General features: G+C 46.9%; 55 protein-coding genes (1 of these 55 running past the window's edge). 31 read left to right on the forward strand and 24 right to left on the reverse strand.

The genetic code is table 11. The features are described from left to right. Positions 1-706, reverse strand: a 706-nt coding sequence (gene mutY, locus ACHA8N_RS16530; RefSeq protein WP_393966363.1) for an A/G-specific adenine glycosylase, incomplete at its 3' end; no start/stop codon positions are given. A 104-nt stretch (positions 707-810) separates the two neighbouring features. Here mutY and ACHA8N_RS16535 point away from each other — a divergent pair. Next, positions 811-1,794 (forward strand): metal-dependent hydrolase, encoded by a 984-nt coding sequence (locus tag ACHA8N_RS16535; protein ID WP_147512666.1) that lies wholly within the window; start codon positions 811-813, stop codon positions 1,792-1,794. 63 nt (positions 1,795-1,857) lie between these two features. Here the strand turns inward: ACHA8N_RS16535 and ACHA8N_RS16540 are convergent, their stop codons facing one another. From ACHA8N_RS16540 to ACHA8N_RS16560, 5 genes are all read right to left on the reverse strand, one after another. Next, on the reverse strand, positions 1,858-2,133 hold the full coding sequence (locus ACHA8N_RS16540) for a YfhJ family protein (protein WP_147512667.1): 276 nt from the start codon (positions 2,131-2,133) through the stop codon (positions 1,858-1,860). Between the two features lie 2 nt (positions 2,134-2,135). After that, a complete protein-coding gene (locus ACHA8N_RS16545) occupies positions 2,136-2,450 on the reverse strand; it encodes a DUF1811 family protein (RefSeq protein WP_028106880.1) in 315 nt (104 codons plus the stop codon). Between the two features lie 59 nt (positions 2,451-2,509). Next, on the reverse strand, positions 2,510-4,570 hold the full coding sequence (locus ACHA8N_RS16550) for an ABC transporter ATP-binding protein (protein ID WP_393966364.1): 2,061 nt from the start codon (positions 4,568-4,570) through the stop codon (positions 2,510-2,512). Positions 4,571-4,587: 17 nt separating this feature from the next. Continuing rightward, positions 4,588-6,315 carry an ABC transporter ATP-binding protein gene (locus ACHA8N_RS16555; protein ID WP_393966365.1) on the reverse strand — a complete coding sequence of 576 codons (1,728 nt, stop codon included), beginning with the start codon at positions 6,313-6,315 and terminating at the stop codon, positions 4,588-4,590. A 346-nt stretch (positions 6,316-6,661) separates the two neighbouring features. Next, positions 6,662-7,483, reverse strand: coding sequence for a RecX family transcriptional regulator (locus ACHA8N_RS16560; protein WP_393966366.1), 822 nt, complete (start codon positions 7,481-7,483; stop codon positions 6,662-6,664). A gap of 116 nt (positions 7,484-7,599) precedes the next feature. Between ACHA8N_RS16560 and ACHA8N_RS16565 the strand changes: the two genes are divergently transcribed. The 7 genes from ACHA8N_RS16565 (at position 7,600) to ACHA8N_RS16595 (ending at position 14,277) form a co-directional block, all read left to right on the forward strand. After that, a complete protein-coding gene (locus ACHA8N_RS16565) occupies positions 7,600-8,508 on the forward strand; it encodes a TIGR01777 family oxidoreductase (RefSeq protein WP_147512671.1) in 909 nt (302 codons plus the stop codon). 15 nt (positions 8,509-8,523) lie between these two features. Beyond that, positions 8,524-9,669: an amidohydrolase gene (locus tag ACHA8N_RS16570; protein WP_393966367.1), complete on the forward strand. Its 1,146-nt coding sequence runs from the start codon at positions 8,524-8,526 to the stop codon at positions 9,667-9,669. A 260-nt stretch (positions 9,670-9,929) separates the two neighbouring features. After that, on the forward strand, positions 9,930-10,487 hold the full coding sequence (locus ACHA8N_RS16575) for a GNAT family N-acetyltransferase (protein WP_026829132.1): 558 nt from the start codon (positions 9,930-9,932) through the stop codon (positions 10,485-10,487). A gap of 134 nt (positions 10,488-10,621) precedes the next feature. Next, positions 10,622-11,308 carry a response regulator transcription factor gene (locus ACHA8N_RS16580; protein WP_026833789.1) on the forward strand — a complete coding sequence of 229 codons (687 nt, stop codon included), beginning with the start codon at positions 10,622-10,624 and terminating at the stop codon, positions 11,306-11,308. Beyond that, on the forward strand, positions 11,305-12,699 hold the full coding sequence (locus ACHA8N_RS16585; RefSeq protein ID WP_393966368.1) for a sensor histidine kinase: 1,395 nt from the start codon (positions 11,305-11,307) through the stop codon (positions 12,697-12,699). Before ACHA8N_RS16580 ends, ACHA8N_RS16585 begins: the two co-directional genes overlap by 4 nt. Positions 12,700-12,793: 94 nt before the next feature. Then, positions 12,794-13,342 carry a TVP38/TMEM64 family protein gene (locus ACHA8N_RS16590; RefSeq protein ID WP_393966369.1) on the forward strand — a complete coding sequence of 183 codons (549 nt, stop codon included), beginning with the start codon at positions 12,794-12,796 and terminating at the stop codon, positions 13,340-13,342. Positions 13,343-13,395: 53 nt separating this feature from the next. Beyond that, a complete protein-coding gene (locus ACHA8N_RS16595; RefSeq protein WP_393966370.1) occupies positions 13,396-14,277 on the forward strand; it encodes an aldo/keto reductase in 882 nt (293 codons plus the stop codon). Between the two features lie 42 nt (positions 14,278-14,319). On the opposite strand, the gene rlmD is transcribed toward ACHA8N_RS16595, so the two are convergent. Beyond that, positions 14,320-15,705 (reverse strand): 23S rRNA (uracil(1939)-C(5))-methyltransferase RlmD, encoded by a 1,386-nt coding sequence (gene rlmD, locus ACHA8N_RS16600; protein WP_147512677.1) that lies wholly within the window; start codon positions 15,703-15,705, stop codon positions 14,320-14,322. A gap of 40 nt (positions 15,706-15,745) precedes the next feature. After that, on the reverse strand, positions 15,746-15,955 hold the full coding sequence (locus tag ACHA8N_RS16605; RefSeq protein WP_026833793.1) for an SE1561 family protein: 210 nt from the start codon (positions 15,953-15,955) through the stop codon (positions 15,746-15,748). Positions 15,956-16,040: 85 nt separating this feature from the next. On the opposite strand from ACHA8N_RS16605, the gene yfkAB reads away from it, so the two are divergent. The 3 genes from yfkAB to ACHA8N_RS16620 all read left to right on the forward strand — a co-directional run bounded on the left by yfkAB (position 16,041) and on the right by ACHA8N_RS16620 (position 18,632). Further along, positions 16,041-17,153, forward strand: a complete 1,113-nt coding sequence (gene yfkAB, locus ACHA8N_RS16610) for a radical SAM/CxCxxxxC motif protein YfkAB (RefSeq protein ID WP_393966371.1) — start codon at positions 16,041-16,043, stop codon at positions 17,151-17,153. An 80-nt stretch (positions 17,154-17,233) separates the two neighbouring features. Further along, positions 17,234-17,416 (forward strand): hypothetical protein, encoded by a 183-nt coding sequence (locus ACHA8N_RS16615; RefSeq protein WP_026833795.1) that lies wholly within the window; start codon positions 17,234-17,236, stop codon positions 17,414-17,416. A gap of 7 nt (positions 17,417-17,423) precedes the next feature. Continuing rightward, positions 17,424-18,632, forward strand: a complete 1,209-nt coding sequence (locus tag ACHA8N_RS16620) for an MFS transporter (protein ID WP_483867446.1) — start codon at positions 17,424-17,426, stop codon at positions 18,630-18,632. An 87-nt stretch (positions 18,633-18,719) separates the two neighbouring features. Here the strand turns inward: ACHA8N_RS16620 and ACHA8N_RS16625 are convergent, their stop codons facing one another. Then, positions 18,720-19,007 carry a hypothetical protein gene (locus ACHA8N_RS16625; protein WP_147512680.1) on the reverse strand — a complete coding sequence of 96 codons (288 nt, stop codon included), beginning with the start codon at positions 19,005-19,007 and terminating at the stop codon, positions 18,720-18,722. Between the two features lie 163 nt (positions 19,008-19,170). Next, entirely contained in the window at positions 19,171-20,100 is a 930-nt protein-coding gene (locus ACHA8N_RS16630) for a DMT family transporter (protein WP_393966372.1), read from the reverse strand. A gap of 186 nt (positions 20,101-20,286) precedes the next feature. Here ACHA8N_RS16630 and ACHA8N_RS16635 point away from each other — a divergent pair, with 186 nt between their 5' ends. Then, positions 20,287-22,236 carry a heavy metal translocating P-type ATPase gene (locus ACHA8N_RS16635; protein ID WP_393966373.1) on the forward strand — a complete coding sequence of 650 codons (1,950 nt, stop codon included), beginning with the start codon at positions 20,287-20,289 and terminating at the stop codon, positions 22,234-22,236. Positions 22,237-22,310: 74 nt separating this feature from the next. Here the strand turns inward: ACHA8N_RS16635 and ACHA8N_RS16640 are convergent, their stop codons facing one another. From ACHA8N_RS16640 to ACHA8N_RS16655, 4 genes are all read right to left on the reverse strand, one after another. Further along, entirely contained in the window at positions 22,311-23,219 is a 909-nt protein-coding gene (locus tag ACHA8N_RS16640) for a YihY/virulence factor BrkB family protein (protein ID WP_393966374.1), read from the reverse strand. 88 nt (positions 23,220-23,307) lie between these two features. Further along, positions 23,308-23,733 (reverse strand): NUDIX hydrolase, encoded by a 426-nt coding sequence (locus ACHA8N_RS16645; RefSeq protein ID WP_393966375.1) that lies wholly within the window; start codon positions 23,731-23,733, stop codon positions 23,308-23,310. A 30-nt stretch (positions 23,734-23,763) separates the two neighbouring features. Then, positions 23,764-24,675: a guanosine-inosine kinase gene (locus tag ACHA8N_RS16650; RefSeq protein ID WP_393966376.1), complete on the reverse strand. Its 912-nt coding sequence runs from the start codon at positions 24,673-24,675 to the stop codon at positions 23,764-23,766. Positions 24,676-24,846: 171 nt separating this feature from the next. Beyond that, on the reverse strand, positions 24,847-25,740 hold the full coding sequence (locus ACHA8N_RS16655; RefSeq protein ID WP_147512487.1) for a 1,4-dihydroxy-2-naphthoate polyprenyltransferase: 894 nt from the start codon (positions 25,738-25,740) through the stop codon (positions 24,847-24,849). A 160-nt stretch (positions 25,741-25,900) separates the two neighbouring features. On the opposite strand from ACHA8N_RS16655, the gene ACHA8N_RS16660 reads away from it, so the two are divergent. The 6 genes from ACHA8N_RS16660 to menC all read left to right on the forward strand — a co-directional run bounded on the left by ACHA8N_RS16660 (position 25,901) and on the right by menC (position 33,048). Next, positions 25,901-27,280, forward strand: a complete 1,380-nt coding sequence (locus ACHA8N_RS16660) for an isochorismate synthase (RefSeq protein ID WP_393966377.1) — start codon at positions 25,901-25,903, stop codon at positions 27,278-27,280. Next, positions 27,270-28,916, forward strand: coding sequence for a 2-succinyl-5-enolpyruvyl-6-hydroxy-3-cyclohexene-1-carboxylic-acid synthase (gene menD / locus ACHA8N_RS16665; protein WP_393966378.1), 1,647 nt, complete (start codon positions 27,270-27,272; stop codon positions 28,914-28,916). The genes ACHA8N_RS16660 and menD overlap by 11 nt, the downstream gene beginning before the upstream one ends. Continuing rightward, positions 28,913-29,710 (forward strand): 2-succinyl-6-hydroxy-2,4-cyclohexadiene-1-carboxylate synthase, encoded by a 798-nt coding sequence (gene menH, locus ACHA8N_RS16670; RefSeq protein WP_393966379.1) that lies wholly within the window; start codon positions 28,913-28,915, stop codon positions 29,708-29,710. Before menD ends, menH begins: the two co-directional genes overlap by 4 nt. After that, entirely contained in the window at positions 29,707-30,531 is an 825-nt protein-coding gene (menB, locus tag ACHA8N_RS16675; protein ID WP_147512491.1) for a 1,4-dihydroxy-2-naphthoyl-CoA synthase, read from the forward strand. Before menH ends, menB begins: the two co-directional genes overlap by 4 nt. A 73-nt stretch (positions 30,532-30,604) precedes the next feature. After that, positions 30,605-31,978: an o-succinylbenzoate--CoA ligase gene (menE, locus tag ACHA8N_RS16680; protein ID WP_393966380.1), complete on the forward strand. Its 1,374-nt coding sequence runs from the start codon at positions 30,605-30,607 to the stop codon at positions 31,976-31,978. Continuing rightward, positions 31,975-33,048, forward strand: a complete 1,074-nt coding sequence (gene menC / locus ACHA8N_RS16685; RefSeq protein ID WP_393966381.1) for an o-succinylbenzoate synthase — start codon at positions 31,975-31,977, stop codon at positions 33,046-33,048. Before menE ends, menC begins: the two co-directional genes overlap by 4 nt. Positions 33,049-33,118: 70 nt before the next feature. Here the strand turns inward: menC and map are convergent, their stop codons facing one another. From map to ACHA8N_RS16710, 5 genes are all read right to left on the reverse strand, one after another. Beyond that, on the reverse strand, positions 33,119-33,865 hold the full coding sequence (map, locus tag ACHA8N_RS16690) for a type I methionyl aminopeptidase (RefSeq protein WP_393966420.1): 747 nt from the start codon (positions 33,863-33,865) through the stop codon (positions 33,119-33,121). A 14-nt stretch (positions 33,866-33,879) separates the two neighbouring features. Then, complete coding sequence (locus ACHA8N_RS16695; protein WP_147512495.1) at positions 33,880-35,070, reverse strand: EAL-associated domain-containing protein; 1,191 nt, start codon at positions 35,068-35,070, stop codon at positions 33,880-33,882. A 72-nt stretch (positions 35,071-35,142) separates the two neighbouring features. Continuing rightward, positions 35,143-35,409, reverse strand: a complete 267-nt coding sequence (locus ACHA8N_RS16700; RefSeq protein WP_147512496.1) for a hypothetical protein — start codon at positions 35,407-35,409, stop codon at positions 35,143-35,145. 95 nt (positions 35,410-35,504) lie between these two features. After that, a complete protein-coding gene (gene cshA / locus ACHA8N_RS16705; RefSeq protein ID WP_147512497.1) occupies positions 35,505-37,100 on the reverse strand; it encodes a degradosome RNA helicase CshA in 1,596 nt (531 codons plus the stop codon). 338 nt (positions 37,101-37,438) lie between these two features. Beyond that, a complete protein-coding gene (locus ACHA8N_RS16710) occupies positions 37,439-38,293 on the reverse strand; it encodes a S1-like domain-containing RNA-binding protein (RefSeq protein ID WP_147512498.1) in 855 nt (284 codons plus the stop codon). 517 nt (positions 38,294-38,810) lie between these two features. On the opposite strand from ACHA8N_RS16710, the gene ACHA8N_RS16715 reads away from it, so the two are divergent. The 5 genes from ACHA8N_RS16715 to ACHA8N_RS16735 all read left to right on the forward strand — a co-directional run bounded on the left by ACHA8N_RS16715 (position 38,811) and on the right by ACHA8N_RS16735 (position 44,046). Further along, positions 38,811-39,116 carry a hypothetical protein gene (locus ACHA8N_RS16715; protein WP_147512499.1) on the forward strand — a complete coding sequence of 102 codons (306 nt, stop codon included), beginning with the start codon at positions 38,811-38,813 and terminating at the stop codon, positions 39,114-39,116. Positions 39,117-39,157: 41 nt separating this feature from the next. After that, a complete protein-coding gene (locus tag ACHA8N_RS16720) occupies positions 39,158-39,415 on the forward strand; it encodes a hypothetical protein (protein WP_147512500.1) in 258 nt (85 codons plus the stop codon). 76 nt (positions 39,416-39,491) lie between these two features. Next, positions 39,492-40,190, forward strand: coding sequence for a lysophospholipid acyltransferase family protein (locus ACHA8N_RS16725; RefSeq protein WP_393966382.1), 699 nt, complete (start codon positions 39,492-39,494; stop codon positions 40,188-40,190). Position 40,191: 1 nt separating this feature from the next. After that, positions 40,192-42,093 (forward strand): ABC-F family ATP-binding cassette domain-containing protein, encoded by a 1,902-nt coding sequence (locus ACHA8N_RS16730; RefSeq protein WP_393966383.1) that lies wholly within the window; start codon positions 40,192-40,194, stop codon positions 42,091-42,093. 162 nt (positions 42,094-42,255) lie between these two features. After that, positions 42,256-44,046, forward strand: coding sequence for a sensor domain-containing diguanylate cyclase (locus tag ACHA8N_RS16735; protein ID WP_393966384.1), 1,791 nt, complete (start codon positions 42,256-42,258; stop codon positions 44,044-44,046). Between the two features lie 107 nt (positions 44,047-44,153). On the opposite strand, the gene ACHA8N_RS16740 is transcribed toward ACHA8N_RS16735, so the two are convergent. Genes ACHA8N_RS16740 through ACHA8N_RS16750 form a run of 3 tightly spaced genes read right to left on the reverse strand, consistent with a single transcriptional unit; the run spans position 44,154 to position 46,430 of the window. Next, positions 44,154-44,798: a hypothetical protein gene (locus tag ACHA8N_RS16740; RefSeq protein ID WP_147512504.1), complete on the reverse strand. Its 645-nt coding sequence runs from the start codon at positions 44,796-44,798 to the stop codon at positions 44,154-44,156. Beyond that, positions 44,795-45,970, reverse strand: coding sequence for a DEAD/DEAH box helicase (locus ACHA8N_RS16745; protein WP_393966385.1), 1,176 nt, complete (start codon positions 45,968-45,970; stop codon positions 44,795-44,797). Before ACHA8N_RS16745 ends, ACHA8N_RS16740 begins: the two co-directional genes overlap by 4 nt. 28 nt (positions 45,971-45,998) lie before the next feature. Then, positions 45,999-46,430 carry a hypothetical protein gene (locus ACHA8N_RS16750; RefSeq protein WP_147512506.1) on the reverse strand — a complete coding sequence of 144 codons (432 nt, stop codon included), beginning with the start codon at positions 46,428-46,430 and terminating at the stop codon, positions 45,999-46,001. 347 nt (positions 46,431-46,777) lie between these two features. Between ACHA8N_RS16750 and pflB the strand changes: the two genes are divergently transcribed. The 3 genes from pflB to abc-f all read left to right on the forward strand — a co-directional run bounded on the left by pflB (position 46,778) and on the right by abc-f (position 51,718). Continuing rightward, a complete protein-coding gene (gene pflB, locus ACHA8N_RS16755; protein WP_393966386.1) occupies positions 46,778-49,027 on the forward strand; it encodes a formate C-acetyltransferase in 2,250 nt (749 codons plus the stop codon). A gap of 21 nt (positions 49,028-49,048) precedes the next feature. Beyond that, entirely contained in the window at positions 49,049-49,771 is a 723-nt protein-coding gene (gene pflA, locus ACHA8N_RS16760) for a pyruvate formate-lyase-activating protein (protein ID WP_026833823.1), read from the forward strand. A gap of 270 nt (positions 49,772-50,041) precedes the next feature. Further along, complete coding sequence (abc-f, locus tag ACHA8N_RS16765) at positions 50,042-51,718, forward strand: ribosomal protection-like ABC-F family protein (RefSeq protein ID WP_393966387.1); 1,677 nt, start codon at positions 50,042-50,044, stop codon at positions 51,716-51,718. Positions 51,719-51,802: 84 nt separating this feature from the next. Here the strand turns inward: abc-f and rsgA are convergent, their stop codons facing one another. Then, a complete protein-coding gene (rsgA, locus tag ACHA8N_RS16770) occupies positions 51,803-52,852 on the reverse strand; it encodes a ribosome small subunit-dependent GTPase A (RefSeq protein ID WP_393966388.1) in 1,050 nt (349 codons plus the stop codon). A gap of 271 nt (positions 52,853-53,123) precedes the next feature. Here rsgA and ACHA8N_RS16775 point away from each other — a divergent pair, with 271 nt between their 5' ends. From ACHA8N_RS16775 to ACHA8N_RS16795, 5 genes are all read left to right on the forward strand, one after another. Beyond that, on the forward strand, positions 53,124-53,501 hold the full coding sequence (locus ACHA8N_RS16775; RefSeq protein ID WP_026833826.1) for a lmo0954 family membrane protein: 378 nt from the start codon (positions 53,124-53,126) through the stop codon (positions 53,499-53,501). 62 nt (positions 53,502-53,563) lie between these two features. Next, the gene (locus ACHA8N_RS16780; RefSeq protein WP_026833827.1) at positions 53,564-54,187 is read left to right on the forward strand and encodes a PspA/IM30 family protein; all 624 of its coding nucleotides are present in this window, start codon (positions 53,564-53,566) and stop codon (positions 54,185-54,187) included. Positions 54,188-54,246: 59 nt separating this feature from the next. Beyond that, on the forward strand, positions 54,247-54,966 hold the full coding sequence (liaF, locus tag ACHA8N_RS16785) for a cell wall-active antibiotics response protein LiaF (protein WP_026833828.1): 720 nt from the start codon (positions 54,247-54,249) through the stop codon (positions 54,964-54,966). Next, positions 54,963-55,988: a sensor histidine kinase gene (locus tag ACHA8N_RS16790; protein ID WP_147512512.1), complete on the forward strand. Its 1,026-nt coding sequence runs from the start codon at positions 54,963-54,965 to the stop codon at positions 55,986-55,988. The genes liaF and ACHA8N_RS16790 overlap by 4 nt, the downstream gene beginning before the upstream one ends. Further along, positions 55,985-56,614 carry a response regulator gene (locus tag ACHA8N_RS16795; protein ID WP_147512513.1) on the forward strand — a complete coding sequence of 210 codons (630 nt, stop codon included), beginning with the start codon at positions 55,985-55,987 and terminating at the stop codon, positions 56,612-56,614. The genes ACHA8N_RS16790 and ACHA8N_RS16795 overlap by 4 nt, the downstream gene beginning before the upstream one ends. Positions 56,615-56,719: 105 nt before the next feature. On the opposite strand, the gene ACHA8N_RS16800 is transcribed toward ACHA8N_RS16795, so the two are convergent. Then, positions 56,720-57,671, reverse strand: the 3' portion of a protein-coding gene (locus ACHA8N_RS16800; RefSeq protein WP_393966389.1) for a b(o/a)3-type cytochrome-c oxidase subunit 1. Its footprint extends 740 nt past the window's final position; only the last 952 of its 1,692 coding nucleotides appear in the window; its start codon lies beyond the right edge, outside the window — the gene reads right to left on this strand; its stop codon occupies positions 56,720-56,722.

Here is a 57,671-nt window from a genome sequence, read left to right on the forward strand (position 1 = left end):
TTCCTTTTTTTGTTTTAACGGGAAGCTCCGCCTGAACGGATCGATCGTAAGCAAAACAGACATCATTGACCGGACAAAGTCCACACATCGGTGATTTTGGCGTACAAACCATCGCGCCAAGCTCCATCAATCCTTGATTGAAACTCGAAGGATCTGCATGATCAATCAATTCATGAACGGCAGCTTCGAATACCTTCCGTGTTTTCGGTGCGGCAATGTCATCATAAATTCCCAAAACCCGTGATAATACACGCATGACGTTCCCGTCAACAGCAGGTTCCGGATGACCATATGCGATGGAAAGGACGGCCCCGGTCGTATAGGGACCTACTCCCCGTAAACTTTCAAATCGTTCTTTCTCATCCGGTACGATTCCATCATATTTTTCAACAACTTCCTGAACGGCGATTTGAAGGTTCTTAACACGGGAATAGTACCCTAAGCCTTCCCAGTATTTTAAGACTTCACTTTGATCGGCCGCCGCTAAATCATGAGGTGTCGGAAATCGTTCCGTGAATCGTTGGTAATACGGAATTACCGTATCGACACGTGTCTGTTGCAACATGATCTCACTGATCCAGATATGATACGGGTTTTTCGTTTCACGCCATGGCAATTGCCGTTGTTCCCTTAAAAACCACTGAACCAATTCCGTCGTAAAAAGTTGCTTATTGAAGTTTGTGAAATATTCTGTAACAAGAGTCAAAATATTACCTCTTTTCTATTTGATACGTTATAGTAAGTTCAATTAACCTTAAAATCAATTTACGTTCATGATTCTGAATACTTTGATAGAGGAGCGAATTCGCATTGGATACTGGTACGCATATCGGAATGGGACTTTGCCTCGCCGCCATTTCCACACTTGAACCGGATGTCGCAGCAAGCGCAACGCTGTTTGCGGCAGTCACGACTACGGCGTTGGTCGGTTCCCATGCTCCAGACTTTGATACTGTATTTAAATTTAAAGGCAACAGTGCCTACCTTAGACAACATCGTGGTAAATCACACGGTTTAATCGCTTTAATCGCTTGGCCATTGTTGTTGTCGATCGTCATCGGTGCCTTGTTCGGCGTTCCACCTACTTCATTATGGCTGATGGCACAGATCGCTGTCGCCCTTCATGTCTTCGTCGATCTGTTTAATGCTTACGGCACGCAGGCGCTCCATCCCTTTAAAAGGGCTTGGATTGGTTGGGGTGTCATCAATACGTTTGACCCTTATCTGTTTACGATGTACTACGGTGCGTTCGGAATTTGGTTATTGACCCGTGCAACAATCGTCATCTTCCCGATTTTGATTGCGATCGTCATCATCTATTACGCGGTTCAGTTCAAATTGCGAAACGACGCTTTGGCAACAGCAGCCCGTTACTACGGCGGAGCGCATAAGCTGTTTATCTCGCCCGGTATGAAATGGGATGAATGGCACGTCGCGGCCCGCTTGCGAAATGAATATGCGGTCGTCAAAATCAATGCCGGTACCGTCGTCGAATGCGGTAATTTCCGGATTAAGGACGAACCGCATGGAGACGAATTATACGAAATCGTCAAAGAAAATGCAGATTTGCAAGCTTTTCTCGAATTCTCAAAAATTCACACGTATACCGTTTCACGAAAAGACGGGATTGTCGAATACCGTTTCACGAACTTACGTTACTTTACGAAAGAAGTGTATCCGTTCGTCGCGGTTGTCCGAATCGATGCGGCCTCCCGCCAGATCGTCAGCTCGTACACCGGCTGGGTCTTTAGTGAACGCACATTACAAAAAAAACTGGTTGTCCCTGCACTATGAATAAAGGACTCGTTATCCGAAACAACTTCCGGGTCAACGAGTCCTTTTTTTGTTGCATCTGAATCACTGGGTGTCGCGCCCAATCATCAGATGTTTGAATTTCTCATTTGTCGTGTTGAAACGATGAAGCATCGCTCCATGTTGCTTGATTTGTTGCTGGACGAAACGAACAGCAACGGCCTCACCTTGGTATTTCTCTCCCGCTCGTGCAAGCGTCGCTTCGAAATCTTCCCATAAGACCTCAACCCACGTCAATGCTTCAAGCGGCGTCAGCGTCTCGTTGACGCCTTGCAATTCTTCCGCCAATCCTTTTAGTGCTTCCGAACGATTTTGATCCATCATCATTCCTCCTCTTCTTGAATCAATGCCAGTGGAATCGCCACTTCATTGACCGTCCCTTCGAAATGTCCCCACCCCATCACACCGTTGACGAAATGCAGCTCGAATCGTGCTTCTTCCCCGTCAATCCGGTAAAAGCGTCCCGTCTCGAACCGGCTGGCATCGACCAAATAACTTTGGGCAATCGCAATCTTTCGAATGATGACTTCCACTTCACTCATGTTTCCGTGTTGCTCTGCTTTTCGTTTTTGTTCATTCAACTTCGTCACGAGCATCTCTAATTCATACTTCGACAGTTGACTCATTCGTGTATCCATCAAAAAACTCCCCCTCTTCGTCATTAGTATATACGAAAAGAAGGAGGAGAATCATAGGGTTAGCTTGATTTCAGTTCGAGATTTCGTTTGCTTTGTAATGCATACATTTTGGCGTAGATGTTTTGTTTTGCGAGCAACTCTTCGTGTGTACCACGTTCAGCAATCTGTCCCTGGTCAAGAACAATGATTTCATCCGCGTCTTTAATCGTCGATAAACGGTGGGCGATGATGAACGTCGTCCGCCCTTTCGTCAACGTCAACAACGCTTCTTGAATCATCGCTTCCGTCTCGGAGTCGACACTCGCCGTTGCTTCATCGAGCACCAAGATGGCCGGATCAAAGGCCAGCGCTCGGGCAAAACTGATCAACTGCCGTTCACCGGCGGATAAGGTCGCTCCTTTTTCGATGACCGGCTCATCCAGTCCTTTCGGAAGCCGGTCGATGAATCGGTCCGCGCCCACCGCAACGATGGCTTCGCGGATGCGTTCCTCCGAAATGGCCGGATTTCCGAGCGTGATGTTCGACCGAATCGTTCCCGTGAATAAAAACGGATCTTGCAAGACGATTCCCATATGATCCCGAACCGCCTGCTTCGGGAGTTGCGTGACATCTTGTCCGTCAATCAACAGCTGCCCGGAGGACGAATCATAAAAACGCATCAATAAGTTCATGATTGAACTTTTTCCGCTGCCCGTATGACCAACGAGGGCAACCGTCGCCCCCGGACGCGCATCAATTTCAATGTCTTGCAATACAGGATGACCCGGGTCATAGCTGAAGCCGACCTGTTTGAATTCTACGCGACCGGCGAAACGGGGTAAACGTCCTTTTCCGACGTCTTCTCCTTTTTCGTCGAGCAACTGGAACATCCGGTCTGCGGAAACGAGTGCCTGTTGCAAGGGCGACAATTGGTTCATGATTTGAGTGACCGGTTCGAAGAGACGTGAGACATAGTCGATATAAGCATATAAAATACCGAGCGATAAAAACGTCCCGTCGGTCAAACTCTTTCCGGCGACAACCCAAATCAACAAAGCGAGTGTCAGGTTTTTTAAGAAATACGACAAGTTATGCGACATCAAGGCATCAAGCCGTAATAACTTCGAACGGGTCTGATAATTCTCTTCGTTTTTCTGTTCGAATTCCGCCAACACTTCTTTTTCCCGCGCATACGCTTGAATGATTGGCATCGTTTGAATGTTTTCATTCAGTTGACCATTCATATCCGCGACAAGCGAACGGACTTTGAAGTTATTTTCCGTCGCTAGCTTTTGGAATAACTGAATCCAGAAATAGACGATCGGGATGATCAGGAGCGAGATGAGTCCGAGACGGACATCGAGGAAAAACATTGCTACTAAAATTCCAGCCATCGTGATCAATCCGGAAAAGACCCGCGCCAACACCCCTAAATATAGATCACGGATTGTTTCCGTATCATTCGTCACCCGGCTGACAATCTTCCCAATCGGTGTTTGGTCAAAATAGCGGACCGGCAACCGTTGTAAATGCGTAAAGACGTCGAGCCGCATTCGTTTGACAATTTTATGCGCCGACCGCTGAAGCAGGATTTGTTGGACCCAGTTCAGACCCGCTGCGATTAACAGCAAGATGATGTACATCAAGGACAGCCAGCCGACTGCTTTTAAGTCAGAGGCATAAAAATCATACACTTGGCCTTGCGTCAGCTTTGCGACGCCCGAATATCGAAACGTCTCATCGCCACGCGTGACGGTCAACGTCCCGTCGGTCACACTGCGTTCGCCACCGCTGACGACTTGTTTCGGTACAAAATAATAACCGTCTTTTGACTGGACAATCGAAATGGATTGAATGATAGCAGAAGACGGGACGTCCTGTGTCTTCGCAAACTGACGCCCGTCATACTCGACCCTTCCTCCATCCTTTACTTCCACCCAGTCCTTTTCAATCGCGACGATATGTTCGTCAATGATGACTTTCGCAATATAGGGTCCGGTCAGTTCTGCTCCGACTGCCAAAATCAATAGGAACAATCCCAGGAAAATCGCTTGCTTTTCATACATCGCATAACGGACAAGCGATCGGATCGTCGTTTTCCGACGAACGGGATCTAATAGATACAACTCTTCTTCATTCATGTTTGACACCTCCTACCTTACGTTTCTTCACTTTGTCGTTCAAACTGTTCGGCATACCAGCCTTGACGTTCCATCAACTGTCCATGCGTGCCGCGTTCCGTCACTTGACCGTCTTGGAGGACAAGGATTTCGTCCGCATGGGCAACCGCTGACAGGCGGTGAGCGACGATCAATGTCGTAGCTTGCTCCCGATTGGTTCGAATCGCTTCAATGATATGCGACTCGGTTTTCGCATCGACAGCGGATAAAGAATCGTCGAGCAATAATAATTTCGGTTTCTTCAACATCGCCCGAGCAATCGAGAGTCGTTGTTTTTGTCCCCCGGATAACGTAACACCACGTTCGCCGACCAACGTCTCAAGACCTTGATCGAGCATCGTGACATCTGTCGTGAACGATGCCAAACGAATCGCTTCTTGCAGTTCGGCTTCCGTTGCCGTTCCAGCTCCGAAGAGGATATTGTCCCTGACCGTTTTCGAGAACAGTAGATGTTCCTGCGAGACATAACCTGTCCAGCCCCGGACCGTCTCAAGCGCCACATCTTCGTACGGCGTCCCATTGACTTGCAACATGTCGCGACCGACCGGATATTCGCGTAAAAACTGGCGTAACAACGTCGTTTTTCCGGCACCTGTCGGACCGACGATTCCGATTGTCTTTCCTTGTTCGATCGTCACGTTGATGCCACGTAATGCGGGTTGTTTCGTTCCCGGATACGTAAACGTCAAATCAGATAAAACAATTGTTTCAGGAAGAGCGACATCTACGACCGGAGTCGACGTAATCAGCGGTTTGACCCGCATCGTCGCCTGCAGACGATCAAGACTTGCTGTTCCGCGCTGAATGACGTTGATCAATTCCCCGAACGCGTACATCGGCCAAATCAACATCCCGAGATAAATATTGAAGGCGACGAGTTGTCCGAGCGTGATGTCGTTCGTGAAGACAAGGTAGGTCCCAAACGATAAACCAATCAAATAACTGATACCGACTAATAATTTAATGATGGGTTCAAACAAGACATCAATTTTTGCGACATGCATGTTTTTATCGAATACATCGCTCGTGACGTCATCAAACTTTTTGACATCGATGTCTTCTTGAACGAATGAGCGAATGACCCGCAGTCCGGAAATTGATTCCACGACTTGATCATTCATCGTGCCAAAAGCATCCTGTGCCGTCATGAACCGTCCATGAATCTGACTACCGAGTTTATTCATCGCATAGGCAAGAATCGGCATCGGCAATAATGCCGCAAGCGTCAGCTTCCAATCAATGGCGACACCCATCACGACGAGCGTAATCGCCGTCATGTTCAATGAGTCAACGAGTGTCAAGACACCAAAACCAGCTGTCCGTTCCACTGCCTTCAAGTCATTGGTCGCAAGTGCCATTAAATCTCCTGTTCGATTACGCTGATAAAAGGTGGGCGTCAGTTTTAACAAGTGCGTAAAAAACTGACTGCGTAACGTCCGCTCCAGTAAAAAGGCCGTTCCAAACAATTTCGCAAGCCACAAATATGTCAAAATAAAGGACGTAATGGAAATAACGGTCAGACCCACCACATACTGAATCAAGGTCGTCCGGTCCATGGAACCAGACCGTAATCCGTCGATGACTTTTCCAATCAACCATGGTGGTGTCAGGTCGATGAAGCCGGTCACAATCAATAGCAACACGGCAAGTAAATACGATTTTTTATGTTCCTTCAGAAACCAACTGAGTTGGCGAAATAATCGCACGATGGTTCCCCCCTTTGTCGTTCATAATGGTGTTATCTGGTTTCCAAGCACGCAAAAAAGGCAGACGGATTTCCGGAGCAGTCCGAGAATCAATCTGCCTTTCTAAAGACGATTTGAATCGACGATATGGTCTGCGTGCTCGGGGAACGGATCCCCTGTCAATCGCACACTGAATGAGTGTTTATACGAGTTCGAGAGTCTCCGCCATATTTAGCTGTTTAGTCGATGCGTTGACAATTGGCTGTTTCATGTGACGGTTCCTCCTTTTCTTAATCTGAGCGTAGAATAGCATAATTATCGAACAATTGTCAATTTTGTGTCTAATCTTTTGAAAAGAAGCCAAAACTTATATTTCATCCGCTTCTTCCTGCTTGACCTGTTCGATTACTTCCGCAACAAGTGCATAAGGAAATCCTTTTCGAACCAATGCTTGTTGCGTTTTTTGAACCCGGGCGAACGGCTCCAGGTTCCGGTATTTCGGATAGTACTTCCGGGCTTGATACAACGCAGCAGACTCTTCCGTTTCCGCTTCGACCTCTTCAAAAACAAGTTGCAAACCCTGTCTTGCGACTTCTGTCGAAAAGCCGCGTTGCATCAATGTTTGCTGCAATTTTTGTTTGAGCTCCCGAACCGACCGGCGGGCCAGTTCTTTTTGTTTTTGCCGCAGAAACTTCAAGACTTTTTCAAGCTCTTCTTCTTCCGTAAACTCCGCAAGCGCTTCGTCGATATACGACTTTGGAACTTTCAAGGCTTCGAGATCCCGGCGAATCTTTCCGGGTCCTTGCGGCGTCGTTGCCTTTTTCGTTGCCGTATACGCCAAGGCGAACTGTTGGTCATTCAGGTATTTTTGGTCGGTCAACCGTTTGATCGCATGTGTGACGGCATGCTCCGGTGTTTCCTTTTCCATCAGGTAGGCTTCGACTTCACTCGTCGCCCGCATCCGGTAAGACAAATGATTGAGGGATAAGCGATAGGCTTTTTGCTGTTCCTCTGCCGTCAGTACTTCCTTGACGAAATCATCTTCTAGCTCTTTATCCCGTTGCAGATTATATTTGATTAGAATATCGACATCGACGGCAAAGGCGTATTCTTCCTTGCCCTCACGTTCAATATAAATATTAAAACGCTCGGTATTTTTCTTTTGGGTTGAGATCCGTTTGATTTTCAAGTCGGTTCCTCCTTTTTTATCTTCTCTTGCAACGATAACATGTTGAATAAGGTTTGAGTGAAACAGACAAACGGGAACATATGTACAAGTATCAAAACGAAAGGATGAATAATCTTATGAATATTGCAATTACCGGCGGAACGGGAATGATTGGACAAGCTTTAACTAAACGTTTACTTAACGAAGGACACCAGATTAAGATTCTGACTCGTTCACCAAAAGAAGCGGAAGGTGCCGTCTCCTACGTCGAATGGTTGACGGATACCGCGGCTCCGGAACATAAATTAAATGATGTGGATGCGTTCATCCATTTGGCCGGCGCCTCCATCAATGAAGGGCGTTGGACGGAAGAACGGAAACGAGTGATTCTTGAAAGCCGGATTGATTCGACGAAAGAACTTGTCCGGATCATTCAAGCACTTGACTCAAAACCAAATGTCGTTCTGTCAGCATCCGCTGTCGGCATTTACGGTCAGGATCGTCACCAAACCTTTTCAGAAGAGACTGTCTTGCCTCCAACAGCCGATTTCCTGAGTCATGTCTGTGTCGAATGGGAACATCTTGCCCAACCCATTGCCGAACTCGGCATTCGTCTCGTCCACCCACGTATCGGCGTCGTCTTAAGCACTGAAGGTGGCGCTTACCCTTTAATGCGTCTTCCTTATACTTTATTCGGGGGCGGAACAATGGGTGATGGCAAGCAGTGGGTGTCATGGGTCCATATCGATGATCTTGTCGAATTGTTCGTGTTTGCCTTGAAGACTGACTCCGTCAGCGGACCGTTGAACATCACAGCACCTCATCCGGAGACGATGCGTCGTTTCGGTCAAACGATTGGTCAGGTATTACACCGTCCCCACTGGTTACCGGCTCCACGCTTTGCGCTTGAGCTTGCTCTAGGAGAAAAAAGTGTCATCGTCCTCGAAGGGACACGCGTTATTCCTAAAAAAGCACTCGAAAACGGCTTCAAGTTTCGGTATGCTGAATTAAAGGATGCACTTCAGAGTCTCGAGCATACAAACTAATACAGGGGTTGAACAATGTTGGATGTTTTAATACGCAATGCACATATCTTTCCCATCACATCAGATAATTTTTATGGCGATATCCGAATCAAAGATGGAAAAATCCATGAAATCAACGAATTGCTGGACGCGGAACAGGACGAACGGGTCATCGAAGCGGAAGGACGGTTCTTATTGCCTGGATTCATCGATGCCCATACGCATCTTGGCTTGTACGATGAAGGAACCGGTACAGTCGGAAATGATGCCAACGAGACCATTTTTGCGATGACGCCCCACTTACGGGCAATCGACGGCGTATATCCGCTCGATGAAGGTTTTAAAGAAGCGATTGAACACGGTGTCACAACGGTACAGGTCATGCCCGGCAGTATGAATATCATCGGTGGTGTCACGAGTGTCATTAAGACACACGGTCGTTTCATTGATGACATGATTTTACGGAAATACGCCGGATTAAAAATTGCTCTCGGTGAAAATCCAAAACGTGTTCATAGTGCCGGTCGCGCCGGCGAATTGACGCGGATGGGAATCATGGGCATGTTGCGGGAAGCGTTTCTTGAAGTGAAGATGCAACGGACCGCAGATACATTTGCCCATCGGATGATTGAACGGGTCCTCAAAAAGGAAATGCCGCTTCGCGTCCATGCCCACAGGGCCGATGATATTTTATCGGCGATTCGTTTTGCGGAAGAGTTCGATCTTGATGTCCGAATCGAACATTGTACAGAAGGTCATCTCGTTGCCCAAGAGCTGCAACAATTGCCCATTGAACACGTTACAGTCGGTCCGACGTTTACACGAAAGTCAAAAATCGAACTCAAAAATAAGACATGGGAAACGTATCGTGTTCTTCATGAACACGGTCTTGAAGTGTCGATCACGACGGATCATCCGTACACACCGGTTCAATACTTAAATTTATGTGCCGGTCTTGCTGCCCGTGAAGGACTACCTGTCGATATTGCGCTTCGTGCCATCACGATCAATCCGGCCCGTTCGATTGGCGTTGCGGATCGCGTCGGGTCCATTGAAGTCGGAAAAGATGCCGATCTCGTCCTTTGGAGTCATTTCCCGCTCGATTATCTCGCAAAGCCCTTGATGACGATGATTGACGGAAAAGTCATTTTTGAGCATACTCACCTGACATCGATGTCTTAAAAAAACAACCTTTGATTTTAACGAAAATTCGTTGGAAATCAAAGGCTTTTTTTGTTATGAAAATACGGCTTTCTCGTTTGCAGGAAATGTCTTATTTTTGTATGTTTTTTCACAAAAATTATTTACTTGCTTTTTTAAAAAAAGAAGGTAATATTATCTTATCCGACAACTGAAGAAGGCATACCATGCGCGGTTCAAACGAGTCAGACAGGTAGCTTTCGACAATCATTCTAGCGGTCTTAAGAAGGAGGAATGGAAGTATGCTCAAGCAACGGGAGCTGAGCGACTGCGCTGATTTGTTCGAACTGATGCAGCATCAAGACGTATATCCGTACGTCCGCCAAAAAACACGGTACTTTGATGAATTTCTGTTTACTACAAAGCAGGCAATCGAAGAGGAAGAGCGTGGAGAACTGGTTTCACGCACCATCCTAGACGAATTTGACCAACCAATCGGTACAATCAGTTTACTCGATATCGAAGGACAGTATGGGTTTCTCGGTACATGGTTAGGTAAACCGTATCATGGGAAAGGGTATAACAATCTCGCAAAGGAAGCTTTTTTTGCGGAATTATTTTTTGACCTAGAATTCGAAAGTGTCTTCATGAAAATCCGCAAGACCAACATCCGTTCTCAAAAAGCAGCGGAAAAGTTGCCGTACGCCTTTTGTGCGGATGAATTGCGCCCAACTCTACTCGAACAGTTGAACACGGGAGAAACCCAGTTCACACTGTATGAAGTCTCGAAATCAAGTTTTCAAATGTATATTCACGGCCGCGAATTCGAAACGGTCTACGAACAGCAACTCGAAGCATGAGAGGAACCTTCCTCTTGTGCTTTTTTGTCGTACTTTTGATGCGGATCGAAAGCTTCAAATGGTATGATAATAAGGAAAATTCACCTGTCGGAAGAAGCTATCACCTCTTCCTATATGAAATGGAGTGATTACTGATGCCGGAACAATCCTTTAAAATACTGGTCGTAGACGATGAAGCACAAATGCGCGATCTGCTTGTCTCAAACCTTCAAAAAGAAAACTACCACACGACGACCGCTTCAAACGGTCAAGAAGCCCTTGACCAAATGCAACAAGACACGTTTCATCTTGTGTTACTCGATGTCATGATGCCGGAAATGGACGGATTAACCGCTTGTATGCGGATCCGCGAATTTTCGAATGTCCCAATCATCATGCTGACGGCACGTTCCGACGAACTCGACCGGATTCACGGTTTGAAAATCGGAGCCGATGATTACATTACCAAACCGTTCAGTCCACGGGAATTGTTAGCCCGTATTGAAGCGACTCTGCGTCGCTCGCATCGCTTTACAGTCGATCAATCAGCGACATTAACAATCGGTAAACTTGAATTGGATACGGAAAGCCGGAGTGTCCATGTCAGTGGAAAACCAATCAGTTTGACGCGAAAGGAATTTGATTTGCTACACCTGTTTGTTCAAAATAACGATAAAGTTTTTTCCCGTGAACAACTGCTTGATCAAATTTGGGGTGCGGACTACATCGGAAACCTCCGGACCGTTGATACCCATATCAAAACACTCCGTCTGAAGCTCGGTGAGGCTGGTGGCTCAATCCAGACGGTCTGGGGCATCGGATATAAATTCGAGGAGGTATGATTAAGCGTTATACCATCCGACGTCGGATTTGGATTACGATTTGGTTCACAAGCGTGTTTTCTGCCGTCTTATTCGTGTTGCTGACATTTTACTTGTATGACCGCTTTTATTTACAAACGCAGGAAGATCTTCTGCTTAACCGCGGGGAAAAATTGATTAACATCTATGAATCGGAAGGCTTGTCCGGCGCCTTTTACGATGGCATGACCTATACGAACGAATTGACCGAATCGAAAGTTTTTTTCATCGACTTTCTGAAGAAAAATCCGGCCGGTCTGCGGTTCTTGACGAATGCGGATATTGAACAGTTACGTAACGGTGAAACGGTCGTCTCAAGCCGGACGCATCCGATCGAAGGGTCGGATATTCTCATGACAGGTTTTCCAATCATCGAAAATAACCGTCTTGTCGGAACACTGATTCTGTATCTTGAGCTGGGTCAAATCAGTGAACCGTTCCGTCCGCTCCGCTTGATGATTTTCTTCATGATCGGCTTGATTGTCCTCAATCTCGTCATCTTTGGACGCCAGATCATCGATACGATCATCCGCCCGCTGATTGATATGAAACGGGCTTCGACGGTTTATGCACAAGGTGATTTTGATTACCGGATTCCGATCCAATCCGACGATGAAATCGGCGAACTGGCGGAAACGTTAAATAAGATGGCGGAATCGCTCGGCGAAGTCGATGAACAACGGAAAGAATTCTTGGCCAATGTCAGCCATGAATTACGGACACCCCTCTCCTACATCCGAGGCTATACCGAAATGATGCAAGATCAAGCACTCGATGACAAAACGCGGGATCAGTATCATCAAATCATCGAACGGGAAACGGAACGCTTGCAACGACTCGTCAATGATTTACTGGACCTGGCTCAACTGGAACGGGACTCGTATCCGATGACGAAACAGCCGCTCGTCTTCAGCCAAGTGCTGGAAGATGTCGTCTACCGCATGGAACCGATTGCGAAAGCTAAAGGAGTATCCATCATCACAGAGATTGATCCGAGTCAAATTGTCCTTGGTGATAACGATCGGTTGGAACAGGTCATCGGGAATATTCTCGATAATGCCTTACGTTACACACCTGCTTCTAAAAACATCTATCTCTCGACCAAAACGGACGGTGAACGGACGGTCTGCACGATTCGGGATGAAGGAGAAGGCATTCCACCTGAGCATTTGGAACGATTGACGAAACGTTTTTACCGGGTCGATAAATCACGGACCCGCAAAGACGGCGGAACCGGTCTCGGTCTCGCCATCACAAAACATATCATCGATCGGCATGACGGAACCATTTCCTTTGAATCGGCACTCGGTGAAGGAACGACGGTCCAAATCATCTTACCGTTGTTGCCGGACGAAGAAGATGGATTCGCTTGATCCACGTTGACCAAACCGGTTGATTACCGCCGGTTTGGTCTTTTGATTTTCTCAGAAAGGACGTTTTACTATCGAAGCGACATTTCTTCATTGGTTGGAGCAAGCCGATACATTTGCTGTACCGATCAGTCTGTTAGTCAGCATACTCGTTAGTTTGTTTGGTGTGTTGCCCAGTGCATTCATCACTGCCGCCAATCTGCTTTATTTTGGCTTTTGGGAAGGGCTTCTGTTATCCTTTCTCGGCGAGGTTCTAGGTGCCGGGGTCGCGTTTTACGTTTACCGCCGGGGGTTCCGGCAGATCGAGCCGCTGATTCGATCACCCCTTGTCTTGAAATGGCTCGAGAAATTGACGAAACAGACGGGATGGGACGCCTTTTGGTCAATCCTCTTTTTACGGCTGTTGCCGTTTGCCCCGTCCGGACTGGTCACCTTCTTGAGTGCAACAAGCGGTGTCTCGGCACTCGTGTTTTTGAGCGCCAGTACAATCGGGAAAGTACCGGCCCTCTTACTCGAAGCGTTTGCCGTCAATGAATTGATTCAGCGTGACTCACTCATCCCTTGGCTGATTGCCGGTCTGTTCCTGATCTGCTACCTGTTCTTTTGGAGGAAGAAACGACGGCAACAATCAGGTGTTAACGATTGATGCAACCGTTTTCTTCGTTTAGTGTAGAGAAGTACACAAAGGAGGAAAAGAGCATGGAATTACGTTCATTTGGTCAGACCGATATTCAAGTCTCCCCGCTCGGCTTTGGTGCCGGTCACATCGGTTCCGACGCTTTATCGGATCAGGAAGCAAGCCAGGTCTTGCACCAAGCCTTAGACCTAGGCATCCGCCTATTTGATACGGCGCGCGGCTATGGCTTATCCGAGAAACGACTCGGTCACTTCTTAAAACAACGCCGCCATGACATCGTCCTGTCGACGAAGGTCGGATATGATGTACCGGGTACAAAGGATTGGACCTTTCAAGCTGTCGCCGGTGGCATCGATCAAGCACTCTTGACGATGCAGACGGACTTCATCGATATTGTCCACCTTCACTCTTGCAGCAAGGAGATACTCGCTCAAGATGACGTCATCGAGGTGCTGGAACGGGCGAAACAGGCGGGAAAAATCCGGCTGATTGCTTATTCAGGCGATCGAGATGACTTGGATTACGCCATCAAAACCGGACGCTTTGACAGTTTTCAAACGTCGGTCAACCTTTACGATCAACGGGTATTGGCTGATTCCGTACCGGAGATTCACCGGCAACAAAAAGGAATCATCGCTAAACGACCGCTTGCCAACGCCCCTTGGCGGTTTGACACACGACCGGTCGGACAATATGTCGAGCCTTACTGGGAGCGGGCAGAGCAACTTGACTTCCCGCTTGAGGAATCGTCCTGGCTTGAGACGGCTCTTCGTTTTACCGTCTTTGAGCCCGGGATCACGAGTGCCATCATCGGCACGGCGAACCCGGAGCATCTAATTCGTAACGTCCGTTTGCTCGAACAGGGTCCCTTGTCGACGGCACGTGTCGCGGATCTAAAACGCCGTTTTCAGGAACAAGATCAAAATTGGCTTCAACAAACCTAAAAAAATGCCTCGTTCCTTTTAAAGAGGAATGAGGCATTTTCATTAAAATTTCTTCTTTTTCTTTTTTTCCAAGACGACGATTGCTTCGACATGCGCCGTTTGGGGGAACATATCATACGGTTGAATGTAGCTGACTTTATAGTCGGCTTTCATCAAATGATCACAATCCCGTGCCAGTGATTGTGGATTACACGAGACATAGATGATTTTTTTCGCTTTAGAAGAAATCATCGCATTTAATAACTGTGTATCACATCCGGCACGTGGTGGATCGACGATGAAGACGTCAGGTACCCAGCCCTCTTTTACCCAACGTGGAATCCAAGCTTCTGCTTTACCGACCACATAATGGGCGTGATTAAAACCATACTGCTTCATGTGGGCTGTCGCATCTTCAACGGCTTCTTCGACGATTTCCATACCACGGACTTCTTTTGCTCCGCTCGCCACCCAAAGACCAATCGATCCAACACCGGCGTATGCATCAACAACACGTTCTTCACCCGTCAAGGCAGCAGCTTTCACGACTTCTCCATACATCCGCTCCGCTTGTTCCGGGTTTAACTGGAAGAACGCCCGTGGTGACAGTTGATATGTGAATTCACCCATCTGTTCCTCAATCCGTTCCACGCCGCGGAGGATTTCTGTTTGTTCCCCAAACACACGTGATGTTAATTTATCGTTGATGTTCAAGGCGACTGAGATGACACCGGGAATGTCATAGATGTCACGTGACAATCCTTCAAGATCCTTAAACCCGTCCTTGAACGCCACTAAGACCACTTGAATTTCACCTGTCTTGATTCCAGTCCGTACGACGATGTTACGGATGACACCATCTTGTTTGGCTGAACTGTAAACCGGCACATTGTAGTCGTTCAACAATTGCGTGACCGCATTGTTGACACGTAATGTTTCTTTGTTTTGCACGACACACTCATCAATCGCCACTAAACGGTTCGAGTTTGCGGAGTACAGACCACTGACGATTTGGTTGCCTTCTTTTCCGACGGCGAATTGTGATTTGTTGCGGTATTCCCATTCTGTCGTACCAATCGTCTTACGGATATCAGCCTTTTCAACATTGAGTTTTGTTGATTTGGTAAAGGCGTTCCGTAACATCTCTTCTTTATACCGGAGCTGTCCTTCGTAGCTCATGTGCTGGAGCTGACATCCTCCGCATTGGCTGTAGATCGGACATAACGGCGTCACACGATCGGGTGAACGGACGTCCCGCTTGAGGATTTTAGCATTGGCAAAGTTATTATGAATTTCTGTAATTTCGATTTGAGCGGTTTCGCCGACAAGCAGACCTGGTATAAAGACGATTTGTCGTTCCAATGTCGCGATCCCTTCACCGTTAATCCCCATGCGTAAGCAAGTCACGGAACGTGTTTCGCCTACCTGTAATTTAATTTTTGTTGTCATCTGATCCATCCTTTCCATGATCCAAATCAAAAAGCGGTCTTTACGAACCGCTTTCTGATTCCTCATGTTCCTTCATATCTTTTGCATAACGAAGCACCTTGGCTTTCAACTGATCCAAGGAAGCGGCTAAACGTTCCAAATCCTCAATATCTGATGTTTCATCCAATGAATCAATCGTATGGCATAAAAGCTGCATTCTTGATTTTAGCACATTCATCTGCCCAAGTTTATCAGTTCTTGCTTTTCCCATTATTCTGACTTCCCTTCTTCTTCTTTCTTCCATCGTTCATTTAGCATACGATACATAATAGAGCACTAAAAGGAGGAATATGATCATGTCATTAAAATCACCCATCACCATCGAGAACGATCCGTGGGAAGCATACCGCGATATTGAACAGTACGGGCACTCCATACTGACGAATATCGAAGTCACGACCACGACCCTTTGTAATATGCGCTGTGAACATTGCGCCGTCGGATACATGTTGTCGAACAGCGAAACACCTACCATTCCAGTCGAACTCCTCATCAAAAGACTGGACGAGATCGAACATCTCCGCGCCTTCTCAATTACAGGCGGGGAACCGATGCTGTCGATGAAATCGGTTAAGGAATACGTTGTCCCTCTACTTAAGTATGCCCACGAACGCGGGGCTAAAACCCAAATCAACTCAAATTTAACACTTCCCCTCTCACGATATGAGTTGATCATCCCTTATCTGGATGTTTTGCATATCTCACATAACTGGGGAACAGCCGATGACTTCATCGATGGTGGTTTCGCCATGATGGAGCGTAAACCCTCTCGTGAAGCCCGGACAAAATTGTTTGAACAGATGAAAGAAAATGCACGGATCCTGAATGCGCGTGGTGTCCTTGTCTCCGCTGAAACAATGATAAACAAGCGGACGTTACCGCACCTCGAAGCCATCCATCAGGAAATCGTCGACATGGGTTGTGTCCGGCATGAAGTGCATCCGATGTACCCGGCAGACTTCGCGTCGATGATCGAAGCGGCCAGTCTCGATGAAATCCGTGACGGCATTCACCGTCTACTGGATGCCCGTGAAAAAAACGTCTGGATGCTGTTTGGAACACTTCCGTTTTATGCCTGCTCCATGAAAGAAGAAGATTTAACGCTCCATCGCCGTCTTCAAAGCGAAACGAACGTCTCCGTCCGAAATGATCCCGACGGTCGTTCGCGGCTTAACGTCAACATCTTCGACGGAGAAATCATCGTCACGGACTTCGGGGACGAACTCGCCTCACTCGGAACGATTCATGAGACATCCTTTAATGATGCCTACGCGATGTGGCGCCAAACGGAACTGAATCAAAGCTTGTCCTGTCACTGTCCGGCCGTTCAATGCCTCGGTCCAAACGCCCTTGTCAAAAATGCATATTATCCGGAAGTAGACTTCCTCAAACAATTCAGCCGCCTCTGATCAGGTTTGAGTCTCTTTGAAAACGGGAAAAGTCTGTCACAAAGTTGACACACTTTCCTTGTTCGAAGGGGGTTTCAAAAATGGAATGGCTCGTTGGGATTGTTGCGATTATTGGAATGTTCAGCATGGTACTCGGAATCATGATGATTGGCATTCGTGCGTCTCACAGTATTGAACACGACGAAGTGTTCGATCAAACGGATTGGGACGAACATCTCTTGCATATGCCACGTCCGACACGGTTCGAACAAAAAGATCAATAAAACGAACATGCCCCGGTGTACAGATGTACATCCGGGGCATGTTATGCTTAGTAAAAAAGAAAGGCAGTTGTTTGTTGTGTCACGTCGTTTTGCTCTGATTCTTTCAATCGTATTTATTTCAGGTTTTACCCAAGGACTACTCATCCCGTTGCTTTCTATTTTGCTTGAACGTCAAGGAACACCTGCTTACATAAATGGATTAAGTGCTGCTGTTCTCTACATCGGTGTCATCGTCGCCGCTCCATTGATGGAAAAGCCGTTGCGTCGTCACGGTTACGTCCCGGTCATTTCCTTCGGACTGATGCTAGTCGCTGTCGCCGTCTTCGCCTTTCCTCTTATTCCAAGTGTCCTTGCTTGGATGGTGTTACGGTTCGTCGTTGGTTTTGGTGACCAGACGCTTCATTACGGATCACAGGTCTGGATCACTTCAATCACACCAAATGACAGACTCGGACGCACGATGTCCTTATACGGGATGGCGTTTGGACTCGGTTTTGCCCTTGGTCCTCTCGCTGCGCCGCTTGTTGATGTCATCGACTGGCTTCCTTTCGTCTTGACGGGGACATTGACTGTACTCGTTTTGATTTTCTTGCGACAAATGCCGAATGAGAAACCATCTGATATCATGCCGGAAGAGCTTCAATCCGCCGCTTCTCGCTACCGGCTCGTCTTGACGAGTGCCTGGTTTACATTATTGCCGGGATTCACGTACGGCTTTTTGGAAGCAACGTTAAACGCAAGTTTCCCTGTTTTTGCGACACGAAACGGGTATGAGCTATCCCAGACAAGTACGTTAATTACAACTTTTGTCGTTAGCTCTTTATTGATGCAGTTACCACTCGGTCGCTTGGCGGATCACTTCGGAAAACGGAACACGCTGATCACCGTCCTCAGTATTGGAAGCATTGCTTTTTTAATTGCCTGTTTTCTGTTCCAAAGTTACGGTGCTTTGTTCACGATTTTTGCGATTAGCGGGATGGCCCTCGGATCCACCTATTCGCTTGGTGTCGCTTATATGACGGAACAACTTCCGAACCATTTACTGCCGACCGGGAACCTGCTTGCCGGCATCTCCTTCAGCCTCGGATCGATACTTGGACCGATTTCAGGGAGTCTGTTCGTCGCGTTACCCCCAAGCTTTTATTTCAGCTTGTTTGTACTGGTTCTCGCGACACTCGCCTACCTTCTGTTTCGTTCTAAGCCGGTGTCACCTTAATACATCACAGACAAAGACGGTCGCTCCTTATCATGGAACGACCGTCTTTGTCTTTTTCCGTCTACGGATCACGTTGAAACCGTACGTTTATTTTACGATTCCCACCTGCCGAAAACTATGCCAGAGCTTATCGTCGATTGCATACGGTTGTTCTTTTGCCCGCTTCAACTCTTCTGTTTCCAGCAAGACGACGACCTCTCGACCGTTGATTGACCAAACGGAGTCGTATCCTCTTTCTGCCTCAATGATTTCCACATCGACATCTCCATGTGTCTCTTTTAATTGCTGACTGACACAGGTGACGACGAACCGAGCAAACTCATCGCGTGGACGACGATTGGCAATGATCTTTCGAACGATCTCATTCCGTTCCACTTCTCTCATCTCCTCTCGTTTTTGGGTTGCACTAGCCTTTTTGGCAAGGCCGAATCGGTGGTTTTATGACCGTACAGAAAAAGCCGAACTAGTCGGCTTAAGCAACAAAACGATAAAACTAACAGATTGATTGAGACTATTTTTGCACGATTCAGAATCTTCGTCAACTCCGCTTTTGAAACCAAATCGGCAGATAGGTCGAGACTAGAATACCGGCGACGACAAACAATAAACCGATGAACGCCTGAGGTGGAATCGATTCGCCGAGAATAAGCGCCGACAGCGTCACGCCGAAAATCGGGACAAAAAACATGAACAAAGAAACACGACTGACTGGATTATATTTCATCAGCAAGTTCCATAATGTGAAACCAGTCGCTGACAAAAATGCCAAATACAGCAGCATCCATGCCGTCGTACTTGTGAATGTAAACGGGAACCACTCCCCGTTCATTACCGCACCGACGATGAATAAACCGATTGACCCAATGACCATCGCCCAACCGGTCATCGGTGCGACCGGATAACTCGCTGAATACTCCTTTGCGACCAAATTCCCGAAAGCACCGGAAATCATCGCTAAAATAAGTAAAATCTCTCCGACGCCAAACGTTACACCAGCCGATCCTTGCGGCCAGTTCGCCAGAATGACACCTGTAAATCCTAAAAACAAAGCAAGACCTTTAAATCGATTCAACCGGTCATCTTCATAACGGAAATGTGCGAGTAACATTTGAAAGAAGGAGGTCGATCCTGCGATGATCGATCCCTGCACCCCGGTAGACAATGAAAGGCCGATATAGAAGAAGACATATTGAAGAAAAGTCAGGAAGAAGCCCAGACGGCTGTAAGCAAGCGTCCGATTTTTTAACGTAATCGGTTGTTTAAACACCAACACACTGACAATCAGCAATAAGACACCGGCGAGAAAGAAGCGGTAACTCGCAAACAAGAGTTGCTCCCCGTATTCTGTCGAGGCGATTGCGAGCAAGTCATAACTTTTTTTAATGAAGGGAAAGGCACTTCCCCAGAGGAAGGTCGTCACTAACGCAAAGGCAACCATACCAAATCGATCGGTCAATATTTTTTTCATTTTTGCTGTTTCCTTTCCTGTTCCTTTTGACATAGACATGGTATAGTAGTTTTACAGATAATAATTATTATAATCTAGCGACAATGAAACTCATTATCATTGATGAGAAAACGTTGGTATTCAACATTCTCATTGTTTTAACATAATGATTTCTTTTCTCATTTAGACTTGAAAGGAGTTTTCCATATGACTACCTCTACTACTACTGATGTCCATCAGCGTTCCGCTCTCCGTCATGCTTGGGAGGAACATCACGAATTGATTTTAGCACTCTTTAGTGGAATATTGATTTTAATTGCCTACACACTTGAAAAAGTCGAGGTTCCCGCTGCAGGCTATGTCACGCTTTATCTCTCCGCCTATGTGATCGGAGGATATGCAAAAGCAAAAGAAGGATTGACCGAAACCTATCAGGAGAAAACTTTAAACGTCGAGTTGTTGATGATTTTAGCAGCCATCGGCGCTGCCGCGATCGGCTACTGGATGGAAGGGGCCATCTTAATTTTCATCTTTGCTTTATCCGGTGCCCTTGAAACCTACACTATGAATAAAAATGAGCGTGCTTTACAAAGTTTAATGTCCTTGCAGCCAGAAGAAGCCACTCGGCTGAACGCCGACGGTAAGCTTGAAGTCGTTGGTCTTGAACAGTTACTCGTTGGAGATATTGTTTACGTTCGTCCCGGTGAACGCATTCCGGTCGACGGCACAATCATCCGCGGTCAAGCAGCGATTGAAGAAGCATCGATTACCGGTGAATCCATTCCGGTTGAAAAACAAGCCGGTGATACGGTCTACAATTCAACGGTCAATATGAACGGTGTCTTGACGATTGAGATGACGAAAGCGGCAGATGAATCGTTGTTCCAAAAAATCATCCATATGGTACAAAATGCACAAAGCGAACAATCACCCTCCGCCCAGTTCATTGAACGGTTTGAAAGTCGTTATGTCAAAATTGTCTTACTCGTCGTCGCGTTGATGATGGTCGTTCCCCACTATGTCGTCGGTTGGTCGTTTGAGACAAGCATCTATCGGGCAATGATTTTACTTGTCGTAGCTTCGCCTTGTGCCCTTGTCGCTTCCATCACTCCAGCCGCCTTATCTGCCATCGCTGCTTCTGCCCGCAACGGTGTTTTGTTCAAAGGTGGAGCGCACATCGAGACGCTTGGTCAAGTCGATACGATCGTCTTTGATAAAACGGGGACCCTCACGACAGGCAAACCGATTGTCACCGAAAGCCATTACGCTGACGGAATCGATTCCGTCACTTTAAAACAAGCCGTCGCATCGATTGAAGCCCAGTCCAACCATCCATTGGCGCAAGCGATCGTGACCCATTTAAAAGCCGATGTCATCGAACCTTCCGCCTTCAAGGATGTTACAGGGTTCGGGATTGAAGCAACCGTGTCCGGCACCACCTACCGCATCGGTAAATATGCCTTCCACGAAGGATTATATGATCCGTTTGCTTCTATGGAACAGTCCTTAAAAGAGCAAGGCAACACGATGGTTTACGTCAGCGACGGTGAATCCATCATCGCGTTGTATGCCTTACGGGATACGATTCGTCCGGAAGCAAAGGCAGCCATCTCTTCCCTCAATTCACTTGGCATCACGACGATCATGTTGACAGGAGACAATCCGGTCACTGCTGCTGCCATCGCCAAAGAAGCCGGATTAAGCGATTACGTCGCAGAATGTCTGCCGGAAGATAAAGTCCGTTACATCAAGCAATATCAAACGGACGGCAAAACAGTCGCGATGGTTGGGGACGGCATCAATGATGCCCCTGCCCTGGCACTTGCTCACGTCGGAATTGCGATGGGTGAAGGAACAGACGCAGCACTCGAGACGGCAGACGTCGTGCTGATGAAAAACGATTTAGGCCGTTTAGCATACGCTGTCAATAAAGCACGCAAGATGAACCGTGTCGTCAAACAGAACATCACACTTGCCATCAGTGTCATCCTGCTGTTGATCATCTCGAATTTTTCACAGTTCCTGATTATGCCGTTTGCTGTCGTAGGTCATGAAGGATCGACGATTTTAGTCATCCTCAACGGATTACGACTTTTACAAAAAGATACACCGCTACAACACGCCCCTTCTTCGTTTTCCAAACAAGCAGCGGCTTAATACAAAAAAGCATCTGACATCGATAAAAAAACGATGTCAGATGCTTTTTTTGTGAGCTGTCGTTGAAGCGTCTCTTAGCCAAACGTATTGGTCGGAATCGAATCCAGATCTGCTTGTTCTCTTAAACGTTTTTCTTCCATTTTTTTAGGATCCGCCTTTTTCATGAAACGTTCCCAAGAAGCATTCAGCTCCGAACCCAGCAAGATGATCAATCCGGTAAAGTATAACCACAATAAGACGATGACGACACTACCAAGTGACCCGTACGTCTGATTGTAATTCGAGAAGTTAGATACGTAAAAACCAAAACCAACTGATAGGAGTTGCCAAACGATGACACCAAACACGGCACCAGGAATGGCTTGTTTAAAGGTAATTGGTCGTTTAGGTGCAACCCGGTAAAAGATCGAGAGGATAAAAATCAACAAGATGGTTGAAATCGTATACCGTAACACGGTCAATAAGATTTTCTGACCCATATCAATCGGGAGAACAAAATTTGCTAAGTAACTGATGATCGGTCCGCCGAGGACGTTTAATACGATCAGTAACAGCATCCCGATTCCGAGAATGATCGTTAACACCAAAGCAATTCCACGTGAGGCGACGAAACTACGCGGTGAAAAATCACCATATGCATGATTTGCTGTCGTAATCAGACGGTCTACCCCTTTAGAAGCCGACCAAATCGCAAGAATCGCCCCGATTGACAAGAGACCTCCCTGCGGTTCTTTGATCGCTTGGAAGATGACATCCGTAAATGTGTTGACCGATCCACCCGGTGCCAAGTCACGGATTTGTGATTCAAGCGTCTGTTGATCAATGTCAAAGAAAGATAATACCGAAATAACAAAAATGATACCTGGGAAAATAGATAAAAACCAGTAATACGCTAACGTTCCGGCATAATCCGTAATGTTGTGATCAGACATGCGTTGCTTTAGATTAAGGGCTAACCCTTTTGGATCACGTGTATGTGCCATCGTCATCTCTCCTTCATAAAAAAGAGGCAGTCTAGGACCACCTCATTGTCTTACTATACTTTTCCCCTGTTTAATCCAACTAAAAACCTCAATTATCTTCTAGCCGGATATCATAAAACCGTTCCGATGTGCTGTTTAGCTGTTCGGCAAGTGACGTCGGACGGACAGGTAAATTTAATAAATCTTTTCGTTTGATCCATAACGGCGTGTAACCGGAAGACGTATCTTCGAACTCTTCTCCGGTCCCGGTTCCAAATACACCTCCGGTCACTTTTGCCCAGTAATAAGGATTCTCGAGTCCGTTAAAACGAACAACTGCCGCGACGCCTTCCAGTTCGACGTCCAGTCCAAGCTCTTCATGAGCTTCTCGAACTGCTGTCTCTTCCAGTGTCGCTCCTTCTTCTCGTCCGCCGCCAGGAAATACATAATAAGTTTGTCCCGGTTTATCTCGACGGATTAATGCCACTTCATCCGCTTCATTAATCAAGATAATCGCACTTCTTTGAATCGGCATTACTTTTGTTCCCCTTTCGGATATGAGGACTCAACGAATGGCTTCAAGCATCTCTGGAATTAATCCATTTTCTGTGGACGCAATGACTTGTGCCGCCACTTTCATCCCCAGCTTTAAAGCATCCTCTGCTTGTTTCGAGTCTGTCAGCTCAGAAAGTACCGCAGAGAAGAACGAGTCCCCCGCACCTGTTGAGTCAACTACTTTCACTTTTTTTGTTCCGACGTGACCCGATGTTGCCGTGCGACGATCAACATAAACAGCACCTAACTCACTCATCGTAACGACAGTGAATGGAGCACCTTTCTTCGCCAGCTCATTCGCTACATGAATCGCATCTTCAACGGTCACAATCGATAAATCAGACAGGATTTCAGCTTCTTCCCGGCTGCAAATGAAGCCTGTGAACCCTTGTAGCAAGTGACGGTTACGCTCGATGACACTCAAATGTCCGCACACACCGTATAATGGCAACTCCATTTTACGACAAAGATGGATCAAGCGTTCAAGTACCGTTACCGATAAATCCAGGTCGATGGCAACAGCGTCGACGCCATCCAGCGCATAGACGGATTGACGGAGAATTGCTTCTTCCAACAGCTTCGCATCCGGTTGTTTAGAGATTGAAGTTTGAAGATCCCCTTCATTATCCATAACAGCAAGCCACATGCCCATTCCACGATCTTCGAGCATCTCGACATGATCCACGTTCGCTCCGTATGACTTTAACTCTTCGAGTACACCAACACCGATTTGATCGTTCGTAACCGTCGAGATAAAACGAACATCATTACCAAGCACGGCGAGATTTTGCGCCACATTCCGTCCTGTACCACCGTTCGAGAAGGTGATATCCCCGACGTTTTTCGCATCTTTATGCAAAGGTGCAAACGAAGTTCCTTTTATATCGACGAATACTTTTCCGATTACTGCAATTTTCTTCATTCCTGTTCCACCTCTAAAAAAATTTCATGAACCCGGAGGATCTGACATGCGTTCTAGGCACATTGCTTCCATTATAGTAAAATTTCAAAACGGTGACAACCAATCGAACCATCACTCTACATCACAAAAAAACCTTCTTCCATTTTTGGAAAAAGGTTTTTTCATTGAAAATCAGAAATTCGAAATGGTTAAACTGACGGCAAGCAACAGACCAAAAATCGTGTTGACCTTTCCTGTTTGCGCCATACCCGGCATCAATTCCTGCGGCGGTAGATCACGCCAGAACAACTTCACGGCTTTGATCATCAACGGAATACTCAGGAGTGCCAACAGTGCCCACCATGTGACGTTAAAGGCTACCACGGCAATCAGCAACGACAGCACGGCTGCCGTAAAGAAGGCAATCAACACATATACCGCTGCCTGATGACCGACGAGACAAGCAATTGTTTTTCGCCCGTTGACCTTATCGTTATCGAGATCCCGAATGTTGTTCGCGAGTAAAATCGAACCAATCAGAATCGCCACTGGAATCGAGATAGCGACGGCTTCCGTCGGAACATAACCGATTTGCAGATAAGCGGAAATCGCAATGATCACGTAGCCCATAAAAAAACCGGCAACGACCTCTCCAAACGGTGTATAAGCAATCGGCAAAGGTCCTCCCGTATAGATATAGCCGACAAACATCGAAACAATTCCGATCAACAGCAACCACCACGTTGTCTCGATACACAAGTAAATACCGAGTAAAGCGGAAATACCATATAAGGTCAAGGCAAATGCTAAAATCGTACCCGGTTTGAACCCATCGCGGACGATGGATCCCCCAATCCCGACAGACTCTTCCGTATCGAGACCCCGCTTATAGTCATAATATTCATTAAATAAGTTCGTCGCAATCTGAATCAACATCGACGCAATCAGCATTGCAAAAAACAGATCCAACCGCAGCGATTCGATGCGCGGTGCAACGATCGCCGTCCCCACGACGACAGGAACAAAGCTTGCCGTCAACGTATGTGGTCGTGTCATTCGCCAATATACAGCGATTGATTTATTCATATAATAAACCCCTTTCCTGTCTAAGTGTATCGGGTTTCGTTTTTTACTGTCAATGCTCAATCCCAGATAGCTTATTCCTTCTTTTTTTCAGGTAAAAAGTTTACACTTAGAATAAGTGAAACATATCACAGGATCTTTAGACTAGGGGGCAATGAGCGGTATGGCTTACGCTCAACACGAGCTTAAACAATGTATCGAACGTGCTGTTGCACATGCGAACGCATGTCAGCGGTCAATCGTCGCCGCATATTCATGGAATATCGAGGCGCAGGATGTAAGTGTGCTGGCATCCGGCACAGAAGAACGCTTTTATTTTACGACGCCCGATCGGTCGATGCGTGCCATTGGATTCGGTATCGCACAACAACTGAATACAGCTGGACCCGATCGTTTCTTACGTATGCAATCACAATGGTCGAACTTGAATCGGGATCATATCGGCACCGATTTATTTGCTTTTTGCGGTTTTTCATTTGCTGAACTGAAGCATACGGAATATCGATGGTCTTCATTCGGGGAAGCATCGATGACCGTTCCGAAATATTTGTACTTGGAACAAGACGGTCATACGACCGTAACGGTTTTTGCGTTGATTGAACCGCAATCTAACGCAGAAAAGATTTTAAATCAGTTGGCCGTCGAATATGCAGCGTTGCATACACCAAAGTCTGGTCAATTCGTCACACGAATTCGTCTGACACGCGACGGAAACGATGCTTTTGAAGCTTCATTCCATCAAGCAGCGCAATTATTGAAAACATCGCTTAAAAAAATCGTTTTGGCCCGTGAAGTAGTATACGAGTTGGATCAACCGGTTGATTTAGCCGGTCTCGTACAGGAACTGGAGTCTTCCCAGCCTGGAAGTTACATCTTCTTCTTCCAACCGACGGCTGACGAAGCTTTTATCGGTGCTACGCCGGAACGATTGGTCTTAAAAACCGGTCTTGAATTAAAAACTGCTGCTGTCGCGGGCTCTGCTCCGCGCCATATGTTGGAACAGACAGATATCGATCTTGGTCAATCGTTGCTACAGGATGATAAAAATCGGATGGAACATGCCATTGTCGTCGACTCGATTGAGAATACACTTCAAAATCTTTCGACACGCATTGAAAAACCACATGAACCGATGCTATTAAAAAATCGGCATATCCAACATCTGTATACACCAATTAACGCTACCTTATTACCGGAGGTCAGCCTTTTTCAGCTGATTGAGAAACTGCATCCGACTCCTGCACTCGGAGGAGAACCGAAAGAAGCTGCCGTTGCAGCCATTCAATCCATCGAAACATTTGAACGCGGGTGGTATGGTTCGCCTGTCGGGTGGATGGACGGTCAGGAAAACGGTGAATTCATCGTTGCCATTCGGTCCGGTCTGTTTACCGATCGAACAGCTGTCCTTTATGCCGGTTGCGGAATTGTTGAAGGATCACGCCTGCAAAGTGAGCTGGAAGAAACTGATACCAAACTATCACCGATGCTCCGGGCGCTCTCGCATCTTTGTACGGTAGAAAAGGATGATATTTATGTTGACTAAATGGATGCATCTCTTAATCGATAACTTAGTAAAGGGCGGTGTCCGGGATTTCGTCATTAGTCCGGGATCACGTTCGACACCACTCGCAATCGCCGCTTTTCTTCATCCGTTCAGCCGTACCCACGTCCTTATCGACGAACGGTCGGCTAGTTTTTTTGCTCTCGGCTTAACCCGAGCGGAAGAAACAGTGCGTCCTGTCGCTTTAATTTGTACGAGCGGAACAGCTGCGACTAATTATTATTCCGCTATTACGGAAGCAAACATCTTTGAATTACCATTAATCGTGTTAACGGCTGATCGTCCTCATGAGTTACGGGGCGTCGGAGCACCTCAAGCCATCGATCAGGTCGGTCTGTACGGCAAACAAGTCCGCCACGCTTTTGATTTGCCGTTGCCGGAAGAAACGGCTCTTCCATATGTAAAACATGTGGCAGAAAGAGCTGTCCTCCTTTCGTTGACCGAACCCGCCGGTCCTGTTCATATCAATGTTCCTTTGCGTGAGCCTTTGGTTCCAGCGCTCGATTTGTTGAGAACGGGACAACCGGTCGGTGAACCCGGTCCATTTCAAATGGAGACACAACCGACAAAGTGGACGGATATTTTATCGACCGAGCGTCTTTTGATCGTCATCGGACCCCAACTTTCGTTGAACGACACTCAAATTATTTTAGAGTATGCCGATCAAGCACGAATTCCGGTGTTAGCGGACCCGCTCAGTCAAGGCCGCCGTTTTTCCAATGATACGGTGTTTGGATATTATGATACCTGGTTAAAGGAAGAAACAATTCATGAATACATCCGTCCGGATCATATTTTACGGTTTGGGGCGATGCCGACCTCTAAACCGTATCTGCTTTGGTCCAAAGGAATCCCGACGACAGTCGTCGGTCATGCGTTGAATTGGCGTGATCCCCAGTTGCAGGCACAGTTTTTGAGTGGTCATCCGAGTCAACTGAAAACACTTCCGGTCACGATACACGAGCCGTCTTATCTCGAAACACTGCAACGGGCGGAACAAACGGTCCTGAACGTATTTTCCGATTTAGACGCCGAACTACTGACAGAGTACAACGTCGTCCGGGCATTAAACGCTGCACCTGAGGGCAGCTTGTTTGTTTCCAACAGTATGCCGATTCGTGATTTGGATACATTTTTACCGACCGGTACACCACTCCGGATCCTTGCCAATCGCGGCGCCAACGGCATCGACGGCATTCTTTCGAGCGCACTCGGATCAACATACGAATCCAACAATCGATATCTTCTCGTCGGTGATCTCGCGTTTCTTCATGACATCAACGGGTTAATGATGGCACGAACGATTCCGATTACGATTCTTTTGATCAACAATACAGGCGGCGGTATTTTCAGCTTTCTTCCGCAACATGAGCTTGACTCCGCTTTATTTGAACCACTGTTTGGAACAGCGCAAGAGGTCGATTTCAGTCACCTGGCTGCCGGCTATGGCGTGGATTATGAACGAATTTCATCAATTGCGCATCTTAAATCGACCTTGCGACAACAAGCGACTGCGACCCGGGTCCTGGAAATCGTAACCAATCGTCCGGAAAACGTTCGGCTCCACCGCTTGATTTGGGATCAGACAAACCAAGCATTGCAGGATGAATTCCGATGAAACTGCGTCATCACTCCTACCATGTCGAAATTATAGGAAGCGGTCCGCCCTTGTTGCTGTTGCATGGATTTACCGGCAGTAGTGCTACATGGGAAATGCTCGGACGCCGACTGCAGTCGGATTATACTGTCTACTGTATTGATTTACTTGGACATGGTCAGACAGTTGCTGCTCCCTATCAGCGGATGCGGCTGACGGAACAGGTGAAGGATTTACAAGACTTACTTGCGACCCGCGATGAAACCTGGTCTGTTTTAGGCTATTCAATGGGCGGACGGATTGCTCTTATGCTCGCCGCGACATCAAAACAGGTAAAACAGACGATTGCCGTCAGTACAACACCAGGCATCCGTTCGGCACATGAACGGCGATTACGACGGCAAGCCGATCGCCGTCTTGCCAATCGTTTATTAACGGACGGGTTGCCGAATTTCATCGCTTATTGGGAGTCACTCCCGCTCTTTGAAAGTCAACGTCACCTGCCGCTTGAAGTACAGGAGTCGATTCGCCGTGGACGCCTTGGACAATCGGCTGAAGGTCTGGCCGCTTCTTTGATTGCTCAAGGAACAGGTAATATGGCTCCGGTTTGGCATTTGCTTGATGCTGCGGCGATTGATTGGATTGTCGGTGAGGAGGACGTGAAGTTTAAAAAAATCGCCGACGAAGCCGCTCTACCGGAAAAAATTCACTTAATTCCCGCCGCATCGCATGCCCCGCATATCGACCAACCGGAAAAGTTTGTTACAATAGTAGAGAAATTACTCTTAACTAATCAAATGGGGGAATCGAAATGAGATACGTTCCAGAATGGACAGCTGCCCGCAGCTATGAAGACATCAAGTATGAAAAATGGAATGGGATTGCAAAAATCACAATCAATCGTCCCGAAGTACGCAACGCGTTCCGTCCGCAGACGGTCCATGAATTAATCGATGCTTTTTCACGGGCACGTGACGATCAAAATGTCGGTGTCATCGTGTTAACAGGGGAAGGCGATCTTGCATTCTGTTCAGGCGGCGACCAAAAAGTCCGCGGACATGGCGGTTACGTCGGTGAGGATGAAATCCCACGTTTAAATGTCCTCGATTTACAACGTTTGATCCGTGTCATCCCGAAACCAGTCATCGCGATGGTTGCAGGTTACGCTATTGGTGGTGGACACGTCCTTCATCTCGTCTGTGACTTAACAATTGCAGCGGATAACGCTAAATTTGGTCAAACAGGTCCTAAAGTCGGATCATTCGATGCTGGTTACGGTTCAGGTTACCTCGCACGCGTCGTTGGTCATAAAAAAGCACGTGAAATTTGGTACCTTTGCCGTCAATACGATGCACAGCAAGCCCTTGATATGGGTCTCGTCAATACAGTCGTTCCACTTGCCGATTTGGAGCAAGAAACAATCCAATGGTGTTCTGAAATCCTTCAGCATTCACCAACAGCACTTCGTTTCTTAAAAGCTGCATTCAACGCTGATTCAGATGGTCTTGCAGGTATCCAGCAATTAGCGGGTGACGCGACATTGTTGTACTACACAACAGATGAAGCAAAAGAAGGACGCGACGCGTTTAAAGAAAAACGTGATCCGGACTTCGGAAAGTTCCCACGCTTCCCATAATACAAAAAAGGTTCAATGTCGAAAGACGTTTGAACCTTTTTCGTATCATCTTAAAGAAAGGACGTGATTGTCAGTGTATCCTTGGATTTATACGCGCTCAAAAGAACAACCGGATGATGTGGCTCTCATTACGGACACCGTCCGTTTAACATGGTCTGAACTGTACGCACAATCCCATGCATTGGCCAGTTCCTGGGCACCTCTCCTGTCACGTGGAGACCGCATCGCCCTGTATGGTCCTTCGAGCAGCGATTATATCATCGCTATCCATGCTGCTCAGTTACTGGAACTAACTATCGTTCCAATCAATACCCGCTTGAGTCAAACTGAAGTTCATATGCAACTTAAACAAGCCGATGTTCGGTTCGTCATCTCAGATCGTCCGATCGACGGACCGGTTAAACGACTTCCGTTTCAAGTCGTCCATCCGGCGCCTGATGTTCTCGTTCGTCATATGCCGAAACATTACATTCAATCGATGTTATTCACAAGCGGGACGACCGGTCGACCGAAAGCCGTCGAACAAACCATGCTCAATCATTTTTCAAGTGCGATGAATGCCGCACGCCATACCGGTTCGCTTCCGGATGACCGGTTTCTTGTCGTCACGCCATTGTTCCATATGAGCGGCTTGGCTGTCGTCTACCGTTCGGTCATCTATGGTGTACCGCTCGTACTTGAACCACATTTTTCACCAAACAAGACGCTGACATGGATCCAGACAGAACGGATTACTCACATCTCGCTTGTCTCTGTTATGTTGGATCGGTTACTTGAAGCCGGTTTACGCCGCCATGACCTGCGTGTTGTCCTGACCGGTGGTGGACCTGTCCCCTTACCGATTTTGACGCGTGCACTTGATCGCGGTCTTCCGGTTATGCAAACGTACGGTATGACGGAAACGGCGTCACAAGTCGCAACCCTTCTACCGGAAGATGCCATCCGCAAAATGGGTTCAGCCGGCCAAGCGATTGCTCCGACAGATATCCGGATTAACCGGTATCAAGAAATCGAAGTCAAAGGTCCTACTGTCATGAACGGTTATTTTGCCAACCCCGAAGCTACCGCTTCAACATTTACCGCTGACGGTTATCTTAAAACAGGTGATCTTGGACGACTGGATACCGACGGTTACTTATATATTCTTGACCGCAGAAGTGATTTAATCATTTCCGGCGGTGAAAACATTTATCCGGCCGAAGTCGAAGCGGCCTTATTATCCATTTCTGGCATTACGGAAGCAGGTGTTGTCGGACGATTTGATCCGACCTGGGGGCAAGTTCCTGTTGCTTTTATCGTCAGTCATTTGGAAGAGTCCATCGTTCGTCAGGAAATGGAACAGTTACTGGCAAAATACAAGTGTCCTGTCACTTATTTCTTCCGGGATACATTACCCCGGAATGCAAACGGAAAGCTGCTTCGGCGTCAGCTGAAGGAGTCGCTATGACCATCACACTTCGGCATGCTGAACTGTTTGATGTCCGCTTGACGTTCCAACAACCGATGAAGACGGCAATTTCTACGCTAAATCAACGACGAACGACCATTTTACGTTTGACAGATCAAGAAGGTCGAGTCGGTTATGGGGAAGGTGTTGCCTTCGATACACCGTGGTATACATCTGAGACACAAGCGTCCCTGCGCGCCGTTTCACCCCTTCTGTACCGTCTTCTTGTGGAACGCCCCCTCTCTTCGCCAGAGACTGTCCGGGAACGATTCCAGCCGATTCAAGGAAACCAAATGGCGAAAGCAATGTTTGACGGTGCCGTTTATGAATTATTTGCTCAAGCAGAAAAACAATCACTTGCTGCTTATTTGGGTGGAGACGAACAGACCGCCATTCCGTGCGGAAAGGCACTCGGACGGACATCTGCCGAACAGACCATTGAGACCGTAGGCCAAGCCATCGCAAACGGATTTGACCGAATTAAGTTAAAGTTGGCACCGACGGATACAGGTGTTCTCGAACAAGTAAGAAAAGCGTTTCCGGACGCTCCGTTAATGTTTGATGCCAACGGTAGTTTCCAACTATCTGATCTTCCGCTTCTTCAAGAATGGGATGCTTTTTCTCTCCTCATGATGGAACAATTGTTTCCTGCCACAGACTGGATCAGTCATCAACACGCGGCTTCTTTGCTCAAAACCCCGCTTTGTCTTGATGAATCGATTCAGAGTCCTCAAGATGCTGTCTTGATGCAGTCGTTGCGTGCAGGGCAGATCATTAATATTAAACCAGCGCGTCTTGGTGGTCTGACGGAAGCTCTTCGTGTCCGGAACCTGTCCCGTTATTGGCTCGGCGGGATGTTCGAAAGCGGAATCGGACGAAGGCAGACGCTTGCTTTCGCTACCTTACCGGGTCTTGCCTATCCAATCGATATGTCAGGAACCGATTCTTATTTTACCGAAGACGTCCTCGAACAGAACTATGTCGTCGAACAAGGGAACATCCGTTATGCCGAACATCCTGTTTCAGCAGACCGTCTGAACCGTTTGACACATTCAAGACAGATGCTTTAAATTAAAGAGCACACTTTCCCGGAAATCGAGAAAAGTGTGCTCTTTTGTCTGATGTTCTGAACTAATCCTGTTAATCGACCTTCGTTAAAATTTCATATCCGTCTTTTAAAACGATGACACTATGTTCAAATTGAGATACCAAACTTTTATTTGGTGTATATAATGTCCAACCATCCTTTTCGTCTTCCATACAGAACTCGTCCCCTGTCGAAATGAATGTTTCGACAGCAATGACTTGTCCTTCTTTCAACAAATCATTTTCCTCGCGACTGAAGTAGTTGGAAATGGACTCCGGCTCGCCGTGCAGCGTCTTCCCTAAACCGTGTCCCGCCAAGTTCCGGATGACGGTAAAACCGCTCTTGCGCGTCTCGGCATAAATCGCTTTACCGATTTGATTGACTTTCGTTCCGGCTTTCACTTTCTCTAATCCTTTTTCAAGGGCAGACAAAGAGACTTCAACCAAACGGACATCTTCCGGACGACGGGCTTGCCCCGCGATAACTGTCTTACCTGTGTCGGAATAGTAGCCATTCTTTACGGCAGAGACATCGACATTGACGATGTCGCCTTCTTGGATGACATATGCCCCGGGAATACCGTGCGCTGCCACTTCATTCACACTGATACAAGTTGCCCCCGGAAAATCATACATGACGATTGGCGCAGATTCCGCTCCTTGTTCTTTTAGGATACGTGCTCCGATATCGTCCAGTTCCTTCGTCGTAATACCTGGTTTTACGGCATCGGCCATTTCATCGCGTGCAATCGCAACGATCCGTCCAATTTCGCGTAATGCCTCATAATCATAATCTAACATCATTCATTTCCTCCTCATTCACTTAATCGTGCTTGATATAAATACTCTGCTGAAATATCAGCAAATAAGAACATTCCGTTATTCAGCGGCATACTGAACGTCCGTGTCTGTTCACCCGAACTGAAATCGACGTATCGGTCAGATAAGTACCCGGTATGCCTCCGTTCCATTGCTACCGTCGTCCGGATAAAGTATGGCCGGAAACTCCAATTATATCCTCGATAGAAGGAGTACCGTTTCCAGTCCCCGCTCTTTTTACTGATGTTCGACGATTGTTGGAACCCATTGGCATCCGTAATATAAAACCGAATGAACTCAGGCTCCATTTTCTTCGCTAACATCAGCAACCAATCATCAAGTGCTTCATCTGGTTTGACCGTCTGGCAATATTCATTAAAGCGAATCGTCCAGTCTTGCTCGAGTTGAAACAATCGGTTCATCTGTTCCCGGTCATACTTGTAAAACATCGGTACCTCATGAAGAAGAATCTCCATGCCAGGACATGTCGTCACCCAGTTCGGCGTCGTTTCGCCTAACAGATTCCCCATGTAGTACCGTCCACCATGCTGCCAAGCATACCGCAATTGACCAAGGTGACTGATGTTTTTGTAAAGTAATGGTGCCCCGAGCTGGTCGCACAAGTGCTCCATCGTTTGCAACAGATGAGGATAGCTGGCGGAAACCGTTTTTTTCTCGATCATCGATGCTAAATCGACGATCAGCATGTCCGGTGACATCGAAAACACCCGTTCGAGACTTGTTGCTTCCGCCCTGTCGAGTGCCACTTTCAGACCTGAGTTCTGATAGTAGGCGACGATTCGACCGAGACGGTCAAAATCATCCACTTGCACGTCGGTTAATGTGACATACAACCGATCTTCCGGAAAATCAATTTGCGCATCACGTAAAATACTCAAGAAATCTTCCCCGCCGTTCTCAAACAACCAAGCCGGTCGACAACGAATCAAGACAAAGGAGTGCGCATCAGCCGGCACTTTTTGAAACGCGTGCCGGATGACGTGACTCATCACTTCCAATTGGTACTCAATCGGGACGTCATCTTCTTGAAAAAATGGTTTTAACGGTTCTCCACGGAAATGTGACTGAATTTCATACCCTTCTACTTTAAAAGGCGCCGCACCAACGATTGGTTGGAACCAGGCCTCAATCTGTTCGGGATGAACAATGACATCTAATGCATCCATTCTGCTCCCCCCTCTTCTCTTGTTCCATCTTATCAAAAAAAGAACCCCTCTGTAATCAGAGAGGTCCTGTCTTTAAAATAAGGTTGTATCTTTTCTGACTGCGATGTACAAATAGACACCAAATGTCGCCGTTAAATAGATAATACTGAGCACTCCGTATTGAATACCGGTCGCCCCACCTTTTCCAATCGCCAAGACAAGAAAGATAATCCCGCCAAATAGAAGAGTTGCCAAAGGAATATAACGGAAGTGCCCTTTCGTCGTCCGTTCACTGATCCGTTTCGTCGCGACGACTAGCACAATGAGACAAATGAATGCCAAAGCGTAGGTAATATACACAAAATTCCGCCCTCTCTATATCGTTCATTGCTCATTTTAGCATGAGATTTCAAAAAAAAGAACCGACTTGTCTGTGACAAATCGGTTCAACTTTCTTACTTTTCAAAACGTGGTTTGCGTCCACCACGGTTACGATCACTTTCACTGCGGTTACGACCAGCGTATCCACCTTCACGACGATCTGATGATGATGAAGAAGAACTACGGTTTCCTTCAGAAGGACGACCGCCTTCACGACGTTCTCCACCACGCGGGTTGCTACCACGGTAGCCGCCACTGCTACGGTTAGAAGAAGAACCAGAACCTGATCCACCTTTATTACCGTAAGGACGACGGTTACCGCCGCCACCGTTGCTACCAAAACGTTTCACACGAATTGGTTCGATTGAAGAAATTTGAACTGGCGTTGCATCCGGCTCTTTCGTCAATCCTTTAAGCGCTGCTGAGATTAATTCAACTGCTTCGTACTCTTCAAGAAGTTCTTGAGCGAGTGTTGTATACTCTTGTGCATTTTTCGCTTCTACACGTTTGATTAATTCTTGTGCAGCAAGCTTCAAGTTGCCTTCTAGAATTTCATCAAGTGTCGGTGCGTGACGACGTGACATTTTTTTGTTTGTGACACGTTCGATTGTTTTGATTTGACCAAATTCACGTGGTGTAACAAACGTGATCGCTGATCCTGTTTTACCAGCACGACCTGTACGACCGATACGGTGAACATAGCTCTCCGGATCTTGTGGTACATCGAAGTTATAAACGTGTGTGACGCCTGTAATATCAAGTCCACGTGCCGCTACGTCTGTAGCTACAAGGATATCGATTGTTCCTTTTTTGAAACGACGGATAACTTGGTCACGTTTCGCTTGTGTCAAGTCACCGTGTAAACCGTCAGCCGTGTATCCACGTTGAACAAGTCCTTCTGTCATCTCGTCAACACGTTTTTTCGTACGACCAAAGATGATTGAAAGTTCAGGAGAATCCGTATCAATCAAGCGGCAAAGCACGTCGAATTTTTGATTTTCTTTTAATTCGATGAATGATTGATCGATGTTTTCGACAGTCATTTCTTTTGCTTTTACTTTGATGTGAGTCGGAGTCGTCATGAAACGATCTGCGATTTTACGAATCTGTGGTGGCATTGTTGCAGAGAATAAGAGTGTTTGACGAGTTGGTGGAAGTGTACCTAAGATTTTTTCGATATCTTCCACGAAGCCCATGTTCAACATTTCATCTGCTTCATCCAAGATGACAGTTTGAACGTGATCAAGGTTTAATGTTTTACGGTTCATGTGGTCCATTAGACGACCAGGTGTCGCGACGACGATTTGTGGGTTCTTACGAAGCGCACGAATCTGACGGTCGATTTGCTGCCCACCGTATACTGGCAAGGCATGAACACGTTTTACTTCACCAATGCGGTTAAGTTCTTCTGCTACTTGAATCGCAAGTTCACGAGTCGGTGCAAGGATCAAAGCTTGGATATGACGTGATTTTGCGTCAAGACGCTCAATCGTTGGAATACCGAATGCTGCTGTTTTCCCTGTTCCTGTTTGTGCTTGACCGATTAAGTCAACGCCGCTAAGACCGACTGGAATTGTTTCTGCTTGGATTGGAGTTGCTTCTTCAAAGCCCATTTTTAGGACACCTTTGATAAGTGCCTCACTAAGATTTAATTCACGAAATGTTGTCAATGCTAAATACTCTCCTTTGTCATATGAAAAGCGTCTGCCACTAAACAGACGCTACCGTAACGAATACAATCGACTACCTATTATAGCAGAAGCTCATCCTTAAAGATAGAGGCTATTTCTGCGTATAATAATGTTTAGGGAAGTCACCATCATAATCGTTGCCATAAGGGCGAGGGAAAGGCATGATGCCCGGACCGTACAACGCTCGAATTCGCGCCGCTTGCCCCCACTAGTGATGGGGTTTTATTTGGAAATGGTCGCCGGTACGTACCAGCCGCAACCACCAAAATGATGAATTCCTAACTATTTATTCGAAACGTAGGCTAAAGTTGGCTAACTTATTTCGTTAACCGAATACCCGTTTCATGTTTTTCTATTTTTTTGTCTTTCAACAATCGACCTAAAGCACGTTTGAAGGCAGCCTTACTTAGGCCAAATACCTCATCAATCGTCTCAGGAGGTGTCTTATCACCATACGTCATCTGACCATCATGTTCAAGCAGGTGATTCATGATCAAATCTGCATCGATGTCGATTGCCTCGTGAGCACGTGGTCTTGCTGAAAGTAATACTGTACCATCTGGCTTCACATTTGTCACCCGTAATTTCATAACTTCTCCAAGTCGCGGCCACCGTTCCATCTCTTGCTCATGAAGAAAACCAATCGTCTGTTCATTGACCCAGACGTTTACACCAGGGTCCCGTTGAGCAAAGACGAGTCCTTCGACGTCCATGTTATTCCACTCTTCCGGGGCTGGTTTTGCTTGTAAGTTGAAGTAAGCATAAGGAGCCGGATCTCCAAGCAATCGAAGTTTTTGGTCATGCTTCAGACGAATATAAAGCTGATCGCCTTCTTCCGGCCAAAACGTCCGACGCTGTGGCAAATCGTCGAGTGATACTAAAACATCTTTTTGAATCCCGATGTTCGCAAACACTCCTGTATTGTAACGTGTTCCGTTAATCGTCGTTTTCACATAATCCTCAAACGAAGCTTCCGGAATCGTCATTGAAGAAGCGAGCCGCCCTTCGTTATCTTGGTACAGGAAGACCTCTACTTCTTCATCGAGTTCCAGTTTTTTCGTTTGTTCATTATTATGAAGTAAGATGTCTTCTTCGCCGTCGCTTAAGAAAACACCAAAGTCCGCTTCTCGTTCTACTTTTAATGTGACAACCTGTCCTGCGCGTAATGCCATGTACGGTCATCTCCCTTCTGTCGTTTCCATCTGTTTTTTCCTAGTTTGTACCGTTCACCTACCATACTATACTCTTTTTCAGCCCTCTTCCGACACAAAGCAAAAGCGAACAAATATGACATTTCTGTGAACGGTTCTGATTTGAGTGATTTTTTTGATAAAACACGTTATGATTAGACAATAGGAAAAAGAAGGTTTAGTTTAGTTAAATATGGGGGATTAATATGTTTCATAACATTCAATCGCGTTCTTTTGCAAGACGCTTTACTAAAACATTGGTATTTGCTTTTTTCGCTTTCCTTGCGACGATCGGAATTGTTTTCGCAGAAGGTTCGAGCAGCACAGACCTCTCACCTAAAACGCCAGCGCTTCAACATATTGATACACCTTAAAATCTGCACTCATGGTGTGGATTTTTTTATTTTTTCCGAAGTTTTACAGGGCGATACAGGAAATCAGACTTTCATCGCGAATTTCTTAACAGATGTAGATCATCTAAACCAAGGAGGGCACGATCATGTGGTTTTACCTGTTCACGACGCTTACGGGTCTCATGAGTACATACTTAAGTTATACGTCCGGTTATTATACGGATTCCATCGGTGTATTTGTCTTTACACTCGCCATTTGTTTATCACTCTCTTCTCTCAGACAACTCATTCGGACGTCTCACCAGTCCTATCTTGAATATGTGCAGCATCGTCGGGTCAAAAAACAGTATGAGCGCATGAAAAAACGTGAACAATCGTATCAACTGTCTTATAATCCACGGGAAACGATTCCGCCACTTGCATTATCCGCGACAGAACAGCATGATAAATAATGAATCTGATTTAACTTCGCATTAGGAGGAACCAAGTCATTATGAATGAAATTCCCTTATCCAACGGTTGGACCCTTCGTTATTCGCCTGTCATCGATCTTTGGTTAAAAGAAGATGGTGTTTTGCTCGTCGATCACGAAGATAAAGTCCGCCTCACCCTCATCCTCGACGAGGAAACGATGGAAATCAAACAAATCGACAATACCAACGCTTCTTTTTCAATTGATCCAACGACACGACGCTTGACGTTTGAACTTGGAGAGACTGAAGAAGAGTCTGAACCACGTTATTGGGAATGATGACGAAGACTGGGTGCGATACCCGGTCTTTTTTTGTACAATAATAACGAAAGAAGAAAAGGAGTCTGATGCCACTATGTTACGTACACTCATCTGGTTCATCTACTTTGGACTGGTTCTACCCCTTACATTACCGTTTCTTCCGGGGGCAAAACGTCGAACGCATGCCGCACGGTACGCGTACACACAAAAAGTTGCACACGCCTGGGCAAACTCGTTGTTACGGGTTGCCGGCGTAAAAGTCCGTCTGACCGGTCAAGAGCACATTCCGGCCGATCAACCGGTCGTCTTCATTGCCAATCATCAAGGTAATTTTGACGTTCCGATTCTACTCGGAAAAATTGATAAACCCAAAGCCTTCATCTCGAAAATCGAAGTCAATAAAATCCCAATCGTCAATGTCTGGATGAATCTGATGGGATGTGTCATGATTGACCGCAAAGACCGGCGCCAGTCCTTAAAAGCAATCCGGTCCGGGATCGAGACGATCAAAGATGGACAATCGATGATCATTTTCCCGGAAGGAACACGTTCAAAAGGTGGTCCGGTCGCTGAATTTAAAGCTGGCAGTTTTACACTCGCGACGTCAAGCGGAGCACTCGTCGTTCCGATTGCGATTTCTGGCAGCTACCGCGTCATGGAGGAAACCGGTCGTATCCGACCGGCGACCGTCGATGTCACGATTTTAAAACCCATCGATCCTAAAACGATGTCTCAAAAAGAATTGGTCGTTTTGGTCGAACAACAAATCAAGGAAATTGTAGAAGGAGTCTGACATGTTACTTAAAGTCGATCAACTAAAAAAAGAATTCGCCGATAAAATTGTATTCGAAGACGTCACATTTTCCGTCAGTCCGGGTGACCGGATCGGCATCATCGGTGTAAACGGTACCGGAAAATCGACCCTGCTCCATATCTTGGCAGGACAAGAAACGGCTGATTTCGGTGAGTTACATCATCCGAACGACTACCGGATCCGTCTACTTTCCCAGTCAACGGATTATCCGGAAGATCAAACCGTCATGCAGGTTTTATTGTCAGGAAATACACCGACCATTAATGCACTCCGGCATTATGAAGTCGCCCGCCTCGCTCTCGAGCAGGATCCGACGAACGAAACGTTATTGACACGCTTCATCAGTGCACAAACGGAAATCGATGCGGCAAATGCCTGGGATACCGAATCACGCCTAAAAATGATTTTAAATAAACTCGGCATCACGAACCTTGAGGCAACGATTGGTTCCCTATCCGGCGGACAACGAAAACGGGTTGGTCTGGCAGAGGCTCTGCTCGACGAAGCCGACCTCTTATTACTCGATGAGCCGACGAATGAACTCGATGCCGAAACCATCACTTGGCTCGAATCGCAAATCAAAGAATACCGTGGTGCCATCCTAATCATCACCCACGATCGTTATTTCTTAAACCGGGTCACAAACCACATGATGGAAATCGCAAACGGAACGGCTTATTTTTATGTAGGCAATTACGAATCCTTTTTGGAAAAGCGCTCAGAACGGCGGGAACGGACTGCATCAATGGAAGAAAAACGCCAAAACATTCTACGCCGGGAACTTGCTTGGTTACGTCGGGGAGCAAAAGCGCGGACAACCAAACAAAAAGCACGGATTCAACGTGTGGATGCTCTGCAAGAACTGTCTTACGAAGAAGAAGAGGCCACCCTCGAAGTGCAGGTCGGTTCAACACGACTCGGAAAAAAAGTCATCGAGGCGCTTGAAGTCGGTCAACAGTTCGGTGACCGGACATTGTTTGACGGATTCAACTGGTTATTCGGCCGCAAGGAACGATACGGGATCGTCGGTCGTAACGGCAGTGGAAAGTCGACCCTCTTGTCCATTCTTGCAAAACGTTTGGAGCCGACGAGCGGTGAAGTCATCCATGGTGAAACCGTAAAGGTCGGATTTTATGGACAGTTTGCAGAGTTCAGTCATCCAGAGCGTCGTGTCATCGAAGAAGTCGAACGGATTGCCCAAGTCATTACTACGCTCGACGGTCAAGAAATTACAGCAAGCCAAATGCTTGAACAATTTTTATTCAAACCGGAAGCACAGTACAAACCGATCGGCAAGTTATCCGGAGGTGAAAAGCGCCGCCTGAAGCTGTTGACGATTTTAATGGACGAGCCAAACGTACTTTTCCTCGATGAACCGACCAATGATTTAGACACAGAAACACTTTCCGTTTTGGAAGATTACTTGGACTCATTTCCCGGTACCGTCATCACGGTCAGCCATGACCGCTATTTCCTTGACCGTGCCGTCGATCGGTTGCTGGCATTCGAAGAGGGGCACGTCGTTTCTTATTATGGACAATACACGGATTATTTGGAGCAGCGGGAACTTCCGATCGGACCAACGGATGCTCTGTCTTTGCCGAAAGAACCGACCGTTACTGAGACAAGGACAGTTGAGGCACCTAAAAAATTAAGTTACCAAGAACAACTCGACTGGAAATCGATTGAATCTCAAATCGAGGAAGCCGAGTTACTTGCCGAATCCCTTGAACAACAACTCGCATCGTCCGGAAGTGATATAGGTCAGGTTAACGATCTGTACCAACAAATCGAACATGCTAAAGCCCAAATTGATCAGTTGATGGAGTATTGGACATACTTGTCCGAAAAAATCGAAGCCTACGAACAGTTTAAAAAGTAATTTGCTCTTTTGAATAAATCGTACCCTCGCGTCTTTCAGGCGGAGCGTACGATTTATTTTTTTGAAATGAATGAACCGGCAAAAAGCAGTGTATGATAGAAAAAAGAAAAAAAGTTAGCGGTTTCCACTTTTTCGTCATCCGTCATGTCAGGAGGCAGTTTAATGCAACGTTCTTCCTATTTCATCAAATGGTTTCCCGTTCTATTTTTAATTTCGGCTGTCCCGGTCATGATTTCCTATGCTGATCCATCGATTCCAACCCTTGTCATCGAACAAGTTTCACAATATCTTTCCTTGATTCTAATTGCTTTCTTCATTCTCGTTGCTTATCAAAAAGAACGGTTGCTTATCGTTCCAAGGCGTAACTTTTGGTTGCTTGCCTTAGGTTCTTTATCGTTATCCGTAATCGGTTCAATTTTAGAAACGCTTCACCTGTTCACTTCACTTCCTTACATATCAGGACTCCATAGTCTGATGTTATTCTCTTTGTCCCATTATTTATTTTTATATGCGATTTTTTACCGGATTGTCTCTAAAAAAAGTTTTGGTCAACATGTGTTAGCTTTTATGGATGCGATGATTTTAGTGATTTTTTTAGCACTTGTCGCCTTTCATATTCTAAACGGATTGGTGGACCCGACGATTAACATGTTCCCCTATTCGCTCGTCGTCTTCGTCAATACATCGCTTGGTCTGTTTGTCTTTTTCTACTTTTTCTTTATTCAAGACACACACTGGGTTTCGCGGACAACATTGTTTTTATTATTTTTATCGATTTTCATTCGTGGTCTGTATGAGATATCATCCGTTTACTTTCCGGCATTTACGAGCCAGTATTTGATGTTTTCGCCGATTCTGATTCGATTGGCCCAAAGTGCGGCAATTCTTTGGCACATTGATCATATCCATGAAGGAACCAACACCTCATCGATTGTACGTCGGGCCTGGCTTCCCCTTCTGTCACTCCCGTTGTTTTTTCACTACCTTATGGAACAACAAGGAGAAAAACGAGATCTCTTCATCATTTTATTTTTATTGATCATCCGGCAAATTTTAATTACGAGACAGCATACCTCGATCGTCCGACAACTCGATACCCGTAATGAACAATTAGCTGAACGCGTCGGACGACGAACGGAACAGATTAAGGAAAGCGAACAGCAAGTAATTCCGCTGTTTTTAGGACATCCTGATCCGATTATCCGTTTTAATCAAATGGAGCAACCGATTTATGCGAATCGGGCAGCCCAACACATATTTGATCTTCCCGCAATGACCATTGAGAAGACCACTGATGCCCTTCATCATCTCCAAACCGCTTTGACTTCAGGTGTTTCGTCTTATGAAAATGAGTTAAAGCAACAATTCGAGTTAATGACCATTCCAATCGTGATTGCGCAGGCTCCAGTCGGTCGTTTCTTGATTCTTCATGATGTAACCGATCGAATGAACCGACAACGGCAAATTGAATATCATGCCTATCATGATGGATTAACAGGTATCAGGAACCGCAGAGCGCTCGAAAAAACCTTTCATCAAATGGTACCTGCACTTCATTATTTAGCCTTAATTGATTTGGACGGTTTCAAACAGATTAACGATACCTACGGTCATGAAGCAGGCGACTATGTGCTAGTGGAAGTCGCCCGGCGTCTTTCGAAAGGGCTCCAGTCCGATGAATCCGTTTATCGTCTCGGTGGTGATGAGTTTGCTTTCCTGACCACTGCTGAAGATGAGCTGTCCTTGAGACGGCGCTGCAAACTGTTGATGCAGCCGATTAGTTCTTCTTACATGCATCAGGGACAAACATTACACATTACAGCAAGCGTCGGCGTGGCGCACTATCCCGCAGACTCCAGTCTTGAGCAATGGTTGAAACATGCTGATCTCGCCATGTATCGGGTTAAACATCAAGAAAAAAACGGCATCAGCATCTATCCATTCGATTTTTGAAGTCGGAATCGAAGTACACTTCTCCTGTTTCTACAAAAAAGCACGCTTCCTGCATTTTCTTTTCGAAAATGCAGGAAGCGTGCTTTAAAATTGTCTTTTACTGATTCTTATTCTTCAGGACGTGGTGCAATATTTCCCTCTTCGATGTCAAGCAACAAATCAATCAGCTCGGCGCAAAATTCCGGATACTGCCGTAACAAAGCATCGTCACCCACCTCATCCACAAAATCCGCTAACAGAATCCGGACTTCCGGCACAAGTGCTTTCGCAACCTTCATGTAGGCAATCGCAAATCGCCACTTCCCGGAAATATAGAGAAGTTTTCCAATCAATAAATCACCGATTTCGACTTCGATCTCTGCTAAATCAGTCTGATAGGTTTGTTTAGACATAATATCAACGACTCCATGTTCTTCAACGAGAAACAAGGAAGGTACCGGATCCGCCAAGCCGCGTAAAGCACGATACAGCCCAGGCGACATATCTTCTTTGACTTGTTCGAGAAAACGACCGTGTGGTGTCTTCCCTTGCTCATCTGTCTCGTAGAAGATGGCCCAATCGACGAATAAATCACGGAATAACTCGGCGTCCTTTAAATACCATCGTCCTTCCGTTGCAATTTCTTCGATGAATGCGACCCAATCCGTACTTCTCGCTGTCGCCGCTTCTTGGTACATCGTTTTCAGCGCCGTATTCATCTCCGCTTCAGATACTGACGTCGGAAAAGGAATGATTTTTCGTTCGCTCTTCATCGTGTCGGTCCTTTCCGGTGTGGGTTCGCCGGGCGTTTAATGGTTTGGGGTTCAGTTTCTTCTCGTTTTGGAATCACTTCCCCACGATAAATCTCCATTTCTTCTAATTCCACACCCATTTGTTTAGTTAACGTCTTCAGGTGTCTCAAATCGTGATCTGTCACAAGGGCCAATACCATTCCAGAAGCATTTCCACGTCCCGTCCGTCCAGAACGGTGTACGAAATCATCAAAGGATTCAGGTAAATCATAGTGCACGACATGCGTAACGGCTTCAATATCGAGCCCGCGAGCCGCAAGGCCTGTCGTCACGAGCAACGGGAATTCCCCCCGTTTGTATGAGCGGAGTGTTTCCATCCGTTCCCGTTTTCCTTTTTCAGCGTCAAGAATTCGGTATTTTAATGAGAACTTACTCAGTTCGCCGTTTAACGGTCCGAGGAATGAACGGTTGTTGATGAACGTCAATACCTTCGCACCCTGCATGTTCGCCAGTCGACGCAAGTATTCTGGCTTAAGACGTCGTGACATCTCGATATAACCAAATTTCACTTGCGTACTCATAACACGCTCCACTTTAATCCGTGCAGGCTCATTCGCAAATAACGTTTTTCCCCATTCGGCTGTCCGTTCCGGTAAAGTCGCCGAGATGAAGGCCAGTTGACGATCACGCAGCGCACTGTTGGCAATCCGAGTTGCTGAAACACTCATTCCACTCTCATAAATTTGATCGGCTTCATCGAGAACAATCAATTTTACCTTATGCATCTTTAGTTTTTTAGAATCAATCAGTTCAACAAGTCGTCCCGGCGTCCCGACAATGATCTGCGGTTTTTTCTTCAGACGCTCATGCTGACGTTTGAGTTCGACGCCACCAATAAAAGCACCTGATTTAATGCCGCTTCCTTGCGAAAACAGTTGGATGACTTGATGAATCTGCATGACCAGTTCACGTGTCGGTGCTGTAATCACGACTTGAATATGCGGTTCATTCTCATCGATCAATTCTAATGCCGGGATGACATATGCTAATGTTTTCCCGGTCCCAGTCGGTGCTTCAACCAACACATCTTTTCTTTCGCGTAATAATGGAATTGCCTGTTCTTGAACCGGCATCATTTTTTCGAAGCGGGCGCGTTCCCATGCTTCTGTAATAAAAGGTTTCATAAAGTCCATAACGTGTATTCTCCTACTCTCTTATGCATCATTCTGTGACATATTCAAATTGATCGGTCGTTTCGTCACGTAAACCACGCAACGTTTGCGTATACTCATTTCCTGCATCGATGAGCCGGATGTGATATACCACTTCATTGTCATTTTTTATTTCTTCCGTCAAAATTTCAAACCCTTGAATGACCCGGTCTTGAAGCTCGTCCGCCAGTTTCGGAAACTGACTGAGCACCGGATAATCGAATCGGACATCACTCGGACGACGTATCAGCTTCGCCAAGTATTTTTCTTTGTATCCGATAAAGTCTTCAAAATCAAAGTCATCTTCAAAACGAATCCAAAACCCGTCTTCTTCAAACTCCGTAATCATTCCCGTTCGTGGCGTTCCTTCAGTCGATACTTTTAACGTCACCCAATCACCTGTTCTATAATCGGCACGGTCTTCCAACAGCAAAAAATCCATTTCATGCACCTCCACGGTCTATATTCCCTTTTTCATTGTCAACGATACGTCATAAAAATACAAGATAACCTGGTGTGACTTTTATCACCCTTCAAACTGTCTTGTTCAGATGAGTATGAAAATAGTGATACAGATTCTAAAATATGGCTGTATTTCGCCCTTTTTCTGTTTTCCGAGCATATTCCGATAACTGGTACACATTTGAGTGACTCCTTATATACCAACGTTTTTCAAGTCTCCCACGCTTTCACCGGGATGTAAAACTCTTCTCACCTTATGTTTGTTACACTATTCACATAAGGGATATATCTTGGACTGATCACCTTACAAACAAAGGAGTGTTCGTGATGTTACTTGAAAAAACACCAGCATGGCAACAATTCGAAACAGGAACGTGGAACGATCAGATTGACGTAGCTGATTTCATCCGTCGAAATCGGACAGAATACCGAGGGGATGATCAGTTTCTTGCAGGTCCAACAGTTGCTACGGAAACACTGTGGCAACAAATCATGAATTTGACAAGCGAAGAGCGGACACGCGGTGGTGTATATGCCGTCGACGCTGCGACACCATCAACAATCCTGTCACATGGTCCTGGATACCTCGATCGTGACTTAGAAAAAGTCGTCGGTCTCCAAACGGATGAACCGTTCAAACGCTCAATTCACCCGAACGGCGGCATCCGGATGGTCAACGATGCGCTCGAGGCCTATGGTTTTGAGGCAGACCCTACCGTGACACGGACGTTCAGTGAATACCGGAAAACACATAATCAAGGTGTCTTCGATGCCTATACTCCCGAAATGCGCGCCGCTCGAAAAGCAGGTATCATCACCGGACTTCCAGATGCTTACGGACGTGGTCGGATCATCGGTGATTACCGTCGCGTTGCGTTATACGGAACAGCGTACTTGATTGAGCAACGGAAACAAGACTTACAGAACCGTGGTGGCTTTTTGTCCGAATCGATGATTCGCGACCGTGAGGAAATGAATGAGCAAATTCGTGCGTTGCAGGAACTGACCGAACTCGGCAATCGTTATGATTGTGACCTGTCCCGTCCTGCGGAAACGGCACAAGAGGCGTTCCAGTGGGTCTACCTCGCTTATCTTGCTGCCATCAAGGAACAAAACGGTGCCGCGATGTCGCTTGGCCGCGTCTCAACGTTCCTCGATATTTATATCGAACGTGATTTGCAGACCGGACGCTTAACGGAAAAAACCGCTCAGGAGCTCGTCGATCATTTTGTCATGAAACTGCGGATCGTCAAATTCCTTCGGACACCGGACTACAATGATTTGTTCTCCGGCGATCCAACCTGGGTTACGGAATCGATCGGCGGGATGAGTGAAGACGGCCGCTCAAACGTCACGAAAAGTTCGTTCCGCTTCTTACAAACACTGGTCAATCTCGGTCCGGCCCCTGAACCAAACTTGACCGTCCTTTGGTCGACGCAATTGCCGCGCGGCTTCAAGGAATTTTGTGCGAAAATGTCGATTCTGTCCAGTTCGATCCAGTACGAGAACGACGATTTGATGTTGCCGGTTTATGGCGATGATTACGGCATCGCGTGTTGTGTCTCTGCCATGAAAATCGGAAAACAGATGCAATTTTTCGGAGCACGCGCGAACTTGGCAAAAGCGCTCCTCTATACGTTAAATGGCGGCATCGATGAAAAACTCAAAATCCAAGTTGCGCCGAAAACCGATTTGATTCTCGACGATGTCTTGGATTATGAAACGGTCATGGCGGCTTACGACCGTCAGCTCGACTGGTTGGCCGAACTGTACGTCAACACATTAAACGTCATCCACTTCATGCACGATAAATACAGTTATGAACGCATCGAGATGGCGTTGCATGATCCGGAAATCCTCCGGACGATGGCATGCGGGATTGCCGGGCTGTCCGTCGTTGCTGACAGTCTGTCCGCCATCCGCTATGCCAAAGTCTCACCGGTTCGCGACGAGAACGGACTCGCCGTTGACTTCAAGATCGAAGGAAACTTCCCGAAATTCGGAAACAATGATGCCCGTGTCGATCAGATGGCAGTCGATCTCGTCAAACTCTTCATGGAAAAAATCCGAAAACATCCGACTTACCGCGATGCCTTACCGACTCAATCCGTCTTGACGATTACTTCAAATGTCGTCTACGGCAAAAAGACCGGGAATACACCAGACGGTCGTCGTGCCGGCGAGCCGTTCGCACCCGGGGCCAATCCGATGCACGGACGAGATACGAATGGTGCTGTTGCTGCACTGACCTCCGTCGGGAAATTACCGTATGAGCATGCACTCGACGGCATCTCCTATACGTTCTCGATTGTTCCAAAAGCACTCGGTAAGGATGAACCGACACGGATTCAAAACACCGTCGGATTGCTCGACGGCTATATGGGCGGAACCACCTCGAAAGGACATCATTTAAACGTCAATGTCTTTGACCGCGAAACCTTGCTCGATGCGATGGAACATCCGGAACTCTATCCACAACTGACAATCCGTGTTTCCGGTTACGCCGTCAACTTCATCAAGTTGACCCGTGAACAACAGATCGACGTCATCAACCGGACATTCCACGGAGCACTTTAACGAAGAAAGGACTGAAGGATTATGACATACGGAACGATTCATTCTGTTGAATCTTGCGGGACAGTGGACGGACCCGGTATTCGCTTCATCGTCTTTACGCAAGGTTGCCCCTTACGTTGCCAATATTGCCATAACGCGGATACGTGGGAATTCGGATGTGGTCGTTCCGTTTCCGCGACAGCGATTGTCGAAGAAGCGGAAAGTTATCGGTCCTTCTTTGATGCGACAGGCGGCGGTATCACGTTTTCCGGCGGAGAGCCGCTTGCCCAACCGGAGTTTCTTGAAGCTGCCCTGCGAGAAGCGAAACAAAAAGGATTGCACACGGTCATTGATACAGCCGGCTCGGTCGTTCCTAAAAATCTCGATCGCATCCTCGACTACACGGATCTGGTTTTACTCGATATCAAACATATCGATGACGCGACCTGCCGGCTGCTGACCGGTCGGAGTAATGCCAATACGCTCGCCTTTGCGAAACGGTTAGCCGAACGAAATATTCCGGTCTGGATCCGCCACGTGCTGGTCCCGGGTTTGACGATGACGGAAACTTTCCTCCGTCAGACCGGTGAATTCATCCGAACGCTCGGCAATGTCGAACGGGTCGAAGTCCTTCCCTATCATCAGCTCGGCGTCTACAAGTGGGAAGCACTTGGTCTTGACTATCCGTTAAAAGATGTCCTTCCCCCGAGCACGGAAGAAGCAACGGCTGCTCAAGCATTACTCGATTCTTACTTGTCTTGCTGACCACAAGTTGCTACACTGAACACATAGTCTATGAATAGGAGGTACAATACCGAAATGAAGCATTCACTCGCTACTGTCTAATGATGAAAGAATTCATCACTTTCGCAATGAGTTGCGGATGACTGACGCTACGAGTCTGCTCATTTTCGGTATTTCCCTCATCAGGAAGATACCTTCTTTGATTTGCACTCCTGCACACCATCCGCTCGCTTTCGGATGGTGTGTTTTCATTTCATCTGTATCGAAATGAACTCCTAAGGAGCTGAGAATATGCCTACTGAAATCTTATCGATTCACGATCTACACGTTGAGCTTCCACAACAGACGTTGTTCCAACACATCTCGTTTTCCGTTCATCCGGGTGAGCATGTCGCCTTGGTCGGTGCCAATGGCGTCGGAAAGACCACGTTATTACAGATCATCCTCCAACAGATCAAGCCGACGTCCGGCGAGATCTTCCGTGCCTATACAAACGCCGGTCATGTCGCCCAACACCTCTCTTCTGATGAACCGGCACTCCGCCTGGTCGAACAAGCCGATCAAGTTCGTTATCAGGCACGGGAACAAACACTCCACTCGACCTCCATCGAAGCGTACCAAGTCGCGCTGGATGTTGATGCTTTTTCACTCGAAGCGGACGCAGCACGTGCGTTAAAAGAAGTTCAACTGCCTGAACACGTCTGGTCTCACCCCTTTGACACACTCAGCGGCGGCGAACAGACCCGCATCCAACTCGCCTGTCTGTTGGTCCAACAACCCGATTTCATTCTGCTAGATGAACCGACCAATCACTTGGATGCCGACACATTGGATTGGTTGAGTGAATGGATGCACCAGACACCCATCGCGATTCTTTACGCGTCACATGAACGTGCCTTCATCGATGCAACGGCCGATGCCGTCATTGAGCTGACACCGAGTCTCGCAACACGTTATAAAGGCAACTATCAAACGTATCGCCAGCAAAAAGAACAGGAACGCCTGACCCAAGAACGCGAATATGAAAAACAGGAAAAAACACGTAAGGAACTGAAGCGGATGATCCATCAATACCAAAACTGGCATCAACAAGCTGTCGCCCACGCAAGCGAACGAGATCCATACGCCAAGAAAAAGGCAGCCAAACAAGCGAAAAAGTTCAAAGCAAAAGAAAAACAGCTCGAACAGGTACTGGATCAACGGGTTGCCAAACCAGAAGCGGCACCGTCCGTTCATATCGCGTTTGAAGCCGCATCCTTTGAAGCAAAGCAGTTGCTTTCATTGGATACCGTTTCCTTTTCTTACGCGAGTCTCCCACTGTTTGAACAGCTGTCCTTCTCCATCCAGCAAGGAGACCGGATTGCCGTCATCGGTCGGAACGGTTCCGGAAAAACGACGCTGCTCCGGCTGATTCAAGGTGAACTGAATCCGACTCACGGAACAATCACACGTCATCCGTCCCTGACGACCGGCTATTTTTCTCAGGCACTTTCGAATTTGCCGACTTCCGGTTCCCTGTTGGACGCTTTGATGGAAGAGACAACGATTTCCGAGACCGATGCGCGGACGCTTCTCGCTTGTTTTTTATTTCGGCGTGACCGGGTCTATCAACCCATTGCCGCAGCGAGTATGGGCGAGCGATGCCGGATTGCCTTCTTACGGCTCTATTTTTCCGGTGCCCGTCTGTTGATTTTGGATGAACCGACCAACTACTTGGATTTAACGACCCGTGAACAAATCGAGGCGGCTCTCGATGTTTTTCCAGGTGAACTGTTGTTCGTTTCGCACGATCGTTACTTCAATGACCGACTCTCGAACCGGACAATCCTGTTAGATCAAGAAGCTACTGTCCATCCTGTCGGAACGAAACTACTCCGGGAACAACAACCAAGTGACATTCAAGCGATTCAGAACGATTTAAGACGTCTCGATGAATTGACGGGAACGATTCATTTTGATCAGGATTAAATCCTTTATCCATTTCTTTACAAAACGAACGACGCCTCTCTGTTTAATCAGAAGGGCGTCGTTCGTTTATGATGTTAACTCACATCAGCGTTTTTGATATTTTAGTTTCGTTCGGGCCTGTGCCTGCTTGTGGATCTTCTTCCACTTCTCTTTTTCCGCTGCCTGCAAAGCGACATTTTGTTTTCGTTCCGCATATGCCACCTCGCGTTGTAACTTCAGAAAACTTTCCCAGCGCTCGTGTGACAAGCTTCCGTTCGCCAAAGCGGCGTGAACCGCACAGCCTGGTTCTTCGCCGTGCTGACAGTCACGGAAACGGCAGGACTCTGCCAACGTCTCGATGTCTGAAAACGTCGATGCCAGCCCCTCGGTTCCATCCCATAATCCAAGTTCACGCATACCCGGTGTATCGACGAGTAACAAGCCACTCGACAACCGTTTTAATTCCCGGTGTGTCGTCGTATGACGTCCGCGCTCATCGTCCTCCCGAACGCCACCCGTTTCCATCAGCTGTTCTCCTGCCAAGGCATTAACGAGTGTTGATTTTCCAACACCAGATGATCCGACCAACACAATCGTCTCATTGGGTTGCAATACTTTCTGTAACGCACCCAGCCCGTCTCCCGTCAGCGAGTCAACGGCAAAATAGGGTGTTCCGAAGGCGATGGCTTCAATCTCGGAAAGTGAATCGTCCACTGAATCGATTAAACTTTTTTTCGTTAAAACGATCAGTGGTGTGACCCCCGCCTCCCAAGCAAGCGTCAAATACCGTTCCAGGCGGCGGACGTTGAAATCATGTCCAAACGCCATGACGAGTAATGCCACATCAACGTTCGCACAAATGATTTGTTCTTCGGTCTCCGTCCCGGCTGCCTTTCGGGAAAATTGTGAGGTCCGCGGAAGGACACGTTCGATTCGTCCTTTTCCAGCTTCTCGCTCAGTCTGAATCACCCAATCACCGACTGCCGGCAATTCGGCTTTCGTCAAGGCGTCAAAACGTATCTTTCCCGATAATTCACTTAATGTTTCCCCATCAGCCGTCATCACACGGTACTGCTTTTGGAAGACCGCCGTGACACGTCCTAGTTGTTCAGTTGTTCCGACCTTGTCTGTCGGTACTTTACCCCATTCGTTCAAATGGTTTCCTCCTCTGTTTTTAAGGGAGGGAAACCCCTCCCTGTACTCCGGTAATGTGATCTGTTACGTGGCTAGTTGCACTCATCAAACACCACTCCTCTCGTTTCTGTTAGTCGAATTTTACCATATTATACGGACCGGACCTAGCGAAGCTATGGAAGTCAGACCTTCACACTCCGCCTCAAGTCGGAGACAATTACGGTCCGAAGGGCGTCGTGCCTCCCTGCTTCTTCCCTTAAGATAAGAGTATCAAGAAAAAGGAGGCTTCATCATGAAGCAATCAAAAGGAAAACAGGTCTTGATGGCACTTGCCGGTCTCGCCCTTCTCGCTGTCGTCATCGGTACATTACCGCACATGATCGGACTCGGGCTCGGTGCGCTCCTCGCATTTTATGCCATCAGTAAGTTTGTCCAAACATCAAAAGTTTTTGCGAAAATCGGATTCGGATTACTCGCTGCACTCGGAATCGGTCTTGCCTTGTCGAACATTTGGGCTGTCGTCGGAATCGCCGCTGCACTCGGACTTTACATCGGATACATGCGCATGAAAATGCAACGCGTCGATTTAAATCAATTGTTTGCCCGCCGTCGTCCAACCACTTCGACCCACTTTGAAGCCGATTGGAAAGACCTCGATCAAAAACGCTGATACGCAGATAGTACATTACTGCCAAACATTTTGTTGACCTAACATCCAAGGAGGAATTTTTCATGAAAAATGTATTTGATCAATTAAACGAGTTTGCGAACCAAATGATGACGGAAGTAAAAAAAGCGGCCGATCAAGGGGAAGCGCCTGCTAAGAAGCTGGTCCGCCACATTCGGACGACTGAGTCGGATTTAAAAGAAATTGATCGTTTACTTGAACGTCAGCGGACGTTGCTTGTCGAACTGACACATAAACAAGATGAAGCTAAAGAGTTGGCAGACAAACGCTTTACGCAGGTCGAAATCGCCAAAGAAGCAGGCGAACAAGAGCTTGCCGAACGGGCTGCCATCGAGTCGAAGCACTACGGCGAACAATTCCGCTTCTTCGAAGAACTGATCGAAGAGACGAAACGTGAATTAAACGAACTTGAGCGGGAAGCACTTGAATTAAAACTGAAACTCGAAGATTTACAAAACAAACGGTATGAATGGATGATGCGTGAAAACGTCTCGAATTTAAAATCGAAGATGAACCAGGTGCTAGAACGCGAACCAAATGCTACTATTAAACAAGAAGCACATCCATTCACAACAGAGGAAACTGAAACGAAGGTAGAGGAAGCTCCTATCGCAGAAGATGATATCGATGCCCGGATTGCCGATCTCGAACGTCGTTTCCAAAAATAAGTATTCGGACGAAGGAGGCATTGATGCCTCCCTTTGTCATGTCAGGAAGGAGATTGCCCGTGCGACGATTAAGTACAAAACAATTAGTCGGCTACGTGTCGATCCTGTTCGCCCTCGGACTCTTTTATGATTTGATGACAGGTGCAGGAAATGTGTTATTCGGGGTTCTGTTCCCGTTCTTGCTGTATTATGTCGGCATTCATTTCCGAAAAAGAAATCATGAAAAACTGGCTATCTTGTTTTATGTCGTGGGTACCATCATCTTAGCCGGTGTCGTCCTCAGTTCAGCAGCAATCGGATTCGTCATTGCCGGAATCCTGCTGTATCTCGGAATCATTCTTGTGACCCGCCACTCTGTCCGGGAATTTTTCTTCTCTAAGATTTCACCGAGTCTCTATGAAGAAGAAGGCATTAAGATTCAACCTGCCTATTCGTTTGCGACACAACAAGAGCTCCCGTATGTCTTAAAAGATTTGAGCGAACAGTTCATCGTCCGCGATTTGGAAATCGACTTGACGCACGCCTATGTCCCGGAAGGCGAAACGTTAATCGTCGTCAGTGGTGTCGTCGGAGACGTCCGGATTTTGTTGCCATCCGGCTACGACTATACACTCGATACGTCGATCGGGTTCGGAAGCGTCAAAACAGATGTCCGACGTATTCCGACGTTCTTTAACCGCCGAATCCAGTACCGGGCGCCTGAATATGATGAAGCGACCCGAAAAGTCCGGATTCACGTCATGCTTGGCATCGGGAATGTCGAGGTGACTTCCATATGAAACGTGATCAATTCCCGCTTGGTGTCATCGCGCTCCAAGTCATGACCGGTTTTTTGACTGCCGTAATGACGACGTTATTGTTTTTAAGTACACGCCAAGTGGATTGGCATGTACTTTTCGTCCGTCAACAGGACTTTCCCGTTTTTCTGCTTGTCGTCGGCTTATCGCTCTTGTTGCCGTTAGCAGTTGGCAGTATCCACTACTTCTTTTTGCGTCGTGATTTTAAGAAAGTCACGACGGCCATCATCGAACTGGAACAAGGAAAAGAAGTCACGATCGTCAATGGTCCTTACTTCCATACGTTGACCCGCTTATCCCGCATCGGCAAACGGATTGATGAACAGGTCGAAACTGTTCAAAAAATCAGCACCCGTCCGCAACACATTGAACAAGTCCGTGTTCAGGCTATCACGGAGGAACGAAAACGGCTTGCTCGTGATTTGCACGACTCCGTCTCCCAGCAGCTGTATGCGATTTCGATGATGACGACGGCCGCGAAACAAACGATTCTAACCCAGCCCGAAACCGCTGCAAAACAAATCGATTTGGTCGAAACGATGGCACAGACCGCTCAGTCCGAAATGCGTTCCCTGTTGTTACAGTTACGCCCGGTCGAACTGGAAGGCATGACCCTCCAACAAGGATTAACACAACTATTAGAAGAATTATCTAGAAAACAGTCTACCGAGTTGAGTTGGAAGCTCGAAGCCATCGAACTCCCCCGTCCGATTGAGAATGAACTGTTCCGGATCGTCCAAGAAGGATTGACCAACGCGTTACGCCATGCGAAAGCGTCACATATGGATATCGAGTTGCGTCAATTTAATGATACGGTCATCTTAAGCATGAATGATGATGGTGTCGGCTTCATCGTCGATGAGAAAAAACTCGCTTCTTACGGGATCAATTCGATGCGGGAACGGACGGCTGAGATGGGTGGAACGATTCGCCTCGTCAGTGTTCCGGGACAAGGGACTCAAATTGAAGTAAAATTAAGAAAAGATCGGATGGTGCAAGTATGATACGTGTGTTATTAGTCGATGATCATGAAATGGTTCGTGCAGGTGTATCCGCTTTTTTATCAACACAGCCAGATATCGAGGTCGTCGCGGAAGCATCGGATGGGCAGGTTGGAGCAGAACTCGCCCTGCAACATCGTCCGGATGTCGTTTTGATGGATTTAGTCATGGAACCGGTTGACGGAGTCGAAGGAACACGCTTGATCCGCAAAGAGTGGCCGGAAGCAAAAATTTTGGTCGTTACAAGTTTTTTAGACGATGAAAAAGTGTATCCGGTCATTGAAGCCGGTGCGATGAGTTACGTCTTAAAGACGGCAAGTGCATTTGAAATCGCGGAAGCAATCCGCAAAACGGCAGAGGGTCAATCCGTCATGGCAGCTCAAGTGACCGGTAAAATGATGGAACGATTACGCAAACCGACCAGTCACCTTCATGATGATTTGACGGAACGTGAGCAGGAAGTCCTGCAACTGATGGCCCGTGGTATGGCAAATCAGGAAATCGCCGATGAACTCTTCATTTCATTAAAGACGGTTAAAACACATGTTTCGAACATTTTATCGAAGCTTGATGTCGTAGACCGGACGCAAGCCGTCGTGTATGCGTTTAAACACAACATCGTCAAGTAATCTTCATCATTTTTTCCATACTTATAATTGCTCTTATACTTCATGAAAACGACCGGGTTCCTCCTGTATCTCAGAGGAACCCGGTCGTTTGTTGTTTCAGTCGTGTCACCACAGCTTCCAGCCAGGAGCTCCCGGCGGTGCGCTCTCAATCATATGCCAAATCGGGACTGTATAGGCAAACGCAATCAAGGCAAACGTCATGAAAATCCACAGTTTCCAATTTTCAAAGAAAAGTGGTGTCTGCATCGCTGCTTCTTCTGTTTCAGCGACCGGAAACTCTTCGATACCTTTTGGTGCCCGGAAAGCGAGTTGGAACATCGCAAATAAGAACAACAGAATCGAAAGGAATAGGATCGTTCCGCCAATTGCCATCGCAACGTGGTACGGAATCCAGTCAGCGACAAGGGAATCTTTGAAATACGCAGCCGGTCCGGTTCGTCTCGGATTACCAAGCAACCCCGAAATGTGCATCGCCGTCGACATGAACAACATCCCAATCGTCCATGTCGCCGTTTGAAGCAATCCGATTCGATTGATTTTTTTCGTTAACGTCCGTCCTCTCAGTAATGGTACGAGCCAATAGGCTGTTCCAAAAAAGGTCAAGGCAACCGCTGCTCCGACCGTGATATGAAAGTGACCGGTGACCCAAAGTGTATTATGGACGACGATATTTAGTTGGTGGGAGGCATTGATGACACCACCAGCTCCGGCAGGGATGAAGAACAACATCCCAACAAAAGGAGCCAAAAAACGGACATCCCGATACGGCATCTTCTTGATCCATCCAAACCATCCGGTCGCTCCTTGACGCCGTCCTGCCAACTCAAAGGTCGCAAACATCGAGAACGCCGTCATGAGTGACGGAATAATTACGAGAAACGTAAGAACAACCTGAATATACTTCCAAAAAGCCGATATTCCCGGTTCCAACAATTGATGGTGAAAACCGACCGGAAAGGAAAACAGTAAAAATAATAAAAACGACATCCGGGCTAATGCATCAGAAAAAATTTTACCACCAACAATTTTCGGAATAACAGTATACCAAACGATGTAA

Origin of the sequence: Exiguobacterium sp. S22-S28 (genome assembly GCF_043359615.1) — a bacterium.
GTDB lineage: Bacteria > Bacillota > Bacilli > Exiguobacteriales > Exiguobacteriaceae > Exiguobacterium_A.

Coding starts and splice junctions, on each gene's coding strand:
- rlmD (WP_147512677.1), bottom strand. CDS start 15,705: ATGACAACAAAAATTAAATTACAGGTAGGCGAAACACGTTCCGTGACT.
- ACHA8N_RS16695 (WP_147512495.1), bottom strand. CDS start 35,070: ATGGATGCATTAGATGTCATTGTTCATCCCGAACAGATTGAGGCCTGG.
- ACHA8N_RS16715 (WP_147512499.1), top strand. CDS start 38,811: ATGTGGTTTTACCTGTTCACGACGCTTACGGGTCTCATGAGTACATAC.
- ACHA8N_RS16575 (WP_026829132.1), top strand. CDS start 9,930: ATGCTCAAGCAACGGGAGCTGAGCGACTGCGCTGATTTGTTCGAACTG.
- ACHA8N_RS16605 (WP_026833793.1), bottom strand. CDS start 15,955: ATGGGAAAAGCAAGAACTGATAAACTTGGGCAGATGAATGTGCTAAAA.
- ACHA8N_RS16545 (WP_028106880.1), bottom strand. CDS start 2,450: ATGGATACACGAATGAGTCAACTGTCGAAGTATGAATTAGAGATGCTC.
- menD (WP_393966378.1), top strand. CDS start 27,270: ATGTTGACTAAATGGATGCATCTCTTAATCGATAACTTAGTAAAGGGC.
- ACHA8N_RS16615 (WP_026833795.1), top strand. CDS start 17,234: ATGGAATGGCTCGTTGGGATTGTTGCGATTATTGGAATGTTCAGCATG.
- ACHA8N_RS16640 (WP_393966374.1), bottom strand. CDS start 23,219: ATGGCACATACACGTGATCCAAAAGGGTTAGCCCTTAATCTAAAGCAA.
- ACHA8N_RS16720 (WP_147512500.1), top strand. CDS start 39,158: ATGAATGAAATTCCCTTATCCAACGGTTGGACCCTTCGTTATTCGCCT.
- ACHA8N_RS16645 (WP_393966375.1), bottom strand. CDS start 23,733: ATGCCGATTCAAAGAAGTGCGATTATCTTGATTAATGAAGCGGATGAA.
- menH (WP_393966379.1), top strand. CDS start 28,913: ATGAAACTGCGTCATCACTCCTACCATGTCGAAATTATAGGAAGCGGT.
- abc-f (WP_393966387.1), top strand. CDS start 50,042: ATGCCTACTGAAATCTTATCGATTCACGATCTACACGTTGAGCTTCCA.
- ACHA8N_RS16780 (WP_026833827.1), top strand. CDS start 53,564: ATGAAAAATGTATTTGATCAATTAAACGAGTTTGCGAACCAAATGATG.
- ACHA8N_RS16735 (WP_393966384.1), top strand. CDS start 42,256: ATGCAACGTTCTTCCTATTTCATCAAATGGTTTCCCGTTCTATTTTTA.
- ACHA8N_RS16585 (WP_393966368.1), top strand. CDS start 11,305: ATGATTAAGCGTTATACCATCCGACGTCGGATTTGGATTACGATTTGG.
- pflA (WP_026833823.1), top strand. CDS start 49,049: ATGACATACGGAACGATTCATTCTGTTGAATCTTGCGGGACAGTGGAC.
- ACHA8N_RS16630 (WP_393966372.1), bottom strand. CDS start 20,100: ATGAAAAAAATATTGACCGATCGATTTGGTATGGTTGCCTTTGCGTTA.
- ACHA8N_RS16550 (WP_393966364.1), bottom strand. CDS start 4,570: ATGAATGAAGAAGAGTTGTATCTATTAGATCCCGTTCGTCGGAAAACG.
- ACHA8N_RS16725 (WP_393966382.1), top strand. CDS start 39,492: ATGTTACGTACACTCATCTGGTTCATCTACTTTGGACTGGTTCTACCC.
- ACHA8N_RS16540 (WP_147512667.1), bottom strand. CDS start 2,133: ATGGATCAAAATCGTTCGGAAGCACTAAAAGGATTGGCGGAAGAATTG.
- ACHA8N_RS16710 (WP_147512498.1), bottom strand. CDS start 38,293: ATGGCATTACGCGCAGGACAGGTTGTCACATTAAAAGTAGAACGAGAA.
- ACHA8N_RS16745 (WP_393966385.1), bottom strand. CDS start 45,970: ATGGACTTTATGAAACCTTTTATTACAGAAGCATGGGAACGCGCCCGC.
- ACHA8N_RS16580 (WP_026833789.1), top strand. CDS start 10,622: ATGCCGGAACAATCCTTTAAAATACTGGTCGTAGACGATGAAGCACAA.
- ACHA8N_RS16730 (WP_393966383.1), top strand. CDS start 40,192: ATGTTACTTAAAGTCGATCAACTAAAAAAAGAATTCGCCGATAAAATT.
- ACHA8N_RS16570 (WP_393966367.1), top strand. CDS start 8,524: ATGTTGGATGTTTTAATACGCAATGCACATATCTTTCCCATCACATCA.
- menC (WP_393966381.1), top strand. CDS start 31,975: ATGACCATCACACTTCGGCATGCTGAACTGTTTGATGTCCGCTTGACG.
- ACHA8N_RS16650 (WP_393966376.1), bottom strand. CDS start 24,675: ATGAAGAAAATTGCAGTAATCGGAAAAGTATTCGTCGATATAAAAGGA.
- ACHA8N_RS16655 (WP_147512487.1), bottom strand. CDS start 25,740: ATGAATAAATCAATCGCTGTATATTGGCGAATGACACGACCACATACG.
- ACHA8N_RS16660 (WP_393966377.1), top strand. CDS start 25,901: ATGGCTTACGCTCAACACGAGCTTAAACAATGTATCGAACGTGCTGTT.
- pflB (WP_393966386.1), top strand. CDS start 46,778: ATGTTACTTGAAAAAACACCAGCATGGCAACAATTCGAAACAGGAACG.
- ACHA8N_RS16775 (WP_026833826.1), top strand. CDS start 53,124: ATGAAGCAATCAAAAGGAAAACAGGTCTTGATGGCACTTGCCGGTCTC.
- ACHA8N_RS16595 (WP_393966370.1), top strand. CDS start 13,396: ATGGAATTACGTTCATTTGGTCAGACCGATATTCAAGTCTCCCCGCTC.
- yfkAB (WP_393966371.1), top strand. CDS start 16,041: ATGTCATTAAAATCACCCATCACCATCGAGAACGATCCGTGGGAAGCA.
- ACHA8N_RS16790 (WP_147512512.1), top strand. CDS start 54,963: ATGAAACGTGATCAATTCCCGCTTGGTGTCATCGCGCTCCAAGTCATG.
- ACHA8N_RS16750 (WP_147512506.1), bottom strand. CDS start 46,430: ATGGATTTTTTGCTGTTGGAAGACCGTGCCGATTATAGAACAGGTGAT.
- ACHA8N_RS16565 (WP_147512671.1), top strand. CDS start 7,600: ATGAATATTGCAATTACCGGCGGAACGGGAATGATTGGACAAGCTTTA.
- menB (WP_147512491.1), top strand. CDS start 29,707: ATGAGATACGTTCCAGAATGGACAGCTGCCCGCAGCTATGAAGACATC.
- ACHA8N_RS16635 (WP_393966373.1), top strand. CDS start 20,287: ATGACTACCTCTACTACTACTGATGTCCATCAGCGTTCCGCTCTCCGT.
- ACHA8N_RS16620 (WP_483867446.1), top strand. CDS start 17,424: ATGCCCCGGTGTACAGATGTACATCCGGGGCATGTTATGCTTAGTAAA.
- ACHA8N_RS16795 (WP_147512513.1), top strand. CDS start 55,985: ATGATACGTGTGTTATTAGTCGATGATCATGAAATGGTTCGTGCAGGT.
- ACHA8N_RS16740 (WP_147512504.1), bottom strand. CDS start 44,798: ATGAAGAGCGAACGAAAAATCATTCCTTTTCCGACGTCAGTATCTGAA.
- map (WP_393966420.1), bottom strand. CDS start 33,865: ATGTTAGATTATGATTATGAGGCATTACGCGAAATTGGACGGATCGTT.